This is a genomic window from Burkholderiales bacterium (genome assembly GCA_013695435.1).
Taxonomy (GTDB): domain Bacteria; phylum Pseudomonadota; class Gammaproteobacteria; order Burkholderiales; family JACMKV01; genus JACMKV01.
In genome coordinates this window covers 1-44,711 of the sequence record JACDAM010000082.1, presented here as the reverse complement: position 1 = coordinate 44,711, position 44,711 = coordinate 1, and the positions used below count along the sequence as shown (strand labels likewise).

The window sequence follows — 44,711 nt, the reverse complement described above, 5'->3', positions numbered from 1 at the left end:
TCGATTCCCGCCGCCCCACCATCACTGAGTTTTCAAGCCTCTGAAAATTCAAGAGAAAGCGCCCCTCAGTGGCGCTTTTTTCTTGCCGTATAGGAAGGATAAACCGCCTTTTCGCGCGGCGGGAGTTCCTCCTGGGCGGTTCCTCCTGGGCGTTCGTTGGCCCCGATCGATGCGACCGTCTCGTCGAGCCAGCGCGAGGCCGTGTCGCGGCCAAGGTCGCGCAGTTTGGTCAGGAACGCCCATTCCGTGTTCATCTTCGACGACACGCCCAGCGGTTTCAGTTCCGCCTGGTTCTCGATGACATGCACCCGCACCTGGCGGTAGTCGTCTGCCGACAATTTGCCTTCTCGGATCAGCCGGTCGACGAAGTCTATCGCGCGGAGCTCCTTGAGCAGGCTGCCGTTGAAGCTGATCTCGTTCATCCGGTTCTGGATCTCCTGCGCGGTGCGCGGTGCGCCCTTTCGCTCGATCGGATTGATCTGAATGACGACGACATCATCCGTGCCGGTCTGTCCGTGAAACGGGAAGAGCGCCGGATTGCCCATATAGCCGCCGTCCCAATAGGGAACGCCGTCGATTTCAACGGCCTGATAGAGGGTGGGCAGGCAGGCTGAGGCCATCACCATATCGGCCGTCAGCGCTTCGCGCGGGAAGACATTGACCTTGCCGGTCTCCACATTGGTGGCGGAGACATACAGCTTGAACGCGGTGCATTTGCGCACCATCTCGAAGTCTATGCTCTTTTCCAGCAGGTCGCGCAGCGGATTGATGTTCATCGGATTGAGTTGATAAGGCGATGCCACGCGGGACAGCGAATCCATCGCGTGATAGACCGGATTGTGATCGAGCCCCCAGTAGCCGGTCAGAACATCGTATGGCGTACGGCGCAGAGCGCTTGATTTGGCGCCCTCGCTCATGGTCCGCCAGAAACTGTCGAGGGCTTTGCGCGCGCCTTCCGGCCCGGCGCGGGTGTAGCCGTCGGCCAACGCCACGGCGTTCATCGCTCCGGCCGAGGTGCCGGACACGCCGGCAATCGCCAGCCTGCCGTCCTCGAGGATGCGGTCCAGCACCCCCCAGGTGAAGGCGCCGTGTGCGCCGCCGCCCTGCAGGGCGAGGTTCACGGGTTTCGGCTTTTCGGCCATGGGGTCACATCCTTCCGATATGGTGCGGCCGAAGCGGCCGCTTCAGGCGAGGTAGTCGTGCACGACGCGGCCATAGGGCAGCGACAGGTCGGCGATGATGTGCTGGCCTTCGACTATCCGGCGCACCGGAAGATCGGCCACCGGCGCATTGACATGCGGCACGAGGTGCAGCCGGGCGCGACCGCGCCAGGACCCCTTGACGGTAATCTTGGTCATCTCGAATGCGACAAGTTCGGCGACCCGCGGCCTGCCGGTCACGCAGGGGATCAGCTTCAGGTTCACCGTGGTCTTGGCAAGCTTCTTCGCGCAGTCGTTCGGGTCGTCGCAGGCGGTGTCGTGCTTGTAGACCATCGTGCCCATCGCCACCCGCTGCCCGGCATAGGCCAGCGTGCCGGTCAGCGTGTCCTTCTCGACCCGCAGATCCGGTTCGCCCCAGCGCTTGGGAAAGCCCCAAATCTCGCGGCCGGCGGTGATCGGCGGCTCGTCGTTCAGAAACATCATTGCGGTGTAATTGACCGGTTTTCCGTCCAGCAGACAGGGAATGACGATGCCGGATTCCGTGTAGGCGCCGAAACCGGAGCTGTCGGGCATGTCGATCCACTCGTAGACCGCAGTGTTCGACCCGTCGGGTTCCAGCGGCTCGGGGGACCATCGCACGGATCGCTTCGGGGTCACTTCAGTAGACGACGTTGAAGTATTGCCGGTCAATAAAGCGATAGGGACCGAAGGGATAGCTCGGGTTCCGGGCGGCATCCCCGCGAGGGACAGGATTTCGTTCTTGTTCATGGCTGTGTGTCCAGTTCTGAGCGGCGTCAGGCGCCGGGGCCGCAGTCGATGCTGCGCGGGGGGTTTTCGGATCTGCGGCCCAGGTTCAGGCTGAGATTGCGCAAGGCGGTGCGCAGGCCCTCCTCGATCACCGGGTGGTAGAAGGGCATGGCCAGCGCGGTTTCCACATCCATTCGGGCCTGCACCGCCCAGGCCAGCAGATGCGCCAGATGCTCAGCCCTCGGTGCGGCCATCTCGGCGCCAAGCAGACGGCCTGTGTCGCGCTCGGCGTAAACCCTCAGCAGCCCGCGGTTCTGGCGCAGCACGCGCGCCCGCCCCTGATCGGCGAAATCCACCTCGCCGATGGCGAAGTCGCAGGAGGCATCTGACAATTCGGCGAACGATGCGCCAACAGTGGCGATGTTCGGATCGGTGAACGCGATGGCGAGCGGCGTGCGCCGCGGATGGGTCGCGACTTCGGGGTATCGCCCGGCGTTGTCGCCCGCGATACGACCGTCGTCCGCCGCCTCGTGCAGCAACGGAATGCGGGCGGCGACATCGCCGGCGAAGAAGATATGCCCCGCCTCGGTCCGCATCGTCAGCGGATCGACCTTTGGCATCCCGCGACCATCGAGCGTGAGGCCCGATGCACTGAGGTTCAGCCCGTCGAGCGCGGGCTTGCGCCCTGTCGCGGCCAGAAGCCAGTCGAACCGCTCCTCGCGGCTTTCGCCATCTTCTGTGGACCGCACGATCACTTCGTCACCCTCACGCGCGATGTCCTGCACGTCGGCATCCGGGTCGAACGGCAGATCGGCGCCGATGGCTACGGCGGCGGCCTTGCGCACCGCGGGGTCGCTCAAATGGCCCACTCCGCCACCCTTGCCGAACAGCCGGACGCGCACGCCAAGCCGGTGCAGCGCCTGCGCCAGTTCCAGCCCCAGCGCACCGCCGCCGAACACCGCGACAGCCTTCGGCAGATCGGTCCAGCCGAACACGTCATCATTGACGATCAGTCGGTCGCCCGCCGCGTCTAACGCCTTCGGCCGCACCGGAATCGAGCCGGTAGCGACGACGATGCGCGCGGCGCGCAGCGCCTCGCCGGTGTCAAGCCGCAGGGTATGCGGATCCTCGAACCGGGCGCAGCCCTTCAGGCGGTGGGCGGGGTCGATGGCCTCTACTGCCTCCAGCACAAAGCCTATGAAACGGTCGCGCTCGCGCCCTACCCTTGCCATGACTCTGGCGCCGTCGATGCGGGGCGCAGCGGCGTGAACGCCAAAACCGGCGGCCTCGCGCACAGCCTCGGCTGCCTCGGCCGCCGCGATCAATAGCTTGGACGGCATGCAGCCGACCCGCGCGCAGGTGGTCCCAAAGGGTCCGCCCTCGATCAGCACCAGATTATCGGTGTGCTTGCGCGCGGCACGAAATGCCCTCATGCCCGCCGTGCCCGCGCCGATGATGGCGACATCGACCTCGCGCATGGGCATCAGTCCATCCGCCAGCCGTGGCTGACCACGATGCTTTGCCCGGTCAGCGCGTTGCTGGGGAAGGTGGCAAGGAACAGCGCGGTGTGCGCCACGTCCTCGACCGTGGTGAATTCCTTGTCCACCGTCTCGCCCAGCATGACCTTGTTGACGACATCCTCCTCGGAGATGCCGAGATCCTTCGCCTGTTCGGGGATCTGCTTTTCCACCAGTGGCGTCTTCACGAAACCCGGGCATATCACGTTGGTGCGCACACCTTTTTCGCCGCCTTCCTTGGCGATGGTCCGCGCGAGACCGAGGATGCCGTGTTTCGCGGCGACATAGGGCGCCTTGAGCGCCGATGCTTCCTGCGAGTGGACCGACCCCATGTAAAGGATGGTGCCCGAGCCCTGCTTGTACATCTGCGGCAGCACCGCCTTCGATGTCAGGAATGCGCCGTCGAGGTGGATGGAAACAACCTTGCGCCATTCGTCGAAGGTAAATTCCTCGATCCGCTTCACCATCTGGATGCCGGCATTCGAGAGCAGGACGTCCACCCGTCCATAGGCTTTGAGCACCTTGTCGATACCCTGCTCCACGGCGTTCGGGTCGGTCACGTCCATGTCGACGCCCATGTGCCCGTCGCCGAGCGCCTTTGCGGCTTCCTTCGCCGCGTCGAGGTCGATGTCGGCGATCACCACCTTGCCGCCCGCTCTGGCGAAGCATTTGGCGGTCTCGAGGCCGATGCCGCTCGCGCCGCCGGTGACGACGCAGACATTTCCATTGAGTTTCATTATGGTTTCGCCTTCATTGCTCGTGGTGAGTGTCTTGGGTCCCGTGTGCGGGGTCGGGCCGGGAACAGGCCGAGGGGCGCGGGCGACTGTCAGCCCCCGGCGCGCATCGGCGTGTGGAAGCGACCTTCAGGCCGCCAGTTGGCCGCGGATCGGATAGTCATTGTCGCGGACGAACTTCAGCCCCTTGGCGAGGCCCGCGAGGTCGGGCCGGGCGAAGGGCGCGTTCGAAATGTCCACGACCTGAAGCAGGCCGTCGGCGTTGATCACGAACACCCCGGGTTCCGCGAAGGGGCGGTAGGTTTCCTTTTCCGAGCGCGGCTCCGAGACATAAAGACCGAGGACCTTCATCTGATCCACAGTCAGGCCGTAACCGACGGGAAATGTCACGCCGATCTCGTCAGTGAAGGCGCGCGCCCGATCCTCGGGATCGCCGGAAACCGCGATGACGCCGACGCCCGCCTTGGCGAATTTAGGCGCGGTGCGCTCGAGCTCCGCAAGGTAGGTCTTGCAGATCGGGCAGTGCTTGCCGCGATAGACCACCACCATCTGCCAGCCATGATCGTCCACGGGCTCGCCCAGCCGCAGATCGCCGCCGCCGAGGCGCGACACGGTGACATCGGGAAGGCGTTCGCCGGATTTGAGTTTTTCAGTCATCGTAATATCCTTGTTTGGTTCGCAGGATGAAATGCGCCGACTCCTCGTCGACGCATCGGTGATCGTTGCCTTGGGCATCAAACCAGATGGCAGAGCGCGACACTATCCGGAGTGTCGGGCCGGAGATGCCCCGTTTGCAAGCCGGAGACAGGACCCGGAATCTTTCCGCCCCCACAAGGCTGGTGTTCAGCGACAGAAGGCGCAACCGTCCTGACGAGATCGTTACACGCGCCGCAGCGCCTCATGTCGCGTTCAGGGAGCCGCGGTGCAGCAACAAGCCGTAAACCGCGCCGAGAACGGCCCCGAATCCGAGATGCATCACCAGCGTCATGACCGGCGCCATCAGTACGCGCGATATCCCGATCGCAGTTCTGACTCGCTGGAGGGATTCGACGCATGACGAGCGTCCGAGGAACGATAAAATCAGTCTGAATCCAGCCATAAAATCAGCCGAAACGATCTGGGGGTATTCATGGGGGCTATCCGGCGTTTAGCATTCTAGCGCGTTGATTAATAAGGCGGTGTGATTGTCGCCGCCTCCACCAATAAATTACGAGTTTGCCTGAACCGAAAGCGGGTATATCTGCGGGTAAGTAAATAACCAAGCAATTAAAAAATGATATAAATAACAAAGGATTATGCAAGTTATTGTGATTTTCGCCCATAATCACCCATCCGGCGCCGCCGAGCCGAGCAATGCCGATCAACTGCTAACACAAGCGCTGAAACAGGCGCTTGCTCTTGTCGACATCAAGGTGCTCGATCATTTCATTGTGGCCGGTGCCGGCACTTTGTCGTTCGCCGAAAGAGGGTTGCTTTAGCAGTCGGCAGGAAGGCCTGGCTTGAGGCATGAGCGCTTATTATGGTATAAAGCACGCTTTCTCAAAAGCGGGCCGCCGGAAGTTCAGGCGCCGCACGCAGAGCAAGGTCTGTAGCAATCATGGCGCGAATTTGTGAAGTAACCGGCAAAAAACCTTTGACCGGCAATCATGTTTCGCACGCGAATAACAGGACCAAGCGGCGCTTTCTGCCGAATCTGCAGAACCGTAGATTCTGGGTCGAAGGCGAAAATCGCTGGGTCAGCTTGCGCCTGTCGACTGCAGGCTTGCGTACGATAGACAAAAACGGCATAGACGCCGTGCTCGCCGACATGCGGGCGCGCGGCGAGAAAATCTAACGCCAGCGCTTATCACCAGTGACTTAACAACAGCGAATCCAGGAGCAAGCGATGCGCGACAAGATCAAGCTCGAATCAACCGCGGGCACCGGGCATTTTTATACGACGACCAAGAACAAACGCACGATGCCGGAGAAGATGGAAATCAGTAAATACGATCCGGTCGTGCGCAAGCACGTCAAATACAAGGAAACGAAATTGAAGTGATGTCATTGTAGGTTAGCCGGCTTTTACCCACCGCCTTAAAAGGAAGAACAAAGCCCGCTGCACGCGGGCTTTGTTCTTGGCGGGGATTTCTTCGGTATCTCTCGTATAAAACTTCTTCGCCAGAAACCCGCAACTAAAAAAGCCCGCATCATGCGGGCTTTTAGCGTTGTTGAACGAGCTCACGTGTAGCAGCGCAGCTTCCTGGAAAACTCCTGCAGCGGTGCGATGCCGCTCGCTTCGGCGCGCCGGCACCAGTCCTGAAGATGGCTGACGAGTTGCTCCTTGCTCGCCGTAGACCGTTGCCATAGCGCGGACAGATCCTGCCGCATCGCATAGACCGTCGACAGTACTTTGCTGTGGCGCAAAGCCTCGTCGAATTCGGCGCGTTCTTTCGCTTCAAGGTCCTTCGCATCGCTATGCAGCCAGCGCTTCATGGCATACAGGTCAAGGCTCGAATTCGAAGCGCGCTGCTTCAGTTTGACGAGTTCCTCAGTGCAGGTGCGGCGCAAAGATTTCGCGTATTTCGCCAGCACGTCGTAGCGATGCGTAATCACTGCCTGCAAGGTTTCAGCGTCGCATTCGGTTTTCATCGTATTGAAGCGGACCTGCGGCGCTTTTTTCTTGACGCGCGCCAACCCGACCGTTTCCATCACGCGAATGTACAGCCAGCCGATGTCGAATTCATACCATTTGTTCGACAGCCGAGCCGACGTCGGGTACGAATGATGGTTGTTGTGCAGCTCTTCGCCGCCGATCAAGATACCCCAGGGCACGATGTTGCGCGCCGCATCGTCGCATTCGAAATTGCGGTAGCCCCAATAATGGCCGACGCCATTGACGACGCCAGCCGCGAACACGGGGATCCACAGCATCTGGACGCCCCACATGCTGATGCCGATCGGACCGAACAGGACGACATCGACGATCAGCATGATCGCAATTCCCCACACGCTATGCTTGGCATAAAGATGGTGCTCGATCCAGTCGTCCGGTGTGCCCTGACCGAAGCGCTCCAGGGTTTCCGCATTCTTCGATTCGACTTTGTACAGCTCGGCGCCTTCCCAAAAAACCTTGCGCAAGCCGAGCACTTGCGGACTGTGCGGATCTTCCGGTGTTTCGCATCTAGCGTGGTGTTTGCGGTGCACCGCCGCCCATTCCTTGGTTTCCATGCCGGTTGTCAACCACAGCCAGAAACGGAAGAAATGGCTGACAATCGGGTGCAGATCGAGCGCGCGGTGTGCCTGATGGCGGTGCAAAAAAATCGTAACAGCCGCGATCGTGATATGGGTTAGCGCGAGCGTCACGACGATGTAGCCCCACCACGGTAGATCGATCAATCCATTCAGCACGTTAAGTCCTTGAAGTTGGCAAAAACAGCAATTGTACGCGAGTTCGCGAGTTTATAGGACTCGCATGGGGCGTTTTGGTTTCGGCCGCCCACGCCGGGAACACACGAAACCGTAGTATGGCAGGTTCCGCGGATGAATTCTGTGCGTTACCGCACCTTGTCGGAGGCAGGGCGGTAAAAGCGCGCATGGTTGCGATGCCGTTTCCAGTTATCCCGATAGGCGTCCGACAGGACGGCGCGGCCGTGAATCACGAGTACGTTTTCGGCGTTCTTGAACTGCGCGGCGTGTGTGAAGTTGTAGCTGCCGGTGATCAAACAAGTTTCGCTGCCGCCAGCGTCTATGACCATCACTTTATCGTGCGCCGAATCGTGCGCGCTATCGAGAAAAACAGGCAAGCCGGCAGCAGCGAGATCCTTGATGACACTGGTGCGAATCTTGTCGACTTGTCCGGCATCGGCCAGAATCTGGACGTCTACGCCGCGCCGTTTTGCCGCGATCAGCGCATTGGCGATGCGGCGATGGGTGAAGCTGAAGGCCTGCACGAGGATTTGCCGGCGCGCATTGCGAATGGCCTTGATGATGAGTTCATCGGCCGCATCGCCGGGTGTGAACGCGTATTCGATCAAGCCGGCCGAAGTGATCCTGGGGTCCGCGTCCGGCGCCGGTTGCAAAGCGCCGGCGGTAAGTGGCGTGAGTAGCGAGTTCAGCAGGATTAAAGCCGCCAATAATGGTCTGGGCATGAGCGGAAATGGTTTCAGTCTGTTTTTTCCAGCGCTGCCGCGAAGAAGCCGTCGGTCGCATGCGTGTGCGGCAGTAACTGAAAATATTCGCCGGTATCGAGCGCGATGCCGTTGCGCGCAAGCAGTTCAGCTGCGCCAAGAAGCCGGAAAGCGGAATTGCGATCGAGAAAAGCGGCGACGATGTCCTGATTTTCTTCCGGCAGAAAACTGCACGTCGCGTAAACCAGTCGCCCACCTTTTTTCAATAACGCCGACGCTGCCTGCAAAATGGCGCGCTGCTTGTCGCGCAGTTCATCGAGGCCGGCCGGCGATTGCCGCCACTTTAAGTCTGGATTGCGTCGCAGCGTTCCGACGCCGCTGCACGGCGCGTCGACCAGAACGCTGTCGATCTTGCCGGTCAGCCGTTTTATCTTGATATCGTTTTCGTTCTGGATCAACTGTGGATGCACATTGCTCAAGCCGGATCGCTTCAAGCGCTGCTTGAGATTCGCCAGCCGTTTCTCCGAAACATCGAGCGCATAGAGCCGGCCCTGCGACTGCATCATGGCGCCGAGCAGCAGGGTTTTGCCGCCGCCGCCGGCGCAAAAATCGACGACCATGCTGCGGCGTTTGGGTGCTAGAACGAAGCCGATCAACTGACTGCTCTCGTCCTGAACCTCGATTTTGCCCGCGGCAAAGAGCGGATGACGATTGAGCGGCGGACGGCCCTGGACACGGATGCCGATCGGCGAATAGGGCGTCGGCTCAGCGGCCAGGCCGTCGGCCTGCAAAAGCCGCAACACTTCGTCGCGCTCGGCGAGCAGGGTGTTGACGCGGATATCGAGCGGCGCCGGCTGCATCAAGCCGCGCCCGAGCGAAACAATGTCATCGTCATTCATGAAGCCGGAAAGCTTTTCACTCAGCCAGTCGGGCAGTTCGGCCTGCTCGGCGAGCGACAGATCAGCAAGCGAGACCGCTTTCAGATTCGCCACCCACTTCGCTTCCGATTCGGAGAGACCCGGCTCGAGCTCGCGCGCATTCAACCCCTCTACCTTCGCCAGCCACGCCAGAATCATATGACGCGGACCATGGAGCGCCTTGCTGCCGGGAGCCGCTTTTGTCTGGCCGGCTTTGAGCATCAAATGATCGATCAGACGGCGCCTGCGCAGCACGCCGAAAACAGCGTCCGCGATGAATCCGCGTTCGTTCTGCGACAGCTTCGCGTGGTCCCGAAAAAACTGGTGCAAAACAGCGTCGGCCGGCTTTTCGAGCGGCAGCACCGCGCGCAGAGCATCGACAGCGGTATCAAGGCCGTGACGGGTTACGCGCATCGCTGTTTTACGGACAATGCGCCGTGCAGAGAATGAACGATGCGAGAATGAACGATGCGAGAATGAACGATGCGCGGCGTGACGAAGCTGAAATTCCGGCCCGCCCCACGCCCGTAAATTGTCGCGAGCAACCGCAGCGATGCCGGGCCCGGCAGATCGGCAGCCGGCTTCAATAACGGATCTTGGTGATGACCTGGTCGAGCGCGGGCTTGCCATCCTCGGCGACCAGGAGGCGCACCGGCAACAAATGATGATCGAGCGCGAGCCACAGCTCGGTGCGGCTGTCGTCGTCGTTTTCGCGTTGCTTGATGAGATGCAGCGTCTGCAATTCGCCGATCGGCGTTTTCAGCTTTTCCCGCCCGGCGAGCACATAGTCGTAAGTCTTGATGCGCTTGCCGTCGGTCATCGCAATGGAAAGCTTTTTATCCGGTGTCTGCGAAAAGGCAAAGCTGAAAGGAAAGCTCAGACGATCGAGCGTGTTTTTTTCGAGCGGCAGTCTGGTCTCGCGGCCTTGGCGCAGCAGGTTGAGCGATGCCGCATCCCAGTTGAAGGTCGCCACGGTTGGCGCCTTGCCGCCGCGCCGGTCGCGATATTCCTCGGGGCGCAAGCCGTTCGCCGTGATGCTGCCGCGGCTCGATTGCTCGATGGCGTCCTTGTTGAACAGCGCGAGCAGGCCTTTCGGCGTCATCTGGTTGGTGATCGCGTATTCGGCGCCGTCCCTCGTAACCGTCTGCTCGGCCACGCCGACGACACCGCCGCCGCTGGTGATTTCATAGCTGAGGTTTATCTTTTCCGGCAGATTCGGGGCCGGCGAATTGGCCGCGGCCGCGAACGCGGCTACGGAAAGCACCAAGACTGCGATCACGGATTCAACGATGTTGGTCATGTCGTGAGGTTCGGAAAGTTGGTGTTCTGATTCACGGCGGTGTCATCCACCGCGAAGCCGACCTCGCCGCCGACCGCGACACGCACGCGATTGCCGGTAATGCGCAGCCGGTTCCCGGCAAACAAGCGTAACGCCAACGGGTAAATCCGGTGCTCCTGTTCGAGCACACGCGCCGCCAGGCTGGCTTCGGTGTCGTCGTCTTGGACCACCACGGCGGCCTGTGCGATGATCGGCCCGTTATCGAGCGCCTCGGTCACAAAGTGCACGGTGCAGCCGTGAATTTTTACCCCGGCTTCCAGCGCACGGCGATGCGTGTGCAGTCCGGGAAATGCGGGCAGCAATGACGGATGGATATTCATCATGCGGCCGGCATAGCGCGCCACGAATCCGGCCGACAAGATGCGCATGAATCCGGCCAACACGATGAGCGCGGGGTCGAATTCGTCAATTGCGGCAGCGAGCGCATGGTCGAAGCCGGCGCGCTGATCGGGCGGCTCTTGCGATGGGCCGGCGCGATGTTCGACAACGCGGCTCGCGATGCCGCGCCGACGCGCGAGTTCGAGGCCGGCTGCGGCCGGTTTGTCGCTGATCACGCAGGCAACGCGCAGCGGCAAGCCGGCATCGATCGCCTCCAGAATTGCCCGCAAGTTGCTGCCTCGTCCGGAGATCAGGACGACGATGTTTTGCATCAGGGCTCAGACGTCAGTCCATCACAACAGTTCTCGCCTGATCCGGTTGGCGCGCCGCGATGCTGCCGATGCGCGCAGCGGATTCATGCGTATTGCGCAGGCATTGCAACGCGCGCGCCTCATCCTCGGCGGCAACGATCACGACCATGCCGATGCCGCAGTTGAACACGCGGTGCATCTCCTGCTCGTCGATAGCGCCTTCGCGCTGCAGCCAGTCGAATAGCGGCGGCCTGATCCAGCTCCGTTTATCCAATACTGCGCGTAACCGATCGGAAAGAACGCGCGGAATGTTTTCGAGCAAACCACCGCCAGTAATGTGCGCCATGCCTTTAACCGGTACGGCCGCGATCAATTCGAGCAGCGGCTTGACGTAAATGCGCGTCGGCGCCATCACCGCATCGGCCAGCGGCTTGCCGTGGAAGTCGGCGGCGAGGTCGATGCCGCGCGTTTCGATAATTTTGCGGATCAGCGAATACCCGTTGGAATGCGCGCCGGATGAGGCCAAACCGATGACAACATCGCCGGGCACAATATCGCGGCCATCGACGATCGCGCTTTTTTCGACCACGCCGACGGCAAACCCCGCGAGATCGTATTCGCCGGCCGGGTACATGCCGGGCATCTCAGCGGTTTCGCCGCCGATCAGCGCGCAGCCGGCCTGTTCGCAGCCGCGCGCAATCCCGGCAACGACGCGCGTCGCGACATCGACATCGAGTTTGCCGCAGGCGAAATAATCGAGAAAGAACAGCGGCTCGGCGCCCTGCACCAGAATATCGTTGACGCTCATCGCGACCAGATCAATGCCGACCGTATCGTGCCGACCCAGTGCGAACGCGAGCTTGAGTTTGGTGCCGACGCCGTCGGTTCCGGAAACCAGCACCGGCTCGCGATATTTTCTGGAGATTTCGAACAGCGCGCCAAAGCCGCCAATGCCCGCCAGAACACCTTCGCGCAACGTTTTCCGGGCGAGCGGCTTGATGTTTTCGACCAGTTGATCGCCGGCGGCAATGTCAACGCCGGCGGCGCGGTAATCGAGGGGTTCGGCTGCGGAGGAGCGTTTCAAGGGCTGGCCTGGAGTTCGTGCTACTCGCTTGGTTTATACTGTCGGCGCTATGCCTTTCCCGTCCGATTTTAACCCAAATGCATTCTGAACGGCCCGCCAATACCGTCTGGTGGGTCGTGCTCGCGGCGCTGGTGGCGTGGCTGATCTGGGTCCTGAGCCCGATCCTGACGCCGTTTCTGTTTGCCGCGATCCTAGCCTACATCTGCGATCCGCTGGTCGACAAGCTCGAAGCGCGAAAAGTCCCGCGCGCGCTCGGCGTAACGCTGGTCATGCTGATGCTGCTCGGGCTGTTCGTTCTGCTGATTTTTATTCTTGTGCCGCTTTTTACCCAGCAGGCCGCTACCCTGATTCAGCGGCTGCCGGGCTCGATCGACTGGCTGACGAAAAGCGTAGAACCGTGGTTTGCGCGTTACGGAATCGAACTCGACTTGAGCCGTTCCGGGATCAAGGAAGCGCTAATGGAAAACTTGCCGGCGGCCGACGGCTTGGCATCGAAAGTACTGCCCTCTTTGCGAACGGGCGGCGTGGCGCTGCTGAATTTTGCCGTCAATTTTGTGCTGGTTCCGGTCGTGCTGTTTTACGTATTGCGCGACTGGGACGAAATCATCAAAGGCCTGGCCGAGGTCATCCCGCGCCGCTGGTTCGGCCAGATCGCGCACCTGGCGCGCGATATCGATGTCGTACTCGGCGAATTTTTGCGCGGCACGCTGTCGGTGATGCTGTTGATGAGCGCCTATTATGTGACAGGATTGTGGCTGGTCGGCCTCGACTACGCGCTGCCGATCGGCATCGTATCGGGCATTCTGGTGTTCGTCCCGTTTCTGGGGGCGATCGCCGGTTTCGTGTTCGCGACGCTGACTGGCATTCTGCAGGTTCAATCCTTCACCGGCCTGATTCCGATCTGGATCGTTTTCATTATCGGCCAGTTGCTCGAAGGCTATGTCGTCACGCCGCGCCTGGTGGGCGAGCGCATCGGCCTGCATCCGGTGATGGTGATTTTCGCGCTGATGGCATTCGGCCAGTTATTCGGATTTTTTGGCGTGCTGCTTGCGCTGCCGGCGTCAGCGATGTTGCTGGTCGGCTGGCGCCATTTGCGGGCTAAATACGTGTCCAGCGATCTTTACGGCACTCGCCCCGAGCATGTGATCGTCGACGCCGATGGCGAAGATGCCGTTTGACGCCCACGTTCTGCCAGCGGCCGCCGATCTGCGCGCATGAAGCAGCTCGCTCTCGATATCGCGCCGCCTGCGCCGCCGGATTTCGATAATTTCATCATTGGCCGCAACGGCGAATCGCTGCAGACGCTGCGCGATTTTGTCGCCGGCAAGTCGCCCGAGCGGTTGGTTTATCTGTGGGGCAAACCGGGTTCGGGCCGCACGCATTTGCTGCGCGCCGCCGTGGCGGCCCGACGCGGCGCGCGCTATCTCCATTGCGCGGACCAGCCCGGGTTGATCGCAAAAGACGCGTCGCCGCTTGCGCTCGATGATGTGGAACGGCTCGGCGAAGCGAGCCAGATCGAATTGTTCAATCTATATAACGCCAAGCCGCAAACCTTGCTGCTCGTCGCTGGCAGCATTCCGCCGGCCCAGCTTGCGCTGCGTGAAGACGTGAAGACGCGATTATGCGCAGGATTGACCTACCAGGTGCATGCGCTGTCGGACGCCGAAAAAATTGCCGCGCTTGCGCGTTGCGCCGAGGCGCGCGGCTTGAAGTTAAGCCGGGATGTCGGCGATTATCTGCTGCGCCATACCCAGCGCGATATGCGCTCGCTGCTCGCGCTGTTTCACGCCGCCGACATCATGGCGCTGGCCGAGAAGCGCGATATCACCGTGCCGCTGATCAAGGCTGTGCTGCATAGCGCGCTGCCGCTCGAGACGCGTGACTGAATCCGCGCTCGGTGTGCGGTCGGCTTGCGCAGCGCAGTGTTGAGGTAGCCCTGCATGCGCCTTGCGTTGTTCGATCTCGACAATACGCTGTTGACCGGCGACAGCGATTTCGAATGGGCGCAATTTCTGATCGAGCAGAATGTGCTCGATCGCGAGGTCTATGAAGCGCGCAATCGCGAGTTCTATGCGCAATACCGGGACGGCACGCTCGACATACACGCGTTTCTCGATTTTCAGTTGAAGCCGCTGTCGCGCCATCCTCGTGCGCAGCTCGATGTCTGGCACCGCGAATTCATGGCCCGGAAAATTGCGCCGCTGATTACCGCGCCGGCGCGGGAGCTGATCGACCCGCATCGCAACGATCTGTGTGCGATCATCACGGCGACCAATCGCTTCATCACGGCGCCAATCGCCCGTGAGTTCGGCATAGACGAACTGATAGCGACCGAAGCCCAGGCAATCGACGGCGAATTCAACGGCAAGGTCGAGGGCGTGCCGTGCTTTCGCGAAGGCAAACCGGTGCGCCTCCGGCAATGGCTGGCGGCGCGCGGGCAAACGCTTGAACAATTTGACGAAAGCTGGTTTTATAGCGACTCGGCCAACGATCTGCCGTTGCTTCGCGCCGTAAGCCATCCGGTCGCCGTCAATCCCGACGAAGCTCTCGCACGCTATGCCGCCGAGCACGCGTGGCGGACAATCAGATTCTGACGCCGGGTAAGTCGTTGGAAGTGAGGAAGCTCTGGATATCTCCATTGCAGTCATCCTCGCCCCGATTCAAATCATTCGAGGGCAGGCTGCAGCGGGAACCCAGAGGCTTGCACAGTTGGATATTAACAACCCCGGATTCCCGTAATGCGCGGGAATGCCACTCGGATCTGCGATTCCCTGGATGCGCAGTTTGAAGATGACAACCCTGGCAAGAGGATAACAATGGCGAACGCAATGGCAAGTGACAGCGAGAAAGACAGCAGCAAAGACGCCAGCACAGACGGTGATGCGGTCGCGAACTCCCCGTTGTTTCGCGGCGCCGACATCGCTGGCCTGGCGCGCCTGCTCGAATCATGTCAGGCCCGTGACCTGCAGCTTGGCGATACCATCCAGTCATCCGGCGACGAGGTCGACAAGCTCACCATTCTGTTATCCGGCCGACTGCAAATGGACAGCGACTCGAGTTCGCTGAGTTTGCAGCCCGGCGATTGTATCGGCGAGACGGCGGTAATGGGCGGCAAGGCGACTTTCCGCGTCGCTGCCTCGCGCGACTCGCGCGTGCTCGAAATTCCGGCGCAGACGCTGCGCGAGATGACGAATGCATCGCACGAAGTTGCGCGCAATCTGTTCGATCTGCTGAGCAGAAACCGCGAGCGCGAAAACGCGCAGGTCGAGCCGGGCCAGCTCGATGCGCAGCAACGTGTCACCAGCGTCGATATGGTCACCGGTCTGCACAACAGCGCGTGGCTGCACAAGGCATTCACGCGCCAGATGCAGCGCTGTACGCGAGACGGCAAAGGCTTGACCTTGATGATGGTCGATATCGATCGTCTGCGCGACCTGAACGAGCGTTTCGGGCGGGAGGGCGGCGACCGCGTGCTGGCCAACGTCGCGCAAACTCTGTCGACGCACCTGCGGCCCGGCGATTTGCTCGCGCGTTTCGGCGACGAAGATTTCCTCCTGCTGCTGCCGGGCACCGACATCAGTCAAGCGGTGCCGGTCGCGGAACGCCTGCGCAATGCCGTCTCGCGCGCGCGCATCGCCGACGACGAATCCGAGACGGTTACCATCTCGCTGGGTTTGGCGCAAATGTCATCCGAGCAAACGCTGGGTTCGCTGATTGCGTCGGTCGATGCCGCACTGCATCGGGCCAAAACCCAGGGCCGCAATCGCGTCGCGAGCTGAGCCAGCTCCCGGCATTGCGATATTTTCAGCGCCGCTAGCCGGGATGCCGAGGCGCGACGCCGATCCGCAGGCGATGTCGCCTTTTCCTGTTTTCCCCTGACGTTTCGGGCCCTGCTGCGCGCGGCTGTCTTGCTCGAGCCTGTATAATTTCCGTCGTTCATGATCCGTAAATTCCTGCAGCGCGTGTTTGCCAAAACCCCGGCCCAAAAACCGCTCGGGGCGCCGGCGATCCTGAAGCGCGCCGAGCACGGCGTCGGGCGTGAGCGGATCAGCGCGTGCGCGGTCAAAATCACGTCAGGTCTGCAGGCGCAAGGTCACAGCGCGTTCGTGGTCGGCGGCGCCGTGCGCGATCTGCTGCTGGGCCGCGATCCCAAGGACTTCGATGTTGCGACCAGCGCCAACCCCGAGCAGGTGCGCGCGGTGTTCCGGCGTTCGCGCATCATCGGTCGGCGCTTTCGTCTCGTTCACGTCATGTGCGGGGCCGATACCGTCGAGGTTGCCACGTTTCGCGGCGCTGCTGAAGTCGCGGCAGGCAGCGCGCTGAATGCCGATGAGCACGGCCGCATCCTGCGCGATAACGTATTCGGCAGCCAGCAGGAAGATGCGGCGCGGCGCGATTTCACCATCAATGCGATGTTCTACAACCCCGCGACCGAGGAAATTCTCGATTATCACGATGGCTATGCCGATTTGCAGGCGATGACTTTGCGCGTGATCGGCGAGCCTTCGCAACGTTATCGCGAAGATCCGGTGCGCATGCTGCGCGCCGTGCGTTTGTCGGCCAAGCTCGGCATGACCATAGCTGACGCAACGCGCTCGCCGATCGCCGAACTCGCGCCGCTGCTGCGCCACGTTCCGACCGCGCGCGTATTCGACGAAATGCTCAAGCTGCTGCTGTCCGGACACGCTGCCGAATGCATCACGCGCTTGCGCGACGAGGGCTTGCATCACGGTCTGCTGCCGATGCTCGATGTGATTCTCGAACAGCCGATGGGCGAGCGCTTTGTCATGGCCGCGTTGAAAGCGACCGATGCGCGCGTGCTTGCCGAGGCCCCGGTATCGCCGGGATTTCTGTTCGCCGCGCTGCTCTGGCATGAGGTGCTGGCGGCGTGGAATGCCGCGCAGCAAGCGGGCACGAAATCGGCGCCGGCGCTGTTTGTGGCAATGGATCAGGTCATCGATTCGCAGGCCGAAAAACTGGCGATTCCGCGCCGTTTCGGCGTCACCATGAAGGAGCTGTGGACGTTGCAGGCGCGTCTTTTGAATCGTTCCGGGCGCCGTCCTTATCGCATGATCGAACATCCGCGTTTCCGCGCCGCGCTCGATTTTCTGGTGCTGCGCTGCGCCAGCGGCGAAGTCGAACCGGAGCTTGGTGAATGGTGGCAGCGTTTTGCCGAAGCCAATGAAGGCGAGCGCGCGTCGATGCTGCTGTCGGACACAGAGCCGAAACGGCGGCGCCGTCGGCGCTCGAAAAAACCAGCCAACGTGGAAGCGGCGCCGTCCGAGCCCGCCGAGCAATGAGCGCGGCAGGGGGGCAAGTCGAGGTGCGGAGGAAAAACCGCGAAGCGCAAGCCTTCATTGCGCTGGGCAGCAATCTTGCCGATCCGCGCACCCACATCGAGCAGGCATTCGATGACTTGCGCAGCTTGGCGGACAGCCGCTTCGTTCGCCATTCTTCCTTGTACCGAAGCGCACCGGTCGGCTATACCGATCAGCCCGATTTCATCAATGCGGTCGCCGAGATCGCCACTACCCTGGCGCCACAGGCTTTGCTCACAGCCCTGCTGGACATCGAAAAACGCCACGGCAGGGTACGCGAATTCGTCAATTCTCCACGTACTCTGGATCTCGATTTGTTGCTCTACGGCGATCTTTCGCTGAACGAGCGCGGTCTGATTCTGCCGCACCCGCGCATGCACGACCGCGCTTTCGTGCTGGTGCCTTTGGCCGAAATCGCGCCGGATACCGTTATCCCCGGCATAGGCGGGATTAAACAACAGCCGAATTGCAATCCAGAATTCTTGATTAAACTTGATAACAAGCACGATGGCTCTTGATAAATACCGCTACATCGCAATCGAAGGTCCGATCGGCGCCGGCAAAACCAGCCTGGCGCGCCAGATCAGTGAACGTTTCGGCGCCGCGCTGTTGCTGGAAGATCCGGACGCCAACCCTTTTTTGCCGGGTTTCTATCGCGATCTGCGGCGCTACGCGCTGCCGACGCAACTGTTTTTTCTGTTTCAACGCATCGAACAACTCGATGGCCTGACGCAAAGCGGCCTGTTCCGGCGTTCGACAATCGCCGATTTTCTGCTGGAAAAAGACTTGCTGTTTGCGCGGCTGACTTTGAACGACGACGAACTGCGTCTGTACAACGAGATCTATCGGCATCTGCAGCCGCGGGCATTGACGCCCGATCTTGTCATCTATCTACAGGCGTCGCCGGCTACGCTGATCGAGCGAGTAAAACGACGCGGACTGCACTACGAGAAAGGCATTACCGAGGACTATCTGGCGCGGCTGACGGAAAGCTACAGCCGCTTTTTCCATCAATACGATGCCGCGCCGCTTTTGATCATCAACAGCGATAACCTGAATTTCGTCGACGAGCCGCCCGATTTCGATTTGCTGATCCGGCAAATCAACGAGATGCGCGGGCAACGCGAGTTCTTCAGTCTGGGTCTGGCCTGAGCCTGTTCACCTTCGTATAGCCGATGCGGACAACACTCCTTACCTTGCAAAACATGGCGCGCGACGGCGCCAAGATCGCGGCGCTGACCTGTTACGACGCGAGCTTCGCGGCGCTTCTCGACGCCGCCGGCGTCGACCTGCTGCTGGTCGGCGATTCGCTCGGAATGGTATTGCAGGGGCACGATTCGACTTTGCCGGTCACCGTCGCTGACATCGTTTATCACACAACGAGCGTCGCGCGCGGCGCGAAGCGCGCTTTCATCGTCGCCGACATGCCGTTCGGGAGTTACCAGGCGAGTCCGGCCGCGGCCTTCGACAACGCGGCAAGATTCATGGCCGCGGGCGCGCACATGGTCAAGATCGAAGGCGGTCAGGCGATGTGCGAGACGATCGAATTTCTGACCCGGCGCGGCATTCCGGTCTGCGGCCATCTTGGTCTGATGCCGCAGTCGGTGCATCAGGCGGGCGGTTATCGCGTGCAGGGCAGGGGCGACGCGGATGCTGCGCGCATGCTCGAAGATGCGCGCAGCGTAGCCGGCGCCGGGGCGGGCATGCTCGTCCTCGAAGCGATACCGGCGCCGCTTGCCCGCGATATTACCGGGGCGCTCGCAATTCCGACCATCGGCATCGGGGCGAGCGTCGAGTGCTCCGGCCAGGTGCTGGTGCTGCACGACATGCTCGACATCTATCCGGGGAGGAAAGCGCGCTTCGTGAAAAATTTCATGCAAGGCACGGACAGCGTGCGGGCCGCGATCGAGGCGTATGTCACAGCGGTAAAAGCTCGCACCTTTCCGGCTCCCGAACATTGCTTCCCGGGAGAGGGAAATGCGTAAACGGTAACAGGTCGCCAAGGGAAGCGGATCGCAAGCAATGGAAATAATCGCGTCAATTTCCGCTTTGCGCGAACATCTTGAAAGCAAGGATTCCGTCGCGCTGGTGCCCACCATGGGCAATTTGCATGAAGGCCATATTGCGTTGATGAAGCTCGCGCGCGAGCATGCGGGTACGGTTGTCGCGAGTATTTTCGTCAACCGTCTGCAGTTCGGTGGCGGGGAAGATTTCGACCGTTATCCGCGCACGCTGACCGAAGATTGCGCCAAACTCGCCGGCGCCGGCATCGATATCGTATTCACACCCGATGAGAACGAGCTGTATCCGGCGCCGCAGCAGGTTTTTGTCGAGCCGCCGCCCATCGCCACCGATTTGTGCGGCGCGTTCCGGCCCGGGCATTTCCGCGGTGTGGCGACCGTCGTGACAAAGCTGTTCAACATCGTCCAGCCCCGGTTCGCAGTGTTTGGCAAAAAAGACTACCAGCAGTTGCACGTCATCCGCGCATTGACCACCCAGCTCAATTTGCCTATAAAGATACTCGCCGCAGAGACGTTGCGGGCCGATGACGGCCTCGCGCTGAGTTCGCGGAACCGCTATTTGCAGCCCACTGATCGCGCCGAAGCAGCGCGTTTGTTCAGGGTTTTGCAGGGAATAAAAAGCGCTGTCGCGGGCGGCGCCAGCAGCATCTCCAAACTCGAAAACATCGCCAAAATAGACCTTGACACCCACGGATGGCGCGTGGATTATGTTGCACTGCGGGAGAGGGATAGTTTGCGTCGTGCAGAGGTCAAAGACATGCGACTTGTGGCATTGGCGGCGGCCTGGATCGGCAACACCAGGTTGATCGACAACGTCGAGATCGATAGAGATCGAATCGGCTGACGCGGTGCGGCGCTTGGTGCCGTTCCCCAGATTCAAGAGGTGGAATTGAGAGCGGTCTATTGCGAGGAATGTCATGCAAAGAACCATGTTGAAATCGAAGCTGCACCGCGTGACGGTTACCCACTCGGAGTTGCACTACGAGGGTTCCTGCGCGATCGATGAAAACCTGCTGGACGCTGCCGACATCCGCGAATACCAGCAAATCGACATCTACAACGTGAACAACGGCGAGCGCTTCACGACGTATGCGATACGTGCAGAGCGCGGTTCAGGAACGATTTCGGTCAACGGCGCGGCAGCCCACAAGGCAAGCCCGGGCGACCTTCTGATTATCGCCAGCTACGCCGTTTACAACGAAATCGAGTTGCACAAATTCGCGCCGCGGCTGATCTACGTCGATGCGCATAACCACATCATCAGCGAGCGCAGCAGCATCCCCGTTCAAGCAGCCTGAGAATCGCTTCACGGTTCGACAAGGGCTACGGCTACTTTCGTTTCATCCCGGCTACCGCTGCTCTAAAATCAAAGACCCTGTTCCAGCGTTTCGTTCAGCTTCGCCTCGGCTTCGCCGGCTTTTCGCATGCCGTTGACCAAATCCGCTTCGGTTTCGGCCAGTGCTATTTCAAGCTGTTTGCGCTTCTCCAGTTCCTGCTCCAGCGCGGCGCTGGTCGCTTTCAACGCTTCCGCCGATTCACGGACGGCGATTTCCATAACCTGCTCGCTGACATAGTCGCTCAAAACAGTTTCAGCCAACGAAAGGGCGCTATTCGATCCAGCGAGCGCTTGGTGCAGGCCGGGTTCGGTATCGCGCATTTCTGCGCCGAGCTTTTTACGCTGGTCGAGCTCCTCGCGAAGCGCGGAGTGCGCGTCGGCTAGCGCGTCGGCGGATTCCCTGATTGCAGTTTTGGTATTTTTTTCCGGATTCATCGGCGCTTCCTTGAGTTGGTAAGGGGGCGGAACTGAATCTTCGCGTATGCGGGTTATCGATCGCCGTCGTCGAACCGGCCTCGGGATCAGCGCCGGTCTTATCCCTTGGTCGCTGGCGCCGGGAGGGGAATCGAACCCATGGCGCGTTCAGATTCTAGCTCCGGCTCACGGCCTGCGGCCATGATCCTGCACTGAAATCCCGCACGCAACTTCGTCGCTGGTGCCGGAATCGAGCCCCGATGGTGTCTTCAGGATTTTAGCTTCGGCTCACGGCCTGCGGCCATGATCCTGCACTGAAATCCCGCACGCAACTTCGCACGTAACTTCGTCGCTGGTGCCGGGAGGGGGAATCGAACCCCCATGGTGTCGCCACCGCGGGATTTTGAGTCCCGTGCGTCTACCAATTCCGCCATCCCGGCAGGCGTGCGATTATCGCCGAAATCCCCTGCCCCTTCAAACGCCGGAACTCGCCGGGTCGCACGTATAATGCGCGCGATGCGGCTAGATGAATTCGATTTTGATCTGCCTGCCGAACGAATCGCGTTGCGCCCACTGCCGGCGCGGTGCGCGAGCCGGCTGCTGCATCTCGAACCGGACGGCGGTATCAAGGACCGCCGGTTTCTCGAGCTGCCCGAATTGTTGGCGCCCGACGATGTGCTCGTATTCAACAACACGCGCGTGCTGAAGGCGCGCTTACCGGGCGTCAAACAAAGCGGCGGCAAGATCGAAGCGCTGATTGAACGCGTGCTCGATAGTCATCACGCGCTCGCGCAAATCCGGGCCAGTCATGCCCCGGGGTTGGGCAGCGGTTTGCTGTTCGGTTCCGATGCCAGCGCCCGGGTTCATGCCATCGTCATAGACCGGGTGGGCGAATTCTTCCGCCTGCGGTTTGCGCTGCCGGTCATGGAAGTGCTGGGCGAGCACGGGCAAATTCCATTGCCGCCTTATATCGCTCGTGCTGCCGAAGCGGCTGACGAGATTCGCTATCAGACCGTCTACGCCAGCGAACCCGGCGCCGTCGCCGCGCCGACCGCTGGATTGCATTTCGATGTTGAAACCCTGGAAAAGCTCTCGACTTCCGGTGTGCGGCTTGTTCAGTTGACCTTGCACGTCGGCGCTGGCACATTCCAGCCCGTGCGCGTGCAGAATATCGCCGAGCACCGCATGCACCGCGAGCGTTATGCGATTTCCGAAACCGCCGCGCGCACCATCGTGGCAGCGAAAGCTGCTGGGAAGCGCATCTGCGCGGTCGGTACGACGAGCCTGCGCGCGCTCGAAGCTTCAGCAGCGGGCGGCGGTGTCAAAGCCGGTGAAGGCGAAACCGATATTTTCATCACGCCCGGCTATCGCTTCCGCGTTGTCGACCGTCTGCTGACCAACTTCCATTTGCCGAAATCGACGCTGCTGATGCTGGTTTCGGCGTTTGGCGGGATCGACAACATCCGGCGCGCGTACAGGCACGCCATCGACCAGCGCTATCGTTTTTTCAGCTATGGCGATGCGATGCTGATCGAGCGCGTGCTATAACGCGCGCAAAGCCGGGAAGCGCGGCGATCAGGTCTCGGTGGTCCCTGTGGTCAGGAATTTGGCCAGGCCAAACAACCCCAACGCCAGCGGGATGAGCAACCACAACCCATGTTTTTCGACGAATTCGGAGAGCGAATCCGCATCGCTCGTCAGGGCCTTGCCTTCCGGCATTCCCGTGCCCGGCTGCATAGTTGCGGCGGGCGATGAGGATGACCACCCGGCTGACGGTAGTTGGGCGAGCGCATCGGGTGCCCGCGACGAGCTATCCGCGCCGGGCGCGGCGGATCGTTGTGCATTGAGCGCGTCATTTTCTCGCGAGGGGCTCGAAGCCGCATCCGGCGCCTTTTTCGAAGCCGCGTCCGGCTTTTGCGAAGATGCGGATGATGACTGGCCGCTCGTGGACGGAAGTTGGCCAGCCGCATCTGCCTGGCGCGAGGAGCTCTCTGTTTCGGCCGCGCCGGAGCGCTGGACCACTAGCGCTTCATTTTCTCGAGCCGGGCCAGCACTCTCGCCGGAACCCGGATTGCCGGAACGCGCATCGCCGGAACGGGCACCACCGGAACGCGAATCAGACGCGCCTGCTCCTTGGGAGCGCGATCGTTGGTTTCCGGCGCTGGAAGCGTCCGGGCCGGAGGATCGCGTCGCGTCTGAGCGACGGCTGACTGCCGAACTAGTGTCGTCGTCGCTCGCGGATACCGCATCGGGGTCGCCCGATGCTTGAACATCGGTTATGGCAGGCAGTATTACGGACGAGAGAACGGCGCAAAAGCAGAGTGCCGTAAGGCAGGGTTTCGTTATTTCGACCATCCTTTTCTCCTCGGAGCTGGGTGTTTTCTTTTCGACAGCAGCCTGACACGCACCGCTTTCTGCAATCTTACTCGCCTGAAAATACCGTGCATATACAGCCGAATTTTTCCGACCTTATCGACTTTTCCGGAAACGATGCAGTTTAGGGTCGGCGCGACAGACGGCGCCGCGCGGCGCGGATCGCTCACCCTCGTTCACGGCATCGTCGAAACACCGGCTTTCATGCCGGTCGGAACGTACGGCGCCGTGAAAGCGATGAGCCCGAGCGAACTGAAAGGCTTGGGCGCGCAGGTCGTACTTGGCAATACGTTTCACCTGTGGTTGCGGCCGGGGCTGAAAGTGATAGCAGCGCACGGTGGATTGCACCGCTTCATGGGCTGGGATGCGCCGATTCTGACCGATTCGGGCGGCTTTCAGGTATTCAGTCTGGGCGCGCTGCGCAGGATTTCCGAAGACGGGGTTGCATTTCAGTCGCCGGTCAATGGCGATCGCTGCTTTCTCTCGCCGGAAGAATCGATGCGCATCCAGCGCGTGCTCAACTCCGATGTCGCGATGATTTTCGACGAATGCACGCGGTATCCGGCAGACGCGGAAATCGCCGCCGAATCCATGCGTTTGTCGTTGCGCTGGGCCGAGCGTTCGAAGCGCGCGCATGATGGCAATCCAAACGCGCTGTTCGCGATCGTCCAGGGAGGCATGCACGAGGCTCTGCGCGCGGAATCGATTGCGCGATTGACCGAGATCGGCTTTGACGGTTATGCGATCGGTGGACTGTCGGTTGGCGAGCCGAAACACGAGATGAAACGCGTGCTTGCATACACGGCGCCGCGTTTGCCGAATGAGCACCCGCACTATCTGATGGGCGTTGGCACGCCGGAAGACATCGTGTTCGCGGTCGGGCAGGGCATCGATCTGTTCGATTGCGTGCTGCCGACGCGTAACGCCAGAAATGGCTGGCTGTTCACGCGCTTCGGAACGATCAAGCTGCGCAACGCGCGGTACCGCACCGATCTCCATCCGCCCGATGAATCCTGCGCCTGCCATACCTGCCGCAACTTCACGCGCGCTTATCTGCATCACTTGCAGCGCACCAACGAGATACTCGGCGCGAGGCTCAACACGCTGCATAACCTGCACTATTATCTGGAACTGATGGGTGGCCTGCGCGCAGCGATCGAAAACCGCCGGTTGGACGATTTCACCCGTGATTTCAAGGCAGCGCGGACCACCCTGTCGTGCTAGAATCCGCGTTTTCGCAATTGGCGATCGGGCTTGTCGTCTTGCCCTTTTTGCCGTCACCTGGAGATCGTCGTGTTAATCAGTGAAGCTCACGCGCAAGCCGCACCAGCGCCAGGTGGACTCGATCTGATCGGTCTGCTGCCCATCATCCTGATGTTCGTGCTGCTGTATTTCCTGATGATCCGTCCACAGTCCAAGCGCGCCAAAGAGCATCGCGCGATGCTGGCCGCGCTGCAGAAGGGGGACGAGGTGATCACAGCCGGCGGAACCCTGGGCCGCGTGACCAGGGTTGGCGACAATTATGTCGGCCTCGAGGTGTCGAACAACGTCGAAATCCAGGTGCAGAAAATCGCCGTCCAGACGCTGCTGCCCAAGGGCACGATGAAGGGTGTTTGAACGATACGGCTGCCGAACCAGGTGTCAGACGAAGCCTGAGTTGAATGTAAAGCAGACTGCCCTTTGTCGTAACCCCTCCGCCGCGCGCTCACGGTTTACATGAATCGTTATCCGCTCTGGAAGTACATCGTTATCGGCGTCGCGTTGCTGATCGGCCTGCTTTATACGTTGCCGAATTTTTTTGGCGAAACGCCTGCGGTCCAGGTATCTCCGTTGCGATCGACGGCCAAGGTCGATACCGCGTTGCTCGGCAAGGTGGAAGAGGCGCTGAGCAAAGCGAACATTCCGGCACGCGGCATTTTCCTCGATGCCAACAGCATCAAGGTCAGGCTTGCCGATACCGATGCGCAATTGCGCGCCAAGGATGTGCTGCAGGGCGCGCTCGGCGAGAGTTACATCGTTGCCCTGAATCTCTTGTCGAGCAGCCCGCAATGGCTGTCCGCGATCGGCGCGCTGCCGATGTATCTGGGGCTCGATTTGCGCGGCGGCGTGCATTTTCTGCTCGAAGTCGATATGCGCGCGGCGCTGACCCAAGCCGCCGAGCGTTATGCCAACGACATCCGTACTGGTCTGCGCGACAAAAAAATTCCGTATAGCGGCGTCACCCGCGACGGACAGACAGTACAGATTCGCTTCAAGGACGGTGAAGCGCGCACTCGCGCGATCGCGGAAATCGAGCGCAACATGCCGGATCTTGCGCTGCGCGAGCAGCAACAGGGCGGTGAGCTGCGGCTGATCGCACAACTGAAACCGGAAGCGCAAAAGCGCATCCAGGATTTCGCGCTCCAGCAGAACATCACGACCTTGCGCAATCGCGTGAATGAGCTGGGCGTTGCCGAGCCGATTATCCAGCAGCAGGGGGAGAGCCGGGTGGTCGTGCAATTGCCCGGCGTGCAGGACACAGCCAAAGCCAAGGATATTCTCGGCCGCACGGCGACTCTGGAAGTGCGCCTGGTCGATGCCGATCCGCAATCCGATCCGGGCCGGATCAGCGCGGCCGTCGCCGGCCAGACGCCATTCGGTACCGAGCTTTATTACGAACCGGATGGCCGGCCGGTTCTGGTCAAGAAAAACGTTGTGTTGACCGGCGACCGCATTTCCGATGCCCAGCCCGGCTTCGACAGCCAGACCGGTGAGCCGGCCGTGCACATCAATCTCGACGGCAGTGGCGCGCGCATTTTCCAGCAGGTCACCCGTGAAAACACCGGCAAGCGCATGGCCATTCTGCTGATCGAGAAAGGCAAGGCGGAAGTGGTGACCGCGCCCGTCATTCGCCAGGAAATCGGCGGCGGCCGGGTGCAGATCAGCGGCAGCATGACGACGATCGAAGCGCGCGACGTCGCCTTGCTGCTGCGCGCCGGCGCACTGGCTGCGCCGATGGAAATCATCGAGGAACGCACGGTTGGACCTAGTCTCGGGGCCGACAATATCAGCAAGGGTTTCAACTCAACGCTATTCGGCTTCGCCGCAATCGCTGTCTTCATGTCGATTTATTACCTCGTGTTCGGCGTGATTTCGGTGCTCGCGCTGGCTGCCAACGTGCTTTTTCTGGTCGCCATGCTGTCGATGCTGCAAGCGACGCTGACCTTGCCCGGCATGGCGGCGATCGCCCTGACCATCGGTATGGCGATCGATGCCAACGTGCTGATCAATGAGCGCATTCGCGAAGAACTGCGCAACGGCGTTTCGCCGCAGGCGGCGATCCACGCCGGCTATGAACGCGCGTTCGGCACCATCCTCGACTCGAACATTACGACCCTGATTGCCGGCGTCGCCTTGTTTGCATTCGGCTCGGGGCCGGTGCGCGGGTTTGCGGTTGTGCTGTGCCTCGGCATCCTGACCTCGATTTTCAGCGCGGTAATGGTATCGCGCAGCATGGTCAACCTGGTTTACGGCGGTCGACGCAAGATCGCAAAGCTGCCGATAGGCTAGGTCCTTACGAACCAATAAAGGCTCGCGATGGAATTTTTCAGAATCAGGCACGACATCCCGTTCATGAGTTGGGGAAAGTACACGACGACGATCTCGCTCGTGACGTTCCTGCTGTCGATCCTTTTTCTCGCGACCAGGGGTCTCAACTTCGGCGTCGATTTTACCGGCGGCACCTTGATGGAGGTCCATTACAGCGAAGCGCCGGAACTGGACAAGGTGCGCGCATCGCTTGAGGGATTGAATCTGACCGAAGCGAGCGTGCAGAACTTCGGCACTTCGCGCGACGTGCTGATCCGCCTGCCGCTGAAGGCCGATACCAACAGCGCGCAGTTGAGCGGCCAGGTGCTGCAGGCATTGCAGCAGGATGACAGTACGGTCGAGGTGCGGCGCGTCGAGTTTGTCGGCCCCCAGGTCGGCGAGGAACTGGTCAGCGACGGCGCGCTCGCGCTTCTGCTGGTTTCGCTCGGCATCGTCGCTTATCTGGCGGTTCGCTTCGAATGGCGGTTCGCCGTCGCCGCGCTGATCGCTAACCTCCATGACGTCATCATCATCCTCGGATTTTTCGCGTTTTTTCAGTGGGAGTTCTCGCTGCCGGTGCTCGCCGCGGTGCTCGCGATTCTCGGTTACTCGGTCAACGAATCGGTCGTCGTGTTCGATCGCGTGCGCGAGAATTTCCGCAAGATGCGCAAGGCTTCGGTACCCCAGATCATCGACAACGCGATCACGCGAACCATGTCGCGCACCATTATCACGCACGGATCGACGCAGCTTGCCGTGTTGTCGATGCTGTTGTTCGGCGGCCATGCGCTGCATTATTTCGCCGTGGCGCTGACCATAGGCATCCTGTTCGGCATCTACTCGTCGGTGCTGGTGGCAAGCCCGATCGTGCTGTGGCTCGGCGTTTCCCGCGAGGATTTCATCAAGGTCGACAAGAAAGAAGCGCCTGCTGCACCGTGAAGTCAGCAATCACAGGGCGGCCGGTTTGATGGAGCTCCTCACCAATCTTTTCGATATCCTGCTGCACTTCGATGACCGCCTGGTGTGGGTCGTGCAGAACTATGGCGGCTGGATTTATGCGCTCTTGTTCCTGATCGTTTTTTGCGAAACCGGGCTTGTCGTCACGCCGTTTTTGCCTGGGGATTCGCTGCTGTTCGTCGCGGGAACCCTGGCGGCCGGCGGCAATATGGATGTCAACCTGGTGGTTGCGTTGCTGATCGTCGCGGCAATTGCCGGAGACAGCGTGAATTACGCGGTCGGCGCGTATCTGGGGCCCAAGGTTTTTCAGAACAAAAACGCGCGCTGGCTGAAGATCGAATATTTGCAGAGAACCCAGCGCTTTTACGAGCGGCACGGCGGCAAGACCATCATCATCGCGCGCTTCGTGCCCATCATCCGCACGTTTGCGCCTTTCGTCGCCGGCATCGGCGATATGGCGTACCGGCGGTTCCTCGCATTCAACGTGATTGGCGCCATCCTGTGGGTCGCTTCGCTGACTTACCTCGGCTACTTCTTCGGTAACCTGCCCATCGTGAAACAGAATTTCGGTGCCGTGGTGATCGGCATCATCGTGCTGTCAATCCTGCCCGGCGTGTTCGAGTACCTCAAAGCCAGGCGCGGCAAAGCGGCGGCGTAGGCGTCGCAGCGGCGCGCAATATATTCAACAAAAGCAGGAGTGCATCTCGGAAAAGGGTTGGCGGCTCGCCTATATTCGCCGCGCCAGGGTGGCGGCAAGCCCGGTATAGGTCGTGGGTTGCAATTCGAGCAAGCGGCGTTTTTCTCCGGCCGGAATCGCCAGCTGTTCGATAAAGTCGTGCAGCACTTCCCGAGTAAACCCCTTGTTGGCGCGCGTCAGTTGCTTGAGTTGCTCGTACGGATTGGCGATGCCGTAGCGGCGCATTACCGTCTGAACCGCCTCGGCCAGAACTTCCCAATTCCGGTCCAGATCGTCCTGCATTCTTGCTTCGTTGGCCTCCAGCTTGTTCAAACCTTTGTAGCAAGAGTCGTAAGCCAGCAACGAATGTCCGAGCGCCACGCCCAGATTGCGCAAAGCGGTAGAATCGGTCAGATCGCGCTGGAAGCGCGATATCGGCAGCTTGTCGCTCAAGTGGCGCAGCAACGCGTTGGCGATGCCGAGATTGCCTTCCGAGTTTTCGAAATCGATCGGATTGACCTTATGCGGCATGGTCGAAGAGCCGACTTCATCGCCAATCACTTTCTGCGTGAAGTAGCCGAGCGAAATATAACCCCACACGTCGCGATCCAAGTCAATCAACACCGTGTTGACGGCGGCGTAAGCATCGAGCAATTCGGCGATGCTGTCGTGCGGCTCGATCTGTGTAGTGTAAGGGTTGAATTCGAGGCCAAGCTTTTCGACAAACGCGGTGGCGAACGCTTCCCAGTCTAAATCCGGGTAGGCCGCCAGATGCGCGTTGTAATTTCCGACCGCGCCATTGATCTTGCCGAGGAGCGCAACGCGCGACAAACGCTGAATCTGCCGCTGCAGCCGTTGCGCGACGTTCGCCATCTCCTTGCCCATGGTGGTCGGTGTCGCCGGCTGGCCGTGGGTGCGGGCGAGCAGCGGCTGCCCGGCCAGGGCGTGCGCCATCGCACGCAACTTGTCGAATGTCCTGATCAGCGCCGGCAGCATGATCTGCTCGCGTGAATCGCGCAGCATGAGCGCGTGGCAAAGGTTATTGATGTCCTCGGAGGTGCAGGCGAAGTGGAAAAATTCGGCGTTGCCGGCGATTTCCGGATTGCCGGACAAGCGGTCCTTGAGCCAATATTCGACGGCTTTGACATCGTGATTGGTGCGCGCTTCGATAGTTTTTACGGCCTCGGCGTCAGAGCCCAGAAAAGTCAGCGCGAGCTTGCGCAGTTGTTTGCAAGTCGCGTCGCTGAAGCGCGGCAATTCGGCGAACGCCGGCTCCAGACTCAATGCGATCAGCCATTCGATCTCGACAAAGACCCGATACCTGATCAGCGCGAATTCGCTGAAATGAAGACGAAGCGGCGCGACCTTGGCATGGTAGCGCCCATCGAGCGGGGACAGCGCGGTGAGGGAGGAAAGTCGCATCGCAGGGTGGTAATTTTAGCATGGGCGCAGCCGCTGCCAGAGGCCGCCGCCGGGAGGGCGCGTGTTATAATGCGGGCGTTTCGGTTTCCCAAAGCAGGCCGATCCGGTTCCCCAAAAACTTTCCAGTTCCCCTTCAAAAACAGCCATGAAACTGCTCGGTTCCCTGACGAGTCCCTTTGTACGCAAGGTTCGTGTCGTGATGGCGGAAAAGCGTATCGATTGCGAACTCGAGATCGCCAATCCGTGGGAAAAGTCGACGCACGTTCCGGATCACAATCCCCTCGGCAAGGTGCCGGTCCTGTTGATGGACGATGGCACATCGCTGTTCGATTCCCGCGTGATCGTCGAATATCTCGATACGATTACGCCTGTCGCCCGCCTTATCCCCGAGCCAAACCGGCAACGCATCGTCGTCAAGCGCTGGGAAGCCCTGGCCGATGGCATCTGCGATGCGGCTGCTACGATTTTCCTGGAAAGAAAGCGTTCTGAATCCCAGCAGAGCGCCAGCTGGATCGATCGGCAGTACAAGAAAATCGGGACAGGCTTGCGTTCCGCCGCGCGCGATCTCGGCGAGAAGAATTTCTGTTGCGGCGAGAACTACAATCTGGCCGACGTCGCGCTCGGCTGCGCGCTGTTTTATCTGGATCTTCGCTTCAGCGACATCACATGGCGCGACGATTATCCGAATCTGAATCGGCACGCCGAGAAGCTGGCGAAAAGGCCGTCGTTCAACGACACCGTACCGCCGCCCGCCTAGCAGCGCAGCAGTCGAGGCAACAACGCGAGGTAACAACAATTGCCATCAGGCCCGCCTTTGCCGTCACCGCGTTGTCACTGTATAACGCCGCCGCCCAGGCAGACCCGGCTTTCGTAGACAACAACCGATTGTCCCGGCGTTACCGCCCACTGCGGCTCGGCAAATTCGATTTCGCAAAAATCCGGCTGTAGCCGAGCGATGCTGCATGGCGCGTCCGCCTGGCGGTAGCGGCTTTTGGCCGCATAGACCCAATTGCAGCGCGGCGCCCGCCCGCTGATCCAGTTCAAATCTTTCGCCATTATACGATCGCCGAGCAGCGCCGGGTGGTCTCTGCCCTGCACGACGATCAGGCGATTGCGCGCCATATCCTTGCCGGCGACATACCACGGCTCGCCGGCGCCGCCGACGCCGATGCCTTGACGTTGACCAAGAGTGTAGAACATCAATCCTGAATGCGTGCCTATCTGCTTGCCGTCGACGTTTTCGATCGGCCCCGGGCTCTCGGGCAGATAGCGGCTCAGAAACTCCCGAAACGGGCGTTCGCCGATGAAACAGATTCCCGTGCTGTCTTTTTTGGCGAACACCGGCAGGCCCTCGCGTCGGGCGATTTCGCGCACTTCGCGCTTGTACAAGCCGCCGACCGGGAACAGCGTTTTGCGCAACTGCTTTTGATTCAGGCGATACAAAAAATAGCTTTGGTCCTTGCTGCCATCCTCCGCTTTCAATAGCTGGACAAGGCCGTCGATCTCACGCGTCTGCGCGTAATGACCGGTCGCGATCAGGTCCGCGCCCATGTTGATCGCATGATCGAGAAAAGCTTTGAATTTGATTTCGGCATTACACAGCACATCGGGATTCGGCGTGCGGCCCGCTTTATACTCAGCGAGAAAGTTTTCGAATACACGCGCCTTGTATTCGGTGGAAAAATTCACCGCGTCGATATCGATGCCGATGCGATCCGCGACCGCGACAGCGTCGATCAGATCCTGTTTTGCCGGGCAATAATCATCGCGGTCGTCGTCATCCCAATTCTTCATGAACAGGCCGGTCACGCGGTGACCTTGCTGCTTCAGCAGCCAGGCGGCAACCGACGAGTCGACCCCGCCGGACATCCCGACGACGATGTGCCTTTTCATAGGAGCAGCTATTGTGGAGGTACAGCTACTGAAAATGCGTAATGAGATCGAGCGGATAGCGCTTGCCGGCGATATAGTCGTCGAGGCAAGCGAGGACCAGCGGCGAGCGATGGCGAGCGACGCTGAGCCGGATTTCGGATTCGCTCAGCCACAACGGACGCAGTATGCCGTGATCGAGTTTACGCGTCGGCTCGTGACCATCCAGCCGGCCACAGAAAGCAAAGCGCAAATAAATGGTTTTGGCGGTTGGATGCGGAGAGCGATAGATGCCGACCAGCGCCCGGGGTGAAAAGCGGTAACGCGATTCCTCAAGCGTCTCGCGCGCCACCGCCTCGATCAGCGACTCGTTCGATTCGAGATGTCCGGCCGGCTGATTGAGCACGGCGGCGCCCTCGATACGTTCCTCGACAAGCAGAAATTTGCCTTCGTTCTCGACAACCGCAGCAACGGTGACATTCGGCTTCCATATCATCCCGCAATTCTAGCGCACAAGCGCCAACGCGAGCGCTAGGCGATGGCGTCGTAGCCGGGCAAGGTCAGGAATTCCACAAAATCTTCGCGAACGATCAGATCGTTAAGCATGCCTGCCGCGGCATCGTACCTGCCTGCCGCAAAACCTGCTTCGCCGAGTTCGGCGCGAACCCTGGCAAGCTCCTCGGGCAAAAATTTCCGGAATAATTCGATGCTCACCTTGCGGCCGTCTTCGAGTACACCTTTCGGGCTGCGTATCCAGTGCCAGATCTGCGAACGCGAAATTTCGGCCGTGGCGGCGTCTTCCATCAGATGGTGTATCGGCGCGCAGCCGGTACCGGCCAGCCAGCTACCCAGATATTGGATGCCTATGTTGATGTTCAAACGCAAACCGTTTTCGGTGATCGGCGTTTGCGGGACAAAGACGAGCAAGTCGTCGGCCTTGATCTGAATATCGTCGCGTTTTTTTGAAACCTGGTTCGGGCCGCGCATGACTTTATCGAAAGCCTCTCGCGCGATCGGCACAAGCTTCGGGTGCGCAACCCAGGTGCCGTCATAACCGTCGTTGGCTTCGCGCTCCTTGTCGGTTCGAACGCGCGCCAGCGCGGCTTCGTTCGCGGCGGGATCGCCGCCGATCGGGATCTGCGCCGCCATGCCGCCCATGGCGTGAGCGTTGCGCTTGTGGCAGGTCTTGACCAGCAGCAGCGCATAGGCGCGCATGAACGGACTCGTCATCGTCACCTGCGCGCGATCGGCGAGGACGAAATCCGGATCGTTCCGGAATTTCTTGATGCAACTGAAGATGTAGTCCCAGCGTCCCGAATTGAGCCCGGCCGAATGCTCGCGAAGCTCGTACAGGATTTCATCCATCTCGAACGCGCCGAGAACGGTTTCGATTAGGACCGTCGCTTTGATCGTGCCGCGCGCGATGCCCAGCGCTTCCTGGGAAAACACGAAAACGTCATTCCACAAGCGCGCCTCAAGATGGCTTTCCAGCTTCGGCAAATAGAAGTATGGACCGGAATTTCGCGCCAGCAGCTTCGCTGCATTGTGGAACAGGTAAAGTCCGAAATCGAACAGCGAACCGGAGATCGGCTGACCGTCGACGGTCAGATGTTTTTCCGGCAAATGCCAACCGCGCGGGCGGACCAGCAGAGTCGCACATTGGCTATTCAGCGAATACTGCTTGCCCGCGGGATTGACGAAAGTGATCGTGCGGCTTGCCGCGTCGCGCAAATTGATCTGGCCGTTGAGATTGTTTTCCCATGTTGGCGTATGCGAATCCTCGAAATCCGCCATGAACGTCTGGGCGCCGGAATTCAGCGCGTTAATGACCATCTTGCGATCGACCGGACCGGTAATTTCGACGCGGCGGTCCTGCAGGTCGGCGGGCAGAGGATTGACAGTCCAGGAACCATCGCGGATATGGGCGGTTTGCGGCAGAAAATCCGGGCGTCCTCCGCCATCGAAAAAATCCTGGCGAAGCTTGCGCGCATTCAGCAAGCGCTGGCGCCGCGGTTCGAAAGTGCTGGCGAGCGAAGCAATGAAGCGCAGGGCATCAGGCGTGAGAATCTCCGCAAACGCATGCGTTACTTCAGCGTGTATCTGCACCCCGTCGGGTAAAAAATCTTGAGGCTTCATGTTGCGAATCTCCTGCGTCATTCTTAAGACCCATGAAAAACGCCGCACAGCCCTCTGGACAGTGCGGCGTCTTCTCGATGCGTTATACGAACTGTTCTTCTTCGGTGGAACCGGTCAGCGCCGTCGTCGATGATTGCCCCGATTGAATTACCTGGGTCACCGCGTCGAAGTAACCCGTTCCAACTTCCCTCTGATGCTTTACCGCGGTAAAGCCGATATCTGCAGCGGCAAACTCCTTCTGCTGCAACTCGACGAATGCCGTCATGCCTTTCTTGGAGTAGGCGTGCGCGAGTTCGAACATGCTGTAATTGAGCACATGGAAGCCGGCCAGGGTAATGAACTGGAACTTATAGCCCATCGCGCCCAGTTCGCGCTGGAACTTGGCGATGGTCGCGTCGTCCAGATTTTTCTTCCAGTTGAAAGACGGCGAGCAGTTGTAGGCCAGCATTTTGTTCGGAAACTTGGCGCGTATTGCTTCGGCGTATTTCTTGGCGAACTCGAGATCGGGTTTGCCGGTTTCACACCAGACGAGGTCGGCATAGGGCGCATAAGCCAGGCCGCGCGAAACGGATTGCTGTAACCCGTTCAGAACCCGGTAAAAGCCTTCGTTGGTACGCTCACCGGTACAGAAGGGTTTGTCGTTGTCGTCGACATCGGAGGTCAGCAGATTGGCTGCTTCGGCATCGGTGCGCGCGAAAATGAGCGTGGACGTTCCTTGTATGTCGGCGGCGAGACGCGCCGCGATCAATTTTTGCACCGCTTCTTGCGTCGGCACCAACACTTTGCCGCCCATGTGCCCGCATTTTTTGGCTGAGGCCAGCTGATCCTCGAAATGCACGCCGGCGGCGCCTGCTTCTATCATCGCCTTCATAAGCTCGTGCGCGTTGAGGACGCCGCCAAACCCGGCTTCGGCGTCGGCAACGATCGGCGCGAACCAGTCGATGGTGTCGTTGCCTTCAGCGTGGTTCAACTGATCGGCCCGAATAAATGCGTTATTGATTCTGCGAACCACGGTCGGCACGCTGCTGACGGAATACAGCGATTGATCCGGATACATCTGGGTTGAATCGTTGGCGTCGGCTGCGACTTGCCATCCCGACAAATAAACTGCCTTGAGGCCTGCCTTGACCTGCTGCATTGCCTGATTGCCGGTCAGGGTGCCCAGTGAATTTACATAGGGCTCGCTGTTGACCAGACCCCAGAGCTTCTCGGCACCGCGTTTTGCCAGCGTATGTTCGATCTGAACGGTCCCGCGTAAACGACAGACGTCTTCGGCGGTATAAGGGCGGGCAATACCACTCCAGCGCGGATTTTCAGCCCAATCTTTCTTGATCTGCGCAATGTCCTGAGCACGGTCCATAAATATCTCCTGTTATCGATAGTCGGTTTGTGGAGAGCTTGCAAGCGATTTGTCGCTCAACGTCCCCAAGGCGCCGAAACGAGGCAGCCTGTCCAGTGTAAATGATATAGCCCAGCCTGCGCCGGGCTATATCCCACGGGGGCGGCCGGAGATGGTCCGGCATACCAGGAGGGCGACGATGTTGTTGACATCCGCCCCTTGTACGCCAGGCAAGGGTTTACTGGCTGGCGTTTCGTGATCTACTGTCACAGTATAACGTGGCGTTCGTGCATTGCAACAATTTTGTAACTCTCACAGAAATGCACTAAATTCAGGCGGTTGAGTCCACACACGATCATCCCGTTGCACGTCTTATGCGAACGATACCAGGTTGCGAGTAAATAGAACTAGCTGACGAGGGAGGCGGCACTGATTACGATTCCGTCTTCATCGATATAAATGTGATGCCCCGGAACGTATAAAACGCCGGCAAAACGAACCGGAATATCCACGTCGCCGGCGCCTTTTTTTATGCTGCGCCGCGGGTGGGTGGCGAGGGCTCGCACACCAACTGCGGTCTTGTTTATGGCTTCCGAATCGCGAATGCAGCCGTTCACGACAAGGCCGCTCCAGTCATTATCGTTCGCCATCGCGGCCAGTTGATCGCCGACGAGCGCGCAGTGCAGAGAAGCGCCGCCATCTATGACCAGTACCGAACCGTTGCCGGGGCTGGATAACATCTGCTTGACCAGCACGTTGTCTTCGTGCACTTTTACCGTGCGAATCGTGCCGCTGAATGCGATGTTTCCGCCGTAAGCCTGAAACACCGGCGCGGCAACCTCGATCTTGCCATCAAACCGATCACACAAGTCCGCCGTCTTGAACACTGGGCTTTCTCCATAGTTAGAACGAGGCTGGTCCGCCGTTGCCGGCTTGGCATAATATATAAGATATAAGATAGACGACAAGGAGCATCAAATGTTCGAGCATATCAAAGTCCCGCTGGATGGCCAGAAGATCGGCCTGAATTCCGATCACTCCTTGAATGTACCCGATCATCCGATTATTCCTTTCATCGAAGGTGACGGTATTGGGGTCGATGTGACGCCGGTCATGCGCAGCGTGGTCGATGCCGCTGTAAAAAAAGCTTACGGCGGAAAGCGCTCAATCGCCTGGATGGAGGTATATGCAGGGGAGAAGGCGGTACAGGTTTACGGTAAAGATGTCTGGGTTCCGCAGGAAACCCTGGAAGTTGTCAGTGATTATGTGGTTTCAATCAAGGGCCCGCTTTCCACGCCAATCGGGGGCGGCATCCGTTCGATCAATGTCGCGCTGCGCCAGCAGCTCGACCTATATGTCTGTTTGCGGCCCGTCCGTTATTTCGAAGGTGTGCCCAGCGCGCTGAAAAATCCGGAAAAGACCGATATGGTGATTTTCCGAGAAAATTCGGAAGACATTTACTCAGGAATCGAATGGGAGGCTGAAACCGAGGCCTGCAAGAAAGTCATCAAGTTCCTGCGCGAGGAAATGAACGTCACCAAAATCCGGTTTCCGGAGACTTCCGGAATCGGAATCAAGCCAGTCTCACGGGAAGGGACCGAGCGACTGGTCCGCAAGGCGATTCAATACGCGATCGATCGTAAGCGTAAATCGGTGACTTTCGTGCACAAGGGCAACATCATGAAGTTCACGGAAGGTGGCTTCAAGAAATGGGGAGTCGCCCTTGCTCAACGCGAATTCGGCGCCGAACTCCTGGACGGCGGTCCGTGGCTGGTGTTGCCCAATGGTATAGTCATCAAGGATTCTATCGCGGACGCCTTTCTACAGCAGATACTGATACGCCCCGACGAGTACGATGTCATAGCGACTTTGAATCTGAACGGCGATTACATTTCGGACGCGCTTGCAGCGCACGTAGGTGGAATCGGGATCGCGCCCGGCGCGAACATGAACGATGATATGGCAATGTTCGAGGCGACCCACGGAACAGCGCCCAAATACGCAGGGCGTGATTATGTCAACCCAGGCTCGCTGATTTTGTCTGCCGAAATGATGCTGCGTCATATCGGCTGGAACGAGGCAGCCGACCTCATCATATTTGGTCTGGAGCGTGCGATCCTCGCCAAGGTCGTCACTTACGATTTGGCGCGTCTGCTCGAAGGCGCTACCCAAGTGTCTTGCTCGGGTTTCGGCCACGCTATTATTGCGTGCATGGAAACGCCCATGCTTCACAAGCTCGAACGGCGGCGATAGGGCGCTACCGGATTCCAGTTAAAAAGCCGCTAACAGAAAAGCACGGCAATAAAAAAGCCCGCCGACTAAGGCGGGCTTTCAGCTAACGCGGCTAATTCCCTGCCGCGTGTCAACTCATCTGGATGTTCGACGCTTGCTTGCCTTTCGGCCCTTGCGTGACTTCAAAGCTGACTTTCTGGCCTTCCTTCAGCGTTTTGAATCCGTTCATGTTGATCGCGGAAAAATGCGCGAACAGATCTTCGCTGCCATCGTCGGGTGTAATAAAGCCATAACCCTTCGAATCGTTAAACCACTTGACTGTTCCTGTTGCCATAATAAGTAAACATCCTTGAGAGAAAACCGGGCCGGAAACCCGCATACTGTTTGAGTTTCAAGACCGCAGCGACAAGCGACAGCAAAGTGGCATTGCGAGATGACTTGAAGCCAAACACCCACCTGCTTTTTAATTTATTTGTTACTGGAAGTCAAGCAGTTTGCGCCGCCTCTTGAAAAATTGCCGTTAGCGCGCAAAATTGACGGTATGAATCGGAGCCCTGCGTCGAATAGCAAATGGCAAACAAGAACCGTGAAGGAACAGTACTCGAAGCCAAAAAAAGTAAGGTCAAGCCCCCGCCTCTGTTCAAGGTTTTACTGTTGAACGATGACTATACGCCCATGGATTTTGTCGTCGCGGTGCTGCAGACGATTTTTTCCCTAAGTCGTGAACAGGCTACCCAAATCATGCTCAAAGTACATAAGGAAGGGATGGGCGTCTGTGGTGTGTTTCCGAAGGACATCGCAGCGACAAAGGTGGACCAGGTTATGGTTTTTGCCAAGCAACATCAACATCCGCTAAGATGCGTGATGGAGGAAACGTAAATGATTGCTCAAGAACTCGAAGTCAGTCTGCATATGGCGTTCATGGATGCTCGCCAGAAGCGTCACGAGTTTATTACAGTAGAGCACCTGCTGCTGGCGATGCTCGACAATCCTTCCGCTGCTGAGGTATTACGCGCCTGCGCGACCGACATCGAAGAATTGCGCAAACTGCTGTCCGATTTTGTTTCCGAGCATACGCCGCAGGTTGGCGGGCAGGAGGTCGACACGCAACCGACGTTGGGTTTCCAGCGCGTCATTCAGCGCGCGATTCTGCATGTGCAATCTTCAGGCAAGAAAGAAGTGACCGGCGCAAACGTGCTGGTCGCGATATTCGGCGAAAAGGATTCGCACGCGGTCTACTTTCTGCACCAAAAAGGCGTCACCCGGCTCGATGTCGTAAATTTTATCTCTCACGGAATCAGCAAGGTCCCGCAGGCAACGCCAAGCAAGCCGGAAGTTGAGCCGGATAGCGAGCAGGAGCAGTCGGCTGGCGGAGCGCTCGAGAATTACACGCTCAACCTTAACGCTCACGCATTGTCAGGCAAGATCGATCCCCTGATCGGGCGTGAACACGAGTTGGAGCGGGTCGTGCAGACCCTGTGCCGTCGCCGCAAGAACAATCCTTTGCTCGTCGGCGAGGCTGGCGTCGGCAAGACAGCGATTGCCGAAGGGCTGGCTCGCCGCATAATAGAAGGTGATGTGCCAGAAATCCTCAATCGATGCCAAGTGTATGCGCTTGACATGGGGGCGTTGCTGGCCGGCACCAAATATCGCGGCGATTTCGAGCAGAGACTGAAGGCGGTTTTGAAGCAGCTTATCGATAACCCGAATGCCATTTTATTCATCGATGAAATCCATACGCTGATCGGTGCTGGCGCTGCATCAGGCGGAACCCTGGATGCTTCGAATCTTCTGAAGCCTGCGCTATCAACCGGACAGTTGAAATGTATAGGCGCAACGACCTATACTGAATTTCGCGGGGTGTTTGAAAAGGATCACGCATTGTCGCGTCGGTTCCAGAAAATCGACGTTGCCGAGCCCAGCATCGAGCAAACAGTTGCAATCTTGCGCGGCCTCAAGACGCGTTTCGAAAAACATCACGGCGTGAAATACACGTCGTCAGCGTTATCGTCGGCCGCGGAGCTGTCCGCACGTTTTATCAATGATCGTCATCTGCCAGATAAGGCGATCGACGTGATCGACGAGGCGGGCGCTGCTCAGCGTATCGTAGCTCCGTCCAAGCGCAAGAAAGTAATCAACCGACATGAGATCGAAGAGATAATCGCTAAGATCGCGCGCATTCCCGCGCAGACCGTCTCGAGCGACGACCGTACCGCGTTGAAACATCTGGAGCGCGATCTGAAAGCGGTTGTTTTTGGACAAGATAAAGCGATCACTGCGCTTTCGGCTGCCATCAAGATGGCGCGCAGCGGTTTGGGAAATCCGCAGAAGCCGATCGGCTCGTTCCTGTTTTCAGGGCCGACGGGAGTAGGCAAAACCGAAGTCGCGCGGCAGCTCGCTTATACAATGGGTGTCGAGCTCATTCGTTTCGACATGTCTGAATATATGGAGCGCCATGCCGTTTCCCGGCTTATCGGCGCGCCGCCGGGGTATGTCGGATTCGATCAGGGCGGACTTCTTACCGAGGCCGTGACCAAGCATCCTTACGCTGTTCTGCTGCTTGATGAAATTGAAAAAGCGCACCCGGATATTTTCAATATTTTGCTGCAGGTCATGGATCATGGCACCCTGACCGACAACAATGGCCGGCGAGCCGATTTTCGCAATGTCGTAATCATCATGACGACGAATGCGGGAGCGGAATCATTATCGAAAACAAGCATAGGGTTCATGCAGGGTAAGCAATTGGGCGATGAAATGGCGGACATCAAACGTTTGTTTACGCCGGAATTCCGCAATCGCATCGATGCGATGATTTCTTTTGCACCGCTCGACGCGCCGATCATCATGATGGTTGTCGACAAATTTTTGATTCAGTTGGAAGAGCAGTTGCACGAGAAAAAAGTGGAGGCCAGTTTCACCGAAGCGCTCAAGGCGTATCTTGCCAAGCACGGCTTCGATCCGTCGATGGGCGCGCGTCCGATGGCGCGTCTGATTCAGGATACGATCCGGCGAGCGCTAGCCGATGAGCTATTGTTCGGGCGTTTATCAAAGGGCGGCAGAGTGGCAGTCGATATTGACGAGAATGACGCCGTGCGTCTTGTATACGCGGAGGAATTGACCGGTGTTGTATGATTTTCCGCCTGATGCGGTTATGCCTTAAGTAATTCTTGTATTTACGACGGCGTGGGGCTGGAATATACCAGCCCCCATTTTTTTGGCTTTCACTCACCGTCAGCCGGAGTTATACATCATTGCGGCAGGCTGCTTCCTGCGATATCAGTAGCCGCCAGGCTTGGTCACCGTCGTCGCTCCTATCAGCCGTTATGTTGTCCTTTTGGTTTGATCAGTATGTAAGTGATCGCTACCGCGATAGCGAAGGAAATATAGGCTACCGTAAAAGCCCATTCCGGTAACTCGTGGTACAGGATCGGGCCCAGATAGCGTCGCATGAAACTGGTCTCCTGCAAGGTTCCTCTTAGAGCATTTTCCCAGAGCGTCAGTGGGCAAGCTACGCCGACTATCGCTTCCAATGCAACAAACGCGATCGCAGCAAGATGCAGCCTCCGAAACCACAGGTTTCTGATCCATTGCCACTCAAAAGCCACGCCGATCCAGACTGCTGCAAGACCTGCTACTACAAAAAACACGAAGGTAAAATGCAAGCCGAGAACGACGTCGGCAAGAAAAGTACTCATAGACGCAGCTCTTGGTAACCTATTTTCCGCCTACCTGACTGGCGCCGCATTCCCGACCTCATGATGCTGATACGCTGTCTACCACTGTCGAATAGTGAGCTAGTTAGCGCGCCCTGGTATAAAGCGCTAGACGGCAGCGATGCCGCGAGACTCCAGCTGAACGCTCCAAGGCCTCCTGTATATCTTATTGATCTTATTATGTATATAGGGAGCCGAATACATGAATATTCGACCTCTTTATTCGCCGAGGCACTGCTGCATCTTGCGGCATAGACAGCATGACTCCTCATAAACTGCTCTGTATAAAACTCGGTATTGCGGACGAGCATCCAGGTAACGATTTGGTTGCAGCCGGCAGGGAAGTACACATGGCCACGAGCCTGAAGCTTGCTGGTCGGCTTATTGAGCAGCACGACTTCGGCGCTGGAATCGTATTGTTCGACGCGTGCAATGACGAAGCATGCATTGAAATTGAAGATTTCCTGCTCCTCCGCCGGGGACTAATGGAATGGACTGCGGTGATGGACAGTAAGTGCCTGACGTCTGAGACGTGTGCAAAACTTGTCCTGATTGCTTTCATGACCATTTCTTATTGCCAGTCAAGCCAGGCGAGCTTTCCCTGGCCTTGGCGCATGCCGAAAGAAAAGTCGAATTGAAGAAACGTTTCCCACTTCAGCAAAACGATATCAAAGAATCGCTGATGATTGGCAACAGCATCGCGATAACCAAACTGCTTTCCGGCATTAAAAAGATCGCGCGGGTCGATGCGCCGGTGCTGATCAATGGCGAAAGCGGAACGGGAAAAGAGTTGGCAGCCCTTTTGGTTCACAAACGCTCCAAGCGGGCCAGAGAGCCCTTCATCGCGATCAATTGCGGCGCATTGCCCGCCAATCTGATCCAGTCTGAATTATTCGGATTCGAGAAAGGCGCTTTCACGGGCGCACATCAGTCCAAGAAAGGTCTAATAGAAGCCGCCGAACGGGGAACTATTTTCCTGGATGAAATCGGCGACCTACCGCTCGAACTGCAGATTAACCTGTTACGTTTTCTTCAGGAAAAAACGTTCAGCCGCATCGGTTCGACCCAGAGTATTCCGGCTGATGTCCGGGTAATCGCAGCAACCCATGTGAACCTGGAAAAAGCGATAGCCGAAGGGCGTTTTCGGGAAGACTTGTGTTATCGACTCAATGTGCTGCACGTAACAGCACCCCCTTTGCGTGAACGCGACGACGACATTCTGCTTCTCGCACAACATTTTTTTGACAAATTTTCCAAGGAAAGAGGCGCCGCAAATCTGAGAGGCTTCAGTCATCGCGGCCTGCAAGCATTGATTGCGCACGACTGGCCGGCAATGTTCGCGAACTGATAAATCGGGTGCAGCGAGCGATTGTCATGTGCGATAACTGCTTGATCACCCGCGCTGATCTGGGACTTGAGCGGCGCGCCGTACCACGCAACACCATGGAGCTCGATCAAGCGCGCGATATCGCCGAGCTCAATGCCATCAAAACGAGTCTCTGGTATACCCAGAACAATATTTCGCAGGCGGCCAAAGAACTCGGCGTATCCCGTGTGACCCTGTATCGATTGATGGGTAAGCATCGGTTGAGCGGGCAACACGTTCGCTAAACTGCGGTGTCCGGGCGCGGCGGTTGCCGAACTCGGCGCATGTGGGCAATGCTTTGGCGGCCGGTGAATTGGCTGCTCTCGGTGTTCGTGATTTCCGGCCTGATCGCTTCTGTGGGACACCGGACGCGCTTGAAACCCTGCCCCACACCGTCACAATGACTTTACACATTCAAACTGATCGATCCTCCACAGTAAATGTTTGACAAAGTGGTGGATTTTTAACGACTTTGTTCGTCGCTCCGATCATTCAATGAATTCAACAAGAGCTTTACGTATAGCTTGGCTTACAGGCTCAGCTCTTTTTTTTGCCTACGCTTGGACTCGCACAATCACGTATAAAAAAAGCATCGAACAGATTCGATTGCAATCCGCTACTTGCATTTTGCAGCCAGGGTAAAGAGGACAGTTTTGTAGCGGTGGCACGTCCCATGCAATACGAAACGGCGAGGACTGGCGTGTCGCCAAGCCTACTAAAACCTAAAAGGGGATCAACTCATGAAAAAGACTGTTTTGGCATTCGCGATTGCGCTCGGTTTCGCGACTCCTGTTTTCGCAGACGGTGGTGAAGTCGCCGTGAACGTGAGCGCCTTGGGCGCCTCCGTCAGCGGCAACGTTACGGGTGACGCGGCTCTGATCAATGCTCCGATTTTCAGCGGTAACAACTCCATGTCCGACGACGTCCTGAAAAATCAGGACGGCATCAGCCAGGCGGCGCAAAACACTGGCACCAACTCCGTCGCGCAGCAATCGACCAACGTCAACGCGACTCTCAATAAAGACGACGATGACCTGCAAGTGAACGTAAGCCTGTTAGGCGCAGCCGTTACAGGTAACCTGACCCTCGGCGTCGCGGGCATCGACCTCCCAATCGTCAGCGGTAACAACTCCCTGAGCGATAACGTTCTGCAAAACCAGAACGGCATCAGCCAGTTGTCTCAGAACACAGGCACCAACGCGATCGCCCAGCAATCGGTAAATGTGGACGCCGACATCGCCTGCAACTGCAGATAAAAAAACAAAAAAGGGCCGTGACGGGTAAACCGACCACGGCCCTGCATCGAACAGGCGCTGGCATATTGCCGCGCCTTTAGCAAACCCACAAAAAAGGGATTTGATCATGAAAAAAACTTTGATTATTGCCGCAATCACGCTGGGTTTCTCCGCACCCGTATTGGCCGCTGAAGGCGAAGTTGCTACCAATTTCAGCTTGCTGGGCGCGGCGGTCGAGAAGAACGGAACTGTAGATCTCGACGGAGCGAATGTTCCGTATAAGAGCGGCAACAACGCCATGTCCGACGACGTCCTAAAAAATCAGGACGGCATCAGCCAGGCGGCGCAAAACACTGGCACCAACTCCGTCGCGCAGCAATCGACCAACGTCAACGCGACTTTGAATAGAGACGACGACCTGCAAGTCGATGCAAGCGTACTGCTAGCCTCGGTTTCGGGCAACGTGACGGTCAGCGCCGCGTATCTAGATTCCCCGCA

46 protein-coding genes, 1 tRNA gene and 3 pseudogenes are annotated in these 44,711 nt (G+C 58.9%); 27 read left to right on the top strand and 23 right to left on the bottom strand.

Annotated features, from left to right (window positions below; translation table 11 throughout):
* Positions 1-65 precede the first annotated feature (65 nt).
* The 6 genes and pseudogenes from H0V78_05040 to H0V78_05015 form a co-directional block, all read right to left on the bottom strand.
* Positions 66-1,142: a patatin-like phospholipase family protein gene (locus H0V78_05040; GenBank protein MBA2351161.1), complete on the bottom strand. Its 1,077-nt coding sequence runs from the start codon at positions 1,140-1,142 to the stop codon at positions 66-68.
* Between the two features lie 42 nt (positions 1,143-1,184).
* Positions 1,185-1,928, bottom strand: a pseudogene (locus tag H0V78_05035) (acetoacetate decarboxylase).
* A 26-nt stretch (positions 1,929-1,954) separates the two neighbouring features.
* Positions 1,955-3,391 (bottom strand): dihydrolipoyl dehydrogenase, encoded by a 1,437-nt coding sequence (locus tag H0V78_05030; GenBank protein MBA2351160.1) that lies wholly within the window; start codon positions 3,389-3,391, stop codon positions 1,955-1,957.
* Positions 3,391-4,161: a 3-hydroxybutyrate dehydrogenase gene (locus H0V78_05025; GenBank protein MBA2351159.1), complete on the bottom strand. Its 771-nt coding sequence runs from the start codon at positions 4,159-4,161 to the stop codon at positions 3,391-3,393. The genes H0V78_05030 and H0V78_05025 overlap by 1 nt, the downstream gene beginning before the upstream one ends.
* Before the next feature lie 126 nt (positions 4,162-4,287).
* Positions 4,288-4,815 carry an AhpC/TSA family protein gene (locus H0V78_05020; protein MBA2351158.1) on the bottom strand — a complete coding sequence of 176 codons (528 nt, stop codon included), beginning with the start codon at positions 4,813-4,815 and terminating at the stop codon, positions 4,288-4,290.
* A gap of 241 nt (positions 4,816-5,056) precedes the next feature.
* Entirely contained in the window at positions 5,057-5,257 is a 201-nt protein-coding gene (locus H0V78_05015) for a hypothetical protein (protein MBA2351157.1), read from the bottom strand.
* A gap of 208 nt (positions 5,258-5,465) precedes the next feature.
* Between H0V78_05015 and H0V78_05010 the strand changes: the two are divergent.
* The 3 genes and pseudogenes from H0V78_05010 to rpmG all read left to right on the top strand — a co-directional run bounded on the left by H0V78_05010 (position 5,466) and on the right by rpmG (position 6,199).
* Positions 5,466-5,636: pseudogene (locus H0V78_05010) on the top strand (hypothetical protein).
* Between the two features lie 119 nt (positions 5,637-5,755).
* Positions 5,756-5,992 (top strand): 50S ribosomal protein L28, encoded by a 237-nt coding sequence (rpmB, locus tag H0V78_05005; GenBank protein MBA2351156.1) that lies wholly within the window; start codon positions 5,756-5,758, stop codon positions 5,990-5,992.
* 51 nt (positions 5,993-6,043) lie between these two features.
* Positions 6,044-6,199: a 50S ribosomal protein L33 gene (gene rpmG, locus H0V78_05000; protein MBA2351155.1), complete on the top strand. Its 156-nt coding sequence runs from the start codon at positions 6,044-6,046 to the stop codon at positions 6,197-6,199.
* 179 nt (positions 6,200-6,378) lie between these two features.
* Here rpmG and H0V78_04995 read toward each other — a convergent pair whose 3' ends face one another.
* The 6 genes from H0V78_04995 to purM all read right to left on the bottom strand — a co-directional run bounded on the left by H0V78_04995 (position 6,379) and on the right by purM (position 12,236).
* Positions 6,379-7,548: a fatty acid desaturase gene (locus H0V78_04995; protein MBA2351154.1), complete on the bottom strand. Its 1,170-nt coding sequence runs from the start codon at positions 7,546-7,548 to the stop codon at positions 6,379-6,381.
* Between the two features lie 146 nt (positions 7,549-7,694).
* On the bottom strand, positions 7,695-8,288 hold the full coding sequence (locus H0V78_04990) for a phospholipase D family protein (protein MBA2351153.1): 594 nt from the start codon (positions 8,286-8,288) through the stop codon (positions 7,695-7,697).
* A 14-nt stretch (positions 8,289-8,302) separates the two neighbouring features.
* On the bottom strand, positions 8,303-9,598 hold the full coding sequence (locus H0V78_04985; protein ID MBA2351152.1) for an RsmB/NOP family class I SAM-dependent RNA methyltransferase: 1,296 nt from the start codon (positions 9,596-9,598) through the stop codon (positions 8,303-8,305).
* Positions 9,599-9,767: 169 nt separating this feature from the next.
* On the bottom strand, positions 9,768-10,484 hold the full coding sequence (locus H0V78_04980; GenBank protein ID MBA2351151.1) for a DUF3108 domain-containing protein: 717 nt from the start codon (positions 10,482-10,484) through the stop codon (positions 9,768-9,770).
* Entirely contained in the window at positions 10,481-11,173 is a 693-nt protein-coding gene (locus H0V78_04975; GenBank protein MBA2351150.1) for a phosphoribosylglycinamide formyltransferase, read from the bottom strand. The genes H0V78_04980 and H0V78_04975 overlap by 4 nt, the downstream gene beginning before the upstream one ends.
* Before the next feature lie 13 nt (positions 11,174-11,186).
* A complete protein-coding gene (purM, locus tag H0V78_04970; protein MBA2351149.1) occupies positions 11,187-12,236 on the bottom strand; it encodes a phosphoribosylformylglycinamidine cyclo-ligase in 1,050 nt (349 codons plus the stop codon).
* A gap of 77 nt (positions 12,237-12,313) precedes the next feature.
* Here purM and H0V78_04965 point away from each other — a divergent pair, with 77 nt between their 5' ends.
* The 10 genes from H0V78_04965 (at position 12,314) to H0V78_04920 (ending at position 20,873) form a co-directional block, all read left to right on the top strand.
* Positions 12,314-13,414 carry an AI-2E family transporter gene (locus tag H0V78_04965; GenBank protein ID MBA2351148.1) on the top strand — a complete coding sequence of 367 codons (1,101 nt, stop codon included), beginning with the start codon at positions 12,314-12,316 and terminating at the stop codon, positions 13,412-13,414.
* A gap of 36 nt (positions 13,415-13,450) precedes the next feature.
* Positions 13,451-14,122, top strand: a complete 672-nt coding sequence (gene hda, locus H0V78_04960; protein ID MBA2351147.1) for a DnaA regulatory inactivator Hda — start codon at positions 13,451-13,453, stop codon at positions 14,120-14,122.
* A gap of 54 nt (positions 14,123-14,176) precedes the next feature.
* Positions 14,177-14,830 carry an HAD family hydrolase gene (locus tag H0V78_04955; protein MBA2351146.1) on the top strand — a complete coding sequence of 218 codons (654 nt, stop codon included), beginning with the start codon at positions 14,177-14,179 and terminating at the stop codon, positions 14,828-14,830.
* A gap of 222 nt (positions 14,831-15,052) precedes the next feature.
* The gene (locus tag H0V78_04950; GenBank protein ID MBA2351145.1) at positions 15,053-16,015 is read left to right on the top strand and encodes a GGDEF domain-containing protein; all 963 of its coding nucleotides are present in this window, start codon (positions 15,053-15,055) and stop codon (positions 16,013-16,015) included.
* Between the two features lie 159 nt (positions 16,016-16,174).
* A complete protein-coding gene (gene pcnB, locus H0V78_04945; protein ID MBA2351144.1) occupies positions 16,175-17,536 on the top strand; it encodes a polynucleotide adenylyltransferase PcnB in 1,362 nt (453 codons plus the stop codon).
* Positions 17,533-18,072: a 2-amino-4-hydroxy-6-hydroxymethyldihydropteridine diphosphokinase gene (folK, locus tag H0V78_04940; protein MBA2351143.1), complete on the top strand. Its 540-nt coding sequence runs from the start codon at positions 17,533-17,535 to the stop codon at positions 18,070-18,072. Before pcnB ends, folK begins: the two co-directional genes overlap by 4 nt.
* Positions 18,062-18,706, top strand: coding sequence for a deoxynucleoside kinase (locus tag H0V78_04935; protein MBA2351142.1), 645 nt, complete (start codon positions 18,062-18,064; stop codon positions 18,704-18,706). Before folK ends, H0V78_04935 begins: the two co-directional genes overlap by 11 nt.
* A gap of 23 nt (positions 18,707-18,729) precedes the next feature.
* The gene (gene panB, locus H0V78_04930) at positions 18,730-19,539 is read left to right on the top strand and encodes a 3-methyl-2-oxobutanoate hydroxymethyltransferase (GenBank protein ID MBA2351141.1); all 810 of its coding nucleotides are present in this window, start codon (positions 18,730-18,732) and stop codon (positions 19,537-19,539) included.
* Between the two features lie 37 nt (positions 19,540-19,576).
* A complete protein-coding gene (locus H0V78_04925) occupies positions 19,577-20,419 on the top strand; it encodes a pantoate--beta-alanine ligase (protein MBA2351140.1) in 843 nt (280 codons plus the stop codon).
* A 73-nt stretch (positions 20,420-20,492) separates the two neighbouring features.
* Positions 20,493-20,873 carry an aspartate 1-decarboxylase gene (locus H0V78_04920; protein MBA2351139.1) on the top strand — a complete coding sequence of 127 codons (381 nt, stop codon included), beginning with the start codon at positions 20,493-20,495 and terminating at the stop codon, positions 20,871-20,873.
* 68 nt (positions 20,874-20,941) lie between these two features.
* Here H0V78_04920 and H0V78_04915 read toward each other — a convergent pair whose 3' ends face one another.
* Positions 20,942-21,346, bottom strand: a complete 405-nt coding sequence (locus H0V78_04915; protein ID MBA2351138.1) for a hypothetical protein — start codon at positions 21,344-21,346, stop codon at positions 20,942-20,944.
* 332 nt (positions 21,347-21,678) lie between these two features.
* Positions 21,679-21,765 (bottom strand) — tRNA-Leu (locus H0V78_04910).
* 76 nt (positions 21,766-21,841) lie between these two features.
* Here H0V78_04910 and queA point away from each other — a divergent pair.
* Entirely contained in the window at positions 21,842-22,873 is a 1,032-nt protein-coding gene (gene queA, locus H0V78_04905) for a tRNA preQ1(34) S-adenosylmethionine ribosyltransferase-isomerase QueA (GenBank protein ID MBA2351137.1), read from the top strand.
* A gap of 27 nt (positions 22,874-22,900) precedes the next feature.
* Here queA and H0V78_04900 read toward each other — a convergent pair whose 3' ends face one another.
* Positions 22,901-23,062 (bottom strand): hypothetical protein, encoded by a 162-nt coding sequence (locus H0V78_04900; protein ID MBA2351136.1) that lies wholly within the window; start codon positions 23,060-23,062, stop codon positions 22,901-22,903.
* Between the two features lie 753 nt (positions 23,063-23,815).
* Here H0V78_04900 and tgt point away from each other — a divergent pair.
* The 5 genes from tgt to H0V78_04875 all read left to right on the top strand — a co-directional run bounded on the left by tgt (position 23,816) and on the right by H0V78_04875 (position 28,880).
* Positions 23,816-24,922 (top strand): tRNA guanosine(34) transglycosylase Tgt, encoded by a 1,107-nt coding sequence (tgt, locus tag H0V78_04895; GenBank protein MBA2351135.1) that lies wholly within the window; start codon positions 23,816-23,818, stop codon positions 24,920-24,922.
* Positions 24,923-24,991: 69 nt separating this feature from the next.
* Positions 24,992-25,315 carry a preprotein translocase subunit YajC gene (gene yajC / locus H0V78_04890; GenBank protein ID MBA2351134.1) on the top strand — a complete coding sequence of 108 codons (324 nt, stop codon included), beginning with the start codon at positions 24,992-24,994 and terminating at the stop codon, positions 25,313-25,315.
* Positions 25,316-25,414: 99 nt separating this feature from the next.
* On the top strand, positions 25,415-27,247 hold the full coding sequence (gene secD, locus H0V78_04885) for a protein translocase subunit SecD (protein ID MBA2351133.1): 1,833 nt from the start codon (positions 25,415-25,417) through the stop codon (positions 27,245-27,247).
* 27 nt (positions 27,248-27,274) lie between these two features.
* Positions 27,275-28,204 carry a protein translocase subunit SecF gene (gene secF / locus H0V78_04880; GenBank protein ID MBA2351132.1) on the top strand — a complete coding sequence of 310 codons (930 nt, stop codon included), beginning with the start codon at positions 27,275-27,277 and terminating at the stop codon, positions 28,202-28,204.
* A gap of 28 nt (positions 28,205-28,232) precedes the next feature.
* A complete protein-coding gene (locus H0V78_04875) occupies positions 28,233-28,880 on the top strand; it encodes a DedA family protein (GenBank protein ID MBA2351131.1) in 648 nt (215 codons plus the stop codon).
* 69 nt (positions 28,881-28,949) lie between these two features.
* Here the strand turns inward: H0V78_04875 and purB are convergent, their stop codons facing one another.
* Positions 28,950-30,320: an adenylosuccinate lyase gene (gene purB, locus H0V78_04870; protein ID MBA2351130.1), complete on the bottom strand. Its 1,371-nt coding sequence runs from the start codon at positions 30,318-30,320 to the stop codon at positions 28,950-28,952.
* Between the two features lie 145 nt (positions 30,321-30,465).
* On the opposite strand from purB, the gene H0V78_04865 reads away from it, so the two are divergent.
* On the top strand, positions 30,466-31,077 hold the full coding sequence (locus H0V78_04865; protein MBA2351129.1) for a glutathione S-transferase N-terminal domain-containing protein: 612 nt from the start codon (positions 30,466-30,468) through the stop codon (positions 31,075-31,077).
* 74 nt (positions 31,078-31,151) lie between these two features.
* Here H0V78_04865 and mnmA read toward each other — a convergent pair whose 3' ends face one another.
* The 5 genes from mnmA to rraA form a co-directional block, all read right to left on the bottom strand.
* Positions 31,152-32,213 (bottom strand): tRNA 2-thiouridine(34) synthase MnmA, encoded by a 1,062-nt coding sequence (gene mnmA / locus H0V78_04860; protein ID MBA2351128.1) that lies wholly within the window; start codon positions 32,211-32,213, stop codon positions 31,152-31,154.
* A 25-nt stretch (positions 32,214-32,238) separates the two neighbouring features.
* Positions 32,239-32,685, bottom strand: a complete 447-nt coding sequence (locus H0V78_04855) for an NUDIX hydrolase (GenBank protein MBA2351127.1) — start codon at positions 32,683-32,685, stop codon at positions 32,239-32,241.
* Between the two features lie 35 nt (positions 32,686-32,720).
* Positions 32,721-34,325: a malate synthase A gene (gene aceB / locus H0V78_04850; protein ID MBA2351126.1), complete on the bottom strand. Its 1,605-nt coding sequence runs from the start codon at positions 34,323-34,325 to the stop codon at positions 32,721-32,723.
* Positions 34,326-34,407: 82 nt separating this feature from the next.
* Positions 34,408-35,685, bottom strand: coding sequence for an isocitrate lyase (gene aceA / locus H0V78_04845; protein ID MBA2351125.1), 1,278 nt, complete (start codon positions 35,683-35,685; stop codon positions 34,408-34,410).
* A 386-nt stretch (positions 35,686-36,071) separates the two neighbouring features.
* On the bottom strand, positions 36,072-36,551 hold the full coding sequence (rraA, locus tag H0V78_04840; protein MBA2351124.1) for a ribonuclease E activity regulator RraA: 480 nt from the start codon (positions 36,549-36,551) through the stop codon (positions 36,072-36,074).
* A gap of 91 nt (positions 36,552-36,642) precedes the next feature.
* Between rraA and icd the strand changes: the two genes are divergently transcribed.
* Positions 36,643-37,917, top strand: coding sequence for an NADP-dependent isocitrate dehydrogenase (icd, locus tag H0V78_04835; protein ID MBA2351123.1), 1,275 nt, complete (start codon positions 36,643-36,645; stop codon positions 37,915-37,917).
* 109 nt (positions 37,918-38,026) lie between these two features.
* Here icd and H0V78_04830 read toward each other — a convergent pair whose 3' ends face one another.
* Complete coding sequence (locus tag H0V78_04830; GenBank protein ID MBA2351122.1) at positions 38,027-38,230, bottom strand: cold-shock protein; 204 nt, start codon at positions 38,228-38,230, stop codon at positions 38,027-38,029.
* Between the two features lie 236 nt (positions 38,231-38,466).
* Here H0V78_04830 and clpS point away from each other — a divergent pair, with 236 nt between their 5' ends.
* Together clpS and clpA are read left to right on the top strand one after the other, a co-directional pair.
* Entirely contained in the window at positions 38,467-38,775 is a 309-nt protein-coding gene (gene clpS, locus H0V78_04825; GenBank protein ID MBA2351121.1) for an ATP-dependent Clp protease adapter ClpS, read from the top strand.
* A complete protein-coding gene (gene clpA, locus H0V78_04820; GenBank protein ID MBA2351120.1) occupies positions 38,776-41,031 on the top strand; it encodes an ATP-dependent Clp protease ATP-binding subunit ClpA in 2,256 nt (751 codons plus the stop codon).
* A gap of 182 nt (positions 41,032-41,213) precedes the next feature.
* On the opposite strand, the gene H0V78_04815 is transcribed toward clpA, so the two are convergent.
* Positions 41,214-41,594 (bottom strand): DUF2784 domain-containing protein, encoded by a 381-nt coding sequence (locus H0V78_04815; protein ID MBA2351119.1) that lies wholly within the window; start codon positions 41,592-41,594, stop codon positions 41,214-41,216.
* A 278-nt stretch (positions 41,595-41,872) separates the two neighbouring features.
* Between H0V78_04815 and H0V78_04810 the strand changes: the two genes are divergently transcribed.
* The 4 genes and pseudogenes from H0V78_04810 to H0V78_04795 all read left to right on the top strand — a co-directional run.
* Positions 41,873-42,250, top strand: coding sequence for a hypothetical protein (locus H0V78_04810; GenBank protein ID MBA2351118.1), 378 nt, complete (start codon positions 41,873-41,875; stop codon positions 42,248-42,250).
* Positions 42,251-42,294: 44 nt separating this feature from the next.
* A pseudogene (locus H0V78_04805) lies at positions 42,295-43,223 on the top strand (sigma-54-dependent Fis family transcriptional regulator).
* Between the two features lie 495 nt (positions 43,224-43,718).
* Positions 43,719-44,234, top strand: a complete 516-nt coding sequence (locus H0V78_04800) for a hypothetical protein (protein MBA2351117.1) — start codon at positions 43,719-43,721, stop codon at positions 44,232-44,234.
* A gap of 106 nt (positions 44,235-44,340) precedes the next feature.
* Positions 44,341-44,711: hypothetical protein (locus H0V78_04795; protein ID MBA2351116.1), on the top strand; the 371-nt coding region annotated here is incomplete at its 3' end.

What these genes read in the sequence shown, in the direction of transcription:
- H0V78_05040 (MBA2351161.1), bottom strand. Translation starts at nt 1,142, where the DNA reads ATGGCCGAAAAGCCGAAACCCGTGAACCTCGCCCTGCAGGGCGGCGGC.
- H0V78_05030 (MBA2351160.1), bottom strand. Translation starts at nt 3,391, where the DNA reads ATGCCCATGCGCGAGGTCGATGTCGCCATCATCGGCGCGGGCACGGCG.
- H0V78_05025 (MBA2351159.1), bottom strand. Translation starts at nt 4,161, where the DNA reads ATGAAACTCAATGGAAATGTCTGCGTCGTCACCGGCGGCGCGAGCGGC.
- H0V78_05020 (MBA2351158.1), bottom strand. Translation starts at nt 4,815, where the DNA reads ATGACTGAAAAACTCAAATCCGGCGAACGCCTTCCCGATGTCACCGTG.
- H0V78_05015 (MBA2351157.1), bottom strand. Translation starts at nt 5,257, where the DNA reads ATGGCTGGATTCAGACTGATTTTATCGTTCCTCGGACGCTCGTCATGC.
- rpmB (MBA2351156.1), top strand. Translation starts at nt 5,756, where the DNA reads ATGGCGCGAATTTGTGAAGTAACCGGCAAAAAACCTTTGACCGGCAAT.
- rpmG (MBA2351155.1), top strand. Translation starts at nt 6,044, where the DNA reads ATGCGCGACAAGATCAAGCTCGAATCAACCGCGGGCACCGGGCATTTT.
- H0V78_04990 (MBA2351153.1), bottom strand. Translation starts at nt 8,288, where the DNA reads ATGCCCAGACCATTATTGGCGGCTTTAATCCTGCTGAACTCGCTACTC.
- H0V78_04985 (MBA2351152.1), bottom strand. Translation starts at nt 9,598, where the DNA reads ATGCGCGTAACCCGTCACGGCCTTGATACCGCTGTCGATGCTCTGCGC.
- H0V78_04980 (MBA2351151.1), bottom strand. Translation starts at nt 10,484, where the DNA reads ATGACCAACATCGTTGAATCCGTGATCGCAGTCTTGGTGCTTTCCGTA.
- H0V78_04975 (MBA2351150.1), bottom strand. Translation starts at nt 11,173, where the DNA reads ATGCAAAACATCGTCGTCCTGATCTCCGGACGAGGCAGCAACTTGCGG.
- H0V78_04965 (MBA2351148.1), top strand. Translation starts at nt 12,314, where the DNA reads ATGCATTCTGAACGGCCCGCCAATACCGTCTGGTGGGTCGTGCTCGCG.
- hda (MBA2351147.1), top strand. Translation starts at nt 13,451, where the DNA reads ATGAAGCAGCTCGCTCTCGATATCGCGCCGCCTGCGCCGCCGGATTTC.
- H0V78_04955 (MBA2351146.1), top strand. Translation starts at nt 14,177, where the DNA reads ATGCGCCTTGCGTTGTTCGATCTCGACAATACGCTGTTGACCGGCGAC.
- H0V78_04950 (MBA2351145.1), top strand. Translation starts at nt 15,053, where the DNA reads ATGGCGAACGCAATGGCAAGTGACAGCGAGAAAGACAGCAGCAAAGAC.
- pcnB (MBA2351144.1), top strand. Translation starts at nt 16,175, where the DNA reads ATGATCCGTAAATTCCTGCAGCGCGTGTTTGCCAAAACCCCGGCCCAA.
- folK (MBA2351143.1), top strand. Translation starts at nt 17,533, where the DNA reads ATGAGCGCGGCAGGGGGGCAAGTCGAGGTGCGGAGGAAAAACCGCGAA.
- H0V78_04935 (MBA2351142.1), top strand. Translation starts at nt 18,062, where the DNA reads ATGGCTCTTGATAAATACCGCTACATCGCAATCGAAGGTCCGATCGGC.
- panB (MBA2351141.1), top strand. Translation starts at nt 18,730, where the DNA reads ATGCGGACAACACTCCTTACCTTGCAAAACATGGCGCGCGACGGCGCC.
- H0V78_04925 (MBA2351140.1), top strand. Translation starts at nt 19,577, where the DNA reads ATGGAAATAATCGCGTCAATTTCCGCTTTGCGCGAACATCTTGAAAGC.
- H0V78_04920 (MBA2351139.1), top strand. Translation starts at nt 20,493, where the DNA reads ATGCAAAGAACCATGTTGAAATCGAAGCTGCACCGCGTGACGGTTACC.
- H0V78_04915 (MBA2351138.1), bottom strand. Translation starts at nt 21,346, where the DNA reads ATGAATCCGGAAAAAAATACCAAAACTGCAATCAGGGAATCCGCCGAC.
- queA (MBA2351137.1), top strand. Translation starts at nt 21,842, where the DNA reads ATGCGGCTAGATGAATTCGATTTTGATCTGCCTGCCGAACGAATCGCG.
- H0V78_04900 (MBA2351136.1), bottom strand. Translation starts at nt 23,062, where the DNA reads ATGCAGCCGGGCACGGGAATGCCGGAAGGCAAGGCCCTGACGAGCGAT.
- tgt (MBA2351135.1), top strand. Translation starts at nt 23,816, where the DNA reads ATGCAGTTTAGGGTCGGCGCGACAGACGGCGCCGCGCGGCGCGGATCG.
- secD (MBA2351133.1), top strand. Translation starts at nt 25,415, where the DNA reads ATGAATCGTTATCCGCTCTGGAAGTACATCGTTATCGGCGTCGCGTTG.
- secF (MBA2351132.1), top strand. Translation starts at nt 27,275, where the DNA reads ATGGAATTTTTCAGAATCAGGCACGACATCCCGTTCATGAGTTGGGGA.
- H0V78_04875 (MBA2351131.1), top strand. Translation starts at nt 28,233, where the DNA reads ATGGAGCTCCTCACCAATCTTTTCGATATCCTGCTGCACTTCGATGAC.
- purB (MBA2351130.1), bottom strand. Translation starts at nt 30,320, where the DNA reads ATGCGACTTTCCTCCCTCACCGCGCTGTCCCCGCTCGATGGGCGCTAC.
- H0V78_04865 (MBA2351129.1), top strand. Translation starts at nt 30,466, where the DNA reads ATGAAACTGCTCGGTTCCCTGACGAGTCCCTTTGTACGCAAGGTTCGT.
- mnmA (MBA2351128.1), bottom strand. Translation starts at nt 32,213, where the DNA reads ATGAAAAGGCACATCGTCGTCGGGATGTCCGGCGGGGTCGACTCGTCG.
- H0V78_04855 (MBA2351127.1), bottom strand. Translation starts at nt 32,685, where the DNA reads ATGATATGGAAGCCGAATGTCACCGTTGCTGCGGTTGTCGAGAACGAA.
- aceB (MBA2351126.1), bottom strand. Translation starts at nt 34,325, where the DNA reads ATGAAGCCTCAAGATTTTTTACCCGACGGGGTGCAGATACACGCTGAA.
- aceA (MBA2351125.1), bottom strand. Translation starts at nt 35,685, where the DNA reads ATGGACCGTGCTCAGGACATTGCGCAGATCAAGAAAGATTGGGCTGAA.
- icd (MBA2351123.1), top strand. Translation starts at nt 36,643, where the DNA reads ATGTTCGAGCATATCAAAGTCCCGCTGGATGGCCAGAAGATCGGCCTG.
- H0V78_04830 (MBA2351122.1), bottom strand. Translation starts at nt 38,230, where the DNA reads ATGGCAACAGGAACAGTCAAGTGGTTTAACGATTCGAAGGGTTATGGC.
- clpS (MBA2351121.1), top strand. Translation starts at nt 38,467, where the DNA reads ATGGCAAACAAGAACCGTGAAGGAACAGTACTCGAAGCCAAAAAAAGT.
- clpA (MBA2351120.1), top strand. Translation starts at nt 38,776, where the DNA reads ATGATTGCTCAAGAACTCGAAGTCAGTCTGCATATGGCGTTCATGGAT.
- H0V78_04815 (MBA2351119.1), bottom strand. Translation starts at nt 41,594, where the DNA reads ATGAGTACTTTTCTTGCCGACGTCGTTCTCGGCTTGCATTTTACCTTC.
- H0V78_04810 (MBA2351118.1), top strand. Translation starts at nt 41,873, where the DNA reads ATGACTCCTCATAAACTGCTCTGTATAAAACTCGGTATTGCGGACGAG.
- H0V78_04800 (MBA2351117.1), top strand. Translation starts at nt 43,719, where the DNA reads ATGAAAAAGACTGTTTTGGCATTCGCGATTGCGCTCGGTTTCGCGACT.